Source organism: Methylobacterium sp. Leaf106 (genome assembly GCF_001422895.1).
Lineage (GTDB): Bacteria > Pseudomonadota > Alphaproteobacteria > Rhizobiales > Beijerinckiaceae > Methylobacterium > Methylobacterium bullatum.
Map to the genome: position 1 here is coordinate 684749 of NZ_LMNB01000012.1, position 55758 is coordinate 740506.

Consider the following 55758-nt stretch of genomic DNA (forward strand, 5'->3'; position numbering starts at 1 on the left):
CGTCAGTGCGAAGCCTACCGCCGAGCCCATGAATGGGGCGGTGCAGGGGGTGGCCACCACCGTCGCCAGGATGCCGGTGAAGAACGACCCTTCGAGCCCCGCCCGCCGGGTCAGCCCATCGCCGAGCCCTACGATGCCGCCGCCCAGATGGACCACGCCGGAGAGGCTGAGGCCCATGGCGAAGAGCAGGTAGGCGAGGCCCGCCACCACGAGGGGGGATTGCAGCTGGAAGCCCCAGCCGATCCCGGCGCCCGCGCCCTTGAGGGCGATGAGCAGCCCCGCCAGCGAGAGAAAGGCGGCGAGGACGCCGGCGGTGTAGGCGAGGCCGTGAAGGCGCACCCGGGCGGCCGGCTCGCCTGAATGCTTGACGAGGCTCAGCACCTTGATCGACAGCACGGGAAAGACGCAGGGCATCAGGTTGAGGAGGAGCCCGCCGAGGAAGGCGAGGCCGGCCGCACTCCACAGGGTCAGGCTCTCCTCCGACGAAGTGTTTCGCGATGCGGAGTCCGATGCCGTGGGAATCACCCCGGTGGGTGCGGCGGCCGGCGCGTCGCCGATGGCATAGGAGCGCTGGACCGTGCCATCGGCGGTCTGCTCGTCGAAGGTGAGGACGCCGGGAAGCTCCGTGGGGGCGGGCTCGCCGGGTGTCGCCCGCGCAAGGCTCAGACGGAACCCCTTGTCGTCGATGGTCAGGGTCTGTGGAGCGGCGTTCTCGATCGCCGTCTCCGAATAGGGGAAGAAGGCCGGTTGGCGGATCGCGTCGGGTTTCAGGCCGGGCGCGTCGGCGGTGAGGACCAGCCTGTCGCCCTCGCTCGTGAGTGTCACCGGCCAGGGCGAGGGAACGGGGAGGGCCGCGCGGGCATCCTCGAACAGCAGGACATTGGCGGCCGAGCTTCCCACGCTGGTGCCCGGAGCGGCCACCGGCACGCTGAGCTTCAGATCGGCGGAACCCGGAATGCATTCGCGCTCGCAGACGAGGTAGGTGAGCTTGGCCGTCAGTGTCACGGGCTTGCCGGGCGGAAGCACCGCCGGGGGGGTCACCTCCGCCAGCAGCACTGTCTCGCCCTCGAAACCGAAATTCACCAGATGCGCCACCGGGATCCGGCTCGGCGTCGGCCACTGGATCGCGCCCGCCGTGAAGCCCTGGGGCAGCGACCACGCCACCTCCGGCGACAGGCCGGAATCGCCCGGATTGCGCCAGTACACATGCCAAAGCGGGCGCATCACCATGCGGATACCGATGGTGAAGGGTTCCCCGGCCCGGATCGCCCCCGGCTCGGCTACGAGGTTCGCCTTGACGAGATCGGCCGGCGGCTTGAGCCCCTGCGCCGAGGCCCCCGTGGCACCGATCAGCGCGAGAAGCAGGAGGGCGAGGGGCCGGATCATCGAAACCTTGAGGCGGAGGAGCGGGGCACCGGACATGGCACCCTGACGCCTAGATATGGCCGTTTGGTGCCGCGGTAAAACCGGCGGCACGCGATTGCCCGCGACGGAATCGCCGCGGTGCAGTGCCTCACGCGAGTCGGCGAGGCTCACAGGAAGCGCCGGGGGTCGAAGGGCGCGAGGGGGATTTCCGGTGTCGCGCCGCCAACGAGCTGGGCGACGAGGCGTCCGGTTCGCGCCGAACCGACGAGGCCCACATGGCCATGGCCGAAGGCGTAGACGACATCCGGGGTCTTGCGCGCCGGGCCGATGCAGGGCCGCCCATCCGGCATGCTCGGGCGATGGCCGAGCCAGACTTTCAGGCGATCGGCCGGTATCGGGTTCGGCAATCCGGGAAACATGGAGATCAGGTGGTCGCGCAGGATCTCGGCGCGCTTCCAGTTCGGAGCCGCCGCCAGCCCCGCGAACTCCACCTGACCGGCCGCGCGCAGGCCGCCATTCATGAAGTTCACGATCATCTTGGCATCCGATGCCATGACCGGCGTGCGCGGCCCCGCCTCGGCGCCCTCCACCATGACGTGGTAGCCGCGCTCGCTCTCCAGAGGCAGCGGATCGCCGAGGGATGCGGCGAGGGGCTTCGACCGGGCGCCGGCCGCGACGACGGCGCGGTCGCAGGGGATCTCGCCCTGTTCCGTCGTCACGGCGGCGAGGCGTCCGCCTTGCAGTCGGAATCCCGTCGCGCGGGTGGCGACCAGGGTGGCGCCGCGCGCCTGTGCCAGTTCGGACAGGGCGGCGACGTAGCCGCCGGGATCGCGGCAATGGCCGGCCTCCTCAACCACGAGGCCGAACGTGTAGCGCCGATGCAAGCTCGGCTCCCGCTGCCGCAACTCATCGGCCGAAAGTTCGAGCCAGGTGACGCCGACCTTGCGCCTGATTGCCCAGGACCGCGCCTCGCGCTCGAAGGCCGCCCGGTCGGGATAGACGTGCAGCACGCCGCGCCGCTCGACGAGCTGCGGGACACCCGCCTCCTCGGCGAGCGTCGCGTGGAGCTTCGGTGCATCGAGGAGGAGTGTCCGCATGGCGCGGGCGGTGCGCTCGATCCGGGGCGTGGTGGCAGCCGCGAGCAGAAACCGCGTGAGCCAGGGCATGACCTTGGGCAGGTAGGCCCAGCGGATCGAGAGCGGACCGAGCGGATCGAGGAGGAAGGAGGGCACCCGCTTCCACATGCCGGGCTCCGCCGGCGGGATGACCGAATGCGACGAGAGCCAGCCGGCATTGCCATAGCTCGACGCCTGCTCGCCGCCGGGCGGGCCGGGATCGACCACGGTGACCCGGTGGCCCGCCCGCAGGCATTCGATGGCGCTCACCGTCCCGACCGCGCCGGAGCCGATGACGACCACGTGGAGGTCCGTCTGAGCGGTCATCCGTTCTGTTCCCGTGTGGATATGTCGGTTAGCCTCGTCCTCAAGCGCGGCGCCCGCTGGCCTGCAAAGGTTGCGTCGCCGCCTCGAGCCACGCCCGCGTCTCGCCGTCGAGATCGGCGCTCAGGGCCTGCCGCACCCGCGCATGATACGAATCGATCCAGGCGATCTCGGCCTCGTCCAGCAGCGAGAGGTCGATGAGGCTGGCATCGTAGGGGGCGAGCGTCAGGGTCTCGAAGCCGAGCATCGGCCGGTCCCCGCCGGGGACCGCGCGCTCCTCCACGAGGACGAGGTTCTCGATGCGGATGCCGTAGGCGCCGGCCCTGTAATAGCCCGGCTCGTTGGAAAGGATCATACCGGGCGAGAGGGCGGTGGTGCCGGTCTTGGCGATGCGCTGCGGGCCTTCATGGACGGAGAGGAATGCGCCGACGCCGTGGCCGGTACCGTGATCGAAATCGAGCCCCGCCTGCCAGAGCGGCGCGCGGGCGAAGGAATCGATCTGCGCGCCGGTGGTGCCCTTCGGGAATATGGCACGCGCGATGGCGACATGGCCCTTGAGCACGCGCGTGAAGCGGTCGCGCATCTCCTCCGTCGGCGTGCCGATCGCGACGGTGCGGGTAATGTCGGTGGTCCCGTCCGCATATTGCGCGCCCGAATCGACGAGGAAGAGTTCGCCCTCGCCGACCGTCCGGTCTGTGTCGCGGGTGACGCGGTAATGCACGATGGCGCCGTTGGGGCCGCTGCCCGAGATGGTCGGGAAGGAGATGTCCCGCAAAAGGCCGGTCTCGCGGCGGAAATTCTCCAGCGTCTCCACGGCGGCGATCTCGGTGAGGCGGCCACCCTGCGCCTGCCGCGAGAGCCAGGCGAGGAAGCGGGTCACCGCGATCCCGTCGCGAAGATGGGCCGCGCGCGATCCGGCGATCTCGCCCGCATTCTTCACCGCCTTCATCAGCGTGATCGGGTCCGGGCCGGGATCGACTCTGCCCCCGGCCTCCTCGATCAACGTCGTCAGTGCCGAGGCGCCCGTGGCGGAATCGACCCTGATCCTGGACGCTCCGGCAGCGAGACCGGCGAGGGCCGCGTCGAAATCCGCCCGCCCGGCGATGTCCGCAGCGGGCGAGAGCGCGTCCCGCATGGTGGGATCGATGGCCGACGAGGTGAGATACAGGGCGGCACGCCCGGTTCGGGGGACGACGGCATAGCCCAGCGCCAGGGGCGTATGCGCCACGTCGCCGCCGCGCAGGTTGAACGCCCAGGCGAGATTATGCGGATCGGAGATCACAAGAGCGTCGCAGCCGCCGCGCCCGAGCGCTTCGCGGATGCGGCGGAGCTTGGCCTCGACGGAGTCTCCGGCGAGTTCGAGGGGATGCGCCACCACCGCGCCTGCGGGGGCGGCGGGCCTGTCGGCCCAGACCGCATCGACGGGGTTCTCCGCAACCGGTGAGATGCTGGCCCCGGCCTTGGCCGCCGCCTTCTCCAATTTGGCGACGCCCTCGGCGGTGTGGAGCCAGGGATCGTAGCCGAGTACGGCGCCCTGCCTCAGGTGCTCGCCGATCCAGGCCTCGACACTGGTCTCTGCGAGCTGAACCGGGGTGAGGATCGTGGTGTCCACCTGGGCCGGGGCCTGGAGCGTGTAGCGCCCGTCCACCACCAGGGCCGCTTCGTCGGCGAGAATCACGGCGGTGCCGGCCGAGCCGGTGAAGCCCGTGAGCCAGGCGAGGCGCTCGGCATTCGCGGGCACGTATTCCGACTGATGCTCGTCGGCGCGGGGCACCACGAACCCGTCGATCCCCGCCCGCCGCATCGCCTCCCTCAGGGCGGCGATGCGCGTCGCGCCCTCCCGGTGGCTCGGATCGTCGAAGGTCTGGAAGCGGGCGCGGCTCATGGCGCCGAGAGTTACGCGCCGCCGGACGAGGCGGCAACCGCCCTCAGAGCGGGCGCGGTGCCGCTCCGCCGCGCTTGAGCATCAGCGTCGCCCAGCCCTCGATCAAGCCATGCCGGGCGAGGTGGAAGCCGCGATGGCGATAGGTGGAGAGGACGCCGGGCACGTCGCGTTCGATCAGCCCCGAGAGGATGAGCACGCCGTGATCCGCCACCGTCGCCGTGAGGGTCGGCGCGAGGCGCTTCAGGGGCCGAGCGAGGATGTTGGCGAAGACCACGTCGAAGCGCCGGCTCCGGTTCGCGCTCGCGTGCCGCACGCCGGGTCCGACATAGAGCCGGACGAGGCCGCCGAGACCGTTCAAACGGGCATTGCCCTTGGCGGTGGAGACCGCCTCGGGGTCGAGGTCGCCGGCATGGACCGGCTGATGCAGGGCTTTGGCCGCCGCGAAGGCGAGGATGCCGGTGCCCGTGCCCACATCGAGAACATGCGCGGGACGGCCCTGCTTGAGGATGCCGGCCAGCGCTTTGAGGCAGCCCAGCGTCGTGCCGTGGTGGCCTGTGCCGAAGGCGAGGGCCGCCTCGATCTCGATGGCCAGATCGTTGGGCCGCACAGTGTGGCGGTCATGCGCGCCGTGGACGAGGAACCGCCCGGCGCGGACGGGATTCAATCCTTCCAGGGAGGCGCGGACCCAATCCTGCTGGTCGATGGTCTCGAACAGAGCCGCATCCGCCTGTTCGCCCACCAGGGGGCGGATCAGGTCGCGGACCATCTCCTCGTCCGGCGCGTCGGCGAAATAGGCCTCCAGCCGCCAGGTCTTGCCGTCCTCCGCCTCGAAGGCGGCCACCGCCGTCTCCGTCGGATCGAACATCTCGCCGAGGATGTCGGTCATGGCGCGCGCCGACCGCTCGTCCGTGAGGAGGCGCAGCACATGGGTGGGGCGGTTGGGATGAAGGCCTTCGAGCATGGTGCGGGCTCTAGCATCCGCGGGGATTGCCCGCCACCGTCGCGGAACCGAACCCGAACCTTCGCGTTTTTCTGCGCTTCTCCTGTCGTCCCTGCGGCGTTCGAGGGTGCGGTGTTGAGTACGAACCAGAAGAAAAGCATAACCCGGGCCCCCGTGGCCATCGTCGGCAGGAGGACCGCCAGACGCCTCCGTGCGAGCGGAGCCTCGGGTCTGCTCGATTCCGAGCCGCATTTCGAACCGATTCCGGGTTCGATGCTGGTTCTCTTGAGCCGGCTCCATCGCGCCGAACGCCGGATCAAGCCGGAGGACGAACCGCCCGCGCCCTGAGTTCATGCCCTCATGGGTGGCCGCGATTCGTGCTATCCGCGCTTGTAATTGGCCGGTGCGGTTCGCGAGGATCGGATTGCCGCGAGAGGGATGCGCGTCTCCATGATCCAGGCTAGCGGCATTCGAGGCAAGGGAATGCGATCCTCCGAGACCGGCGTCTGATTCGCATCCCGTGCTCGATTTCACCCCCGACGAATGGAGCGCCATCGGCCTGAGCTTGAAGGTCGCCTCCGTGGCGACGCTGGCGAGCCTCTTTCCCGGTCTCGGCATCGCCATGCTTCTGGCGCGCGGACGTTTCCCCGGCCGCGCGCTCTTGGACGGCCTGGTCCACTTGCCCCTGATCCTGCCTCCCGTGGTGACGGGCTATCTCCTGCTGCTGTCGTTCGGGCGGCGGGGCATCTTCGGCGCGGCGCTCGCCAATGTCGGGATCGTATTCTCGTTCCGCTGGACCGGAGCGGCGCTGGCTTGCGCGATCATGGGGTTTCCGCTGATGGTTCGGGCCATGCGCCTGTCCATCGAGGCCGTGGACCGGCGCATCGAACAGGCCGCCGCCACCCTCGGAGCAAGGCCGAGCGCGGTCTTCCTCACCGTCACCCTGCCGCTCGCCATGCCCGGCATCCTCGCCGGTTCGGTGCTCGCTTTCGCCAAGGCGATGGGCGAGTTCGGCGCCACCATCACCTTCGTCTCCAACATCCCCGGTGAGACACAGACGCTGCCCTCCGCGATCTACAGCCTGACTCAGGTGCCGGGCGGGGAGGGGGCCGCGTTGCGCCTCACCCTGATCTCGGTGGCCCTGTCGATGGCGGCCCTCCTCGTCTCGGACCTGCTGGCCCGGCGCCTCGCGCGCCGCCTCGGCGCGGGGTGAGGAGGCCCATGTCAGCCACCCGCGACTCCGCCACTCAGGACTCCGTTACCCTCGACATCGACGTGTCGCTCACGCGGGGGGCCTTCAGCCTCGACGTCGCCTTCACCGCCGGCCCCGGTCTCACCGCCCTGTTCGGCCGTTCGGGCTCGGGCAAGACCACGGTGATCGATCTCGTCGCCGGGCTGGCGCGGCCCGATCGGGGCCGCATCGCGGTGTCGGGCGAGACGCTTCTCGACAGGGAGCGGGGGATCGCCGTTCCGGCCCATCGTCGGCGCATCGGGGTGGTGTTCCAGCAGGCGCGGCTGTTGCCGCATCTCAGCGTGCGCCGGAACCTCGGCTACGGCCGGGCCTTCGCGCGGAGCCGCAGCGACGGGATCGCCTTCGACGGCGTCGTCGATCTCCTCGGCATCGGCCATCTCCTCGACCGGCGGCCGGCGGGGCTGTCGGGTGGCGAGGCGCAAAGGGTGGCGATCGGCCGGGCCCTGCTCAGCCGGCCCCGGCTCCTGCTCATGGACGAGCCCCTCGCCGCCCTCGACGAGGCCCGCAAGGCCGAGATCCTGCCCTATATCGAGCGCCTGCGCGACGAGGCTGGTCTGCCCATCGTCTATGTCAGCCATGCGGTCTCGGAGGTGGCGCGGCTAGCGCGCACCGTCGTGGTGCTCGAGGCCGGCCGTGTCGCCGCCGTCGGCACGGCCGATGCGGTGCTTCGCCGGGCGGACCTCCTTGCCGCGCAGGGGGGAGAGGCCGGCGCGCTCCTCGACATGGTCGTGGGTGAGACCGATCCCGAGACCGGCCTGACGCGCCTGAGCGGACGTGCCGGTCGGCTCTCCGTTCCCCGCCTGACGCGGAGCCCCGGCACGGCGGTGCGCATCCGCGTGCCGGCGCGTGACGTCCTCCTCGCCACGCAGCCGCCGCTGGGTTTGAGCGCACGCAACCTGTTCGAAGGGCACGTCGTCTCGATCCACGCCCTCGGCGAGGCGGCGTCCATGGTGGAGATCGACTGCAACGGCGCCCTGCTGGCGGCCCGCCTGACCCGCGCCTCGGTGCGCGATCTCGCCCTCGCGCCCGGCCGCGCCGTCTACGCCGTGGTGAAAAGCGTCGCCTTCGATCCCCAGAGCGTCGGCACGGCGAGGCCGGAGGCGGTGGAGATCTGACCGCGCGCCGGCCTGATTCTTAAAAAACTATCTATCCCCTTGAGAATTCCTTTCTCATCTTCGTGGACAGTGGTGGGTAATCGGCGGGTTTTAAAGACTGGTTTACCCTCGCCGTCGTTTTTGGTTGCATGCCACGACCACCTTCGAAAGGGCGTGCAATGACGATCCTCAGTATCTCTCCGATGTCGATGCCCACCGTCGCGCCAGTCGCTCCGATCGTGAATGCCCCGGCTCCGGTGCGTAAAGCCGGCCCGGCGACGACGGTCGGCACGCCGTTGGATCCACCCGTGCGCTTCGATGTTCGGCTGGACGACGCACCCGTCGCCGACGATCAGGCGCCGAAGCCCGACACAGAGGCGCCGACGGCCGATGAGCGCCGCATAACGGTGGATCAGGACACCAAGAGCCTCGTTTATCAGGTGGTGGACCCGAATTCCGGTGATGTCGTCGTTCAGTTGCCCGAGGCCACGATCCTTCGAGCCCGCGCCTATGCGGAGGCGACGGCGATGCGGGCGAAGGAAGATCAGCACCCCCTCGATCGAACGGCCTGACGGGAACTGGGGCCGGAAGCACAAGCCGAGGGAGGGTGGGCAAGCAAGGTCGTAGCTCGGGCTACGACCTTTTCGTGGTTGGCCCGTAGAGCCGGCGTCGTTGTTTACAGGAAGCTGAGAGACCCCTCCAGCGGGTTAGCCGAGGAAACCGGCACTGGTTTGCCCGGCGGCCATGGTATCGCGACAGCCGATCCAGCGTGCCGGTATGCGTCGCGAGGCGTACGCACGCTTCCAGAGGGGCACCCTCGTGCGTCAGGTGCGCAGCCCGGCGGCGATCTGGTGATTGATGTTGATGAGGGCCGATAGCTTCTCCGCCTTCGGGTCGATCATCGTGTCGATCATCCGCTTGAAGACGAAGGTCGAGAGTTCGGCAATGCTCGTCTTGATTTCGATCGGCAACTGGCTCTCGGGAGCCGTCGCGGCACCGGCAATGATCGTCCAGACTTTCTGATTGAAGTTCAGGGCCTCGTTCAACGCTCCCGACTGGTTCTGCCAATCTTCCTGGATCGTCTGGAGCCGGCCCGCTGCCTTGATAAGGACGGCTGCCTCCGCCTCCCGAGGCGACAACGCGGTCTGCGCGACCCGTGCATAGGCACTGGCTCCGTAGGACATGGTCGATCCTTCTCCCGAAGCGGCCGAGCTGATTCGGGCCGCTGGAGGCAGACGTTGACGGGGTAAGGTTAAAATCTGGTAGCGGACGGATTTCGCCCCAATCATGCCGATAAGCTGGCGGAGGACTTGGAGTGAGGTGGATGACCTCGCCTTGTCCGACTGGATCGACCGACACGATGGCGTGCGCTGCAGCAAGGGAACGACGCCGGACGGCATTATGCAACGTATCAGTTAGATTTTGCGGTCATGCTGCGTCGAAGCAGACCCGCGCTGCGGGTGGGCACGATTTTTCGCAGACATGATGAATTTTCTGCTCGGTACGCTCGCCGGAGGGCTCATCGCCGGGGTCGTCACCATCGTCGCCGTCCGACAGCCCGAGGTCCAGGCCAAGCTCGGCCTCTATCCCGTCTCGTCGGCGCTGCTACTCCCGGCGGCTCCGCCGCGCATCGAGCCCCCTTGCAGTCTCATCCCCGCCCGTCCTCAGAGTGACCAGACCATCGGCCACCCGGACATGCTGTTCTCCAAGCGACGCTTCTGGTTCGTGGCCCCGTGATGGGGGCGACGATCACAGGCTGCTGAGGAGGAACATCACCATCGTCGTCGCCACGGTGGTCGAGAGGAAGCCGCACAGAGCCGCCGCGAAAGACGGGCCGGTCGCCGACGAGTGGGCGGCGTGGGACGAGAGCAGGGTGAGATCGCTGTGTTGTGCAGACGCGTTCATGACGGAATTCTCCCGACGGACAAGCTTTCCGTCGTTCGTGAAGCTGTGACGTGGGGATGGCGGTGCGGCTGTGCGTCGCCGCACCGGACAGGCGCGTACAGAGGCACTCCGCAGTAGAGCGGATGCCGATTTGAGTTCGAATTGTCAGTCGGAAGAGGCCAGAACGCAGTATCCGCATCCGGCCTCACCGTTCAGTCGCAGCGATTCACCGATTTGGCGGCCCGCAAAGCCCGCGTTTCGCTGCGAAGATCGATGGCGACGATGCCGGCACCGCAATCCTCGAAGGCTTCCTTCGCGTCCTCGTACCGGTCGCCGACTTCGTCGAGGGTGTCGCAGACCCGGTCACGGTTGCCGAGACGTGCTTCCTCGCGAGCCTGGTATCGCAGCGCCGCGGCCTCCTGGATCTTCCGTTCACCCTTGAGGCAGGAGGGAGCCGCGAGGGTGGGGGTGATCATGCACAGCACGAGGCCAAAGGCGGCGATGGGCGTTGCAGGAGCGAAGCGCATGGGAAAATCCGATTGTGCGTCTCGTTGAAGGTGGGCTGTCCGTCTTTCGATCCCGGCGACATGGTCCGGTCGGTCCCTGATCAAGTTTAAGGCCAGTGATCGGTCGTCATCGTCGAGTCTGCCGTTCAAACGGCGAACTCACGGCGAAGGTTCCGCAGGTTTCTTGCGCCTGCGAGAGGCCAGAATCTGGTCGAGGCGCACCGGTACACAGGCATGGACGTCGACCCCGACATCGTATTGCCGTGGGGCCGGCGTGAGCTTGCCGTGGGAATGGCCGTGGAGATTGAGGGCGCCGCGGCCGATGCCGTTCCAGGTCCGGAACGCGTAATGGCAGAGGACGAGCCGCCGCCCCTCCACGTCGATCTCGGCATAATGGGCTACCGAGGCCCAGTCCCGCAGGGCGAGCGTGCCCGGACCGTCATTGTTACCGACGATCAGGTGCTTAACGCCGTTGAGGGCGCCGACGATCTCGGCGATGCGCGCGTCGGAGGGGCCGACCGCCACGTCGCCGAGATGCCAGATCGTGTCCTCCGGCGCGACCCTCTCGTTCCAGTTGGCGATGAGACCGGCATCGTGGGCCGCGAGGTCCGGATAGGGACGCCGGTCGATGTTCAGCGCACGCCTGTCGCCGAAATGCGTATCACTGGTGAACCAGACCGCCACGACTCCGACCGGCTCAGCCGCCGGGCCGGAAGCGCATGGGAACGGTGACGGCGAGGCTGCTCACGGAGACGCCGGGAGGAGCCGCCGGCAGCGAACCGCGCACGGCGGCCAGCGCTGCGCCGTCGATGACGCTGATGCCGCTGCTGCTGGCAAGCCCGGCACTGAGGACCTGACCCGAGCGTGAGACGGTGAAGCGCACCACGGCGGTGCCCCCCGCAGTCCCCGCCGCCGCGTTGCGATTCATGCGGCCGTTGATGGCCGAGGCCAGGGCTCCCTGCCATTGGCGCAGGGCACTCGGATCGTTGCCGGAGGCGGACGAGCCCGTGCTCGCCTGCCGGGCGGAGGAGGCCGAACTGGCGGGCCCGCCCTCCTGAGCGGCGCGCGTGCGGGTCTCGCGCGCAGCCCTGAGCTTGGCTTCCTTGGCCGCCTTCAGCTTCGCCTCGCGGATGGCCTCGCGCTTGGCCTCCAGTTCCTCCCGGCGCTTCGCCTCGATCTTGGGATCGGGCTTCGGCTTCGGTTTGACGATCTCGACGGGCTTGGGTGGCTTCACCGGCTCGGGCGGCTTGGCCACGACCGGCGGCGGGGGAACGAGGGGCTCGGCCATCTCGGCGGTGGAGGTCACCACCTGCTCTTCCGGCGGCACCTCCGTGATCGTGTCGGGCGTGACCACGGGCTGGGTCTCGTCGGGGGGGATCTCGGCGGTCTCGGGCGGCGTCACCTCCGCCATGTCGGGCGGTTGCACCTCTTCCACCACGTCCGGCGTCTCGACCGGGGTCTCCTCCGCAGGGGGAGGCACTGCCTCCGTCATGGCGGGAGCCGACGGGGCTTCGGCCTCCGTCGATTGCGGCGCCAGATCGATGGTGATCGTGTTTTCACCGGGGGGCGCCTTGGGCGGCTGACCGAACAGCATCATGCCGGCCAGCACCGCCAGGTGAAGGACGAAGGCCACGAGGAAGGCGGCAGCGAGTCCCGTGGGACCTTTTGGTCCGGGTTCACGTGTCGAGACGAGGGCGCTCATCGGGTCTACCGCGGTGCTCCACTCGCCGCGGGGGCAGCCGGAAGCGCTCCGCCCGGGGATTGCGCGATGAGCGACACCTTGGTGAAGCCGGCCTGGCCGACGAGGCCCATCACTTCCATGATCTTGCCGTAGGGCACGTCCTTGTCGCCGCGCACCAGCATGACCTGGGTCGGGTCTTCCGCCGCCAGCGCCTTCAGGCGCGGCATGATCGTCTCGGGCGTCAGCTCGTCCTTGGCCAGGAACGGCTTGCCTTCCTTGTCGATGGAGATTTCAAGCGGCTTCTTCGCCTGAGCGACCTTGGCGGCCGTGGTCTTTGGCAGTTGCACGGGCACGCCCGTCGTCATCAGTGGCGCCGCGACCATGAAGATGATCAGCAGCACCAGCATCACGTCCACCATCGGAGTGACATTGATCTCAGACATCGGCGCCGAGTCGAGGTCGTCCTCGTCGTCGCCGCCGCCGCTGGCGCGGACCGAACCCATACCCATCGTTCGCCCTCCGGGGCATCGGCGGCCGGCTCGATGGCCCGCCGCATGTCGTCACCGGGCCGCCGCATCCGCGCCGGCCATGGAATGTTCAGAGCGTCGAGAGAGCCGTGCTACTCGGCGGCGGCGGCGTGCGGCACGCTCTTGCGGTCCCGCGCGAGGCGGTTGCCGAGGGTGCCGATGCTCGCGACGAAGGCGGATTGCACCCGGCCGAGATCGTTGGTCAGCTTGTTGTAGGCCATCACCGCCGGGATCGCGACGATGAGGCCGATGGCCGTGGCGAAGAGGGCCTCGGCGATGCCGGGGGCCACCACGGCGAGCGACGTGTCCTGGCTCTGGGCGATGGACGAAAACGAGTTCATGATCCCCCAGACCGTGCCGAAGAGGCCGATGAAGGGGGCGGTGGAGCCGGAGGTCGCCAGAAGCGGAAGGCCGCTCTGGAGGCGCTTGACCCGCAATGTGAGGGCGGCCCGCATGGCGCGCTCGATACGGTCGCGGCGCTCGGCACGGGTCTCGGTGGCATCCTGGTCGCGCCAGGCCTCGAGACCGGCCTGAACGATGCCCGCATCGATCCCCGATCCCGTCGCTTCGAGCGAACCGCCGGAGCGGACCAGGGCATCGAAGGCCTTGGCCTGACGCTTGGCGGCGGCGAAGCGGACGAGCTTCTCGAACACCACCGTCCAACAGGCGATCGAGGCGACCACCAGCAGGATCATGACGCTTTTGACGATCGGGTCCGCCTGGAGAAACAGGCCGATGAAGGAGAAGTCGTGGGCGGCAGCGGCCGGCGCGGAAGTCGGATCCATGGCGGGCTCCTCGGGTTTCGTTGGGTGGCGATCGCCGAGGGGCGACCGGATCGGCGTTCGGACGGGCCGTCGGCCCGCCCGCGGGGTCAGCGCGTGAACGTCGCGCTCGTCTTGCTTTCGGTTTCGATCCGGTCGAGGCAACTCTCGCGGCTGGCCTCGCCGCCTTCGCAGGCGAGGACGTCGTTGAGGAGGATGCGGCCGATCTTCGGGCAGGCGAGGGACGGGAAGTCGAACAGCCGAACCATCGTCTTGCGGTCCTGGATGGGGCCGAGTTCGACGGCGAGGCGCTTCTGCGCGACGCCTTCCGTATCGAAGGCGAAGAGATCGAGCTTGAGGGATTTCAGCGCGGTGCCGCGGCTGTTGTCCACGAGGAGATAGGTGCGGCAGGCCTCGCCCGCCGGCTCGAGCCGGTTGAGTTCGAGCTTCAGGGCGGGAGGCTTCGCATCCTGGGCAACGGCGGAGCCGGCCCATCCCAGCGTGAGGGCGGTGGCCACCAGGGCGGCGCCGACGGCCCGGACGGGAGAAAGAGTTGGGAAGTCGATCACGCAGTGCGCCTCTTTCATAACGGTCCGGTTCTCCTCGGTTGCGGCAGTCCCTGGTCGCCTGCGTCGAAACGCCATGGCAAACGGGAAGCGCCGAGACCCCTGGCAGGGCTCGTCTTCGGCGGTTCCTCGGGCAATGAGCGCGACGCTCGCGTTCCGGTGTCGCTCCAGCCTGACCCGTGGCGCCCGGCTTGCGCACCGCCGCATCGTTCGACGTGGCGCGGAGTATCCGAATTGATCCGGCAAGATCAAGCTTTGGGCTGAAAATCAGAGCAGTTCCAAACTGTTACTGCGACGCTCCACGCGGGCATCGTTGATTTCCTAAACGTCCCAAATAAGTTGCCTGATCGTCCCGACCTCTCGCGCTTACTCCCGAACCGCAATCATCCTCTCCACCGGATGCGATGGTGTTCCGGGCGGACCTCTCCCGTTGGGGGGGGCGGACGGTGCGAGGAGCCGGCGGTGAGCCGAACCCTTGATGCCGCTTTTCCACATCTCCATATCGCGATGACCGGCAGGCGACCGCCGGGAGGAGTGCTGCAGCAGGCGGGCTCCGACAGTTCGAAGTGCCTCATTCTATCGACCCTTGGGCTTCGCGAAGGACAAGATCACGTGACGACACGGCCTTCTCCGTTCGGACATCCGTTTCTTCTCGGCTTCGACGAGATCGAGCAGGCCCTCGACCGGGTGTCGAAGGCGGCCAATGACGGGTACCCGCCCTACAACATCGAGCGCATTCAGCGCTCCGACGACGAACCCGAGCGACTTCGCATCACCCTCGCGGTGGCCGGCTTCGCGCGGGACCAACTCGACGTGATGCTGGAGGAAAACCAACTCGTGGTGCGGGGCCGCCAGGTCGACGACAAATCGCGCCAGTTCCTGCATCGCGGCATCGCTGCGCGCCAGTTCCAGCGCGCCTTCCTTCTCGCCGACGGCATGGAGGTGGTGGGCGCCGACCTGTCGAACGGACTTCTCTCCATCGACCTCACCCGCCCGGAGCCGGAACGGATCGTCCGGAAGATCGCCATCGCATCCCGCGACGACGTCTAGGAGCGCGACCTATCCACCCGGTAACGGCCCGCGAACGGAACCGCACCGGACCAAGCTCTGCCTCGAAAGGAGGGCATCATGACCGATTTCAACCCGAATCCGATCACCCCGGCCGATCTCGACCCCGCCGAGTTCAACGCCGCCGATCTCGCGGCTCTCGGCGAAGGGCACATCGCCTATGTCCGGCCGATCCGCTCCGACGAGGTGAAGCGGCTGTTTCCGCAGGCGCCTGACCTGACCCCGGGCATGGACCTGTTCGCTCTGCTCTCGGCCAGCGGCAGCCCGATCCTGCTGGCCGATTCGCGGGACGTGATCGTCGCCAACGCTGTGGCGAACGATCTGCACGCCGTGAGCCTGCACTGAAGAACGACCCGCCTCGCGGCTCAGCCGATCTCCGCCACCGCCGCCAGCAGCCGTGAGAGATCCTGCGGCCGTGACAGGCGGTGGTCGCCATCGGCGATGAGGGTGAGGACGGTGCCGGAAGCCGGCAGCCGTTCCACCGTCGCGAGGGCATGGGTGTAGGGCACGTCCGGATCTCGCATGCCCTGCAGGATATGCACCGGGCAGCCCGGATCGATCGGACCGCCGAGGAGAAGATGCCGGCGCCCGTCCTCGATCAGCGCCATGGTGGTGGGCACCGGCTCCGGCCCGTAGTCGGTGGGCCGCATCCACACGCCCTCCCGCTCCATCGTCGCGCGGATATCGGGTGGAAAACGCTCCCACATCAGGGTCTCGGTGAAGTCGAGGGCGGGAGCGATCAGCACCATGCCGGCCAGGGGGGCATCGCCCCGGAGCGCCCGCGCGCGCGCCGCGAGGCAGGCGATCCAGCCTCCCATCGACGAGCCGACGAGGATGGCCGGCCCCGTCACGGTGGCGTCGAGGACCGCCATGGCGTCTTCGAGCCAGGTCGAGATCGTCGATTCGGCGAACTCTCCCTCCGATTCGCCGTGCCCGGTATAGTCGAACCTGACGAGCGCGCGGCCATGGTCCCGCGCATAGGCGTCGAGGACCATCGCCTTGGTGGCGCCCATATCGGAGCGGAAGCCCCCGAGCCAGACCAGAGCGGGTCCGTCTCCCGCGCGGCTGCGCACCGCGATGCGCCGCGCGGCGTCTCCCTTGCCCACGGTGATGAAGGTCGGGGCCTGGCTGAGCGCTGAGTCCATGCGTAGTCCCTTTTATCCGGTAAAACCGACATTTGACTGTGATGCAGTCGCATTTCGTTTACCGAGCCGTAAAGCGTGCCCCCGATGCTGGAGACCATGATCGAGACACGAGACGAGTCCCGTCGCCCCTTCGAAGACCATCTTCCGTCGATCCGGCCGTCTCCGGAAGGATGGGCTCGATGAGCGGCGAGGAAAGATTCGGGGCCGGATTCCCCAGCGAGGCGCAACCTCTGGCGGGCGCCACGGTGCTGCAGATCATTCCGGCCCTCGACGCCGGTGGGGCCGAGCGTACCACGGTGGATGTGGCCGCAGCCCTCGCCTCCGCAGGTGCGCGGGCCCTCGTGGCGACGGAAGGCGGACGCCTGGTCGGCGAGATGCAGGCCAAGGGCGGAACCTGGCTTCCATTCCCCGCCGCCTCCAAGAATCCCCTTGCCATGGCGCTGAATGTCGGGCGCCTCGCGCGCCTTTGCCGGCGCGAGGGGGTCCAGATCGTCCATGCCCGCTCGCGCGCTCCCGCCTGGGTGGCCCTCGGCGCCGCCCGGCGGCTGAAGATTCCTTATGTGACCACCTATCACGGCAGTTATTCCGGCCGGACCGGCGTGAAGGTGCTCTACAATTCGGTGATGGCGCGCGGCGACGTGGTCATCGCCAATTCTCACTACACCGCCGACCTCATCCGGATGCTTCACCCCGATCAGGCCGGCGACCGTGTCCGGGTCGTCCATCGCGGCACCGATCTCGCCCAGTTCTCGCCCGGCGCCGTGGCGCCCGCCCGCGTCGAGGCCCTGCGCCGATCCTGGGGGGTGGCGCCGCACCAGCGCGTCGTCCTGCTCGCGGCCCGGCTCACCGCCTGGAAGGGTCAGCGCGTGCTGATCGAGGCGGCCGCCTTCCTGCGCGACCGGGGCATCACCGATGTCGTCTTCGTCCTGGCCGGCGACCCGCAGGGCCGCTCCGCTTACGAGCGGGAACTCGACACATTGATCGAGGCACGCGGCCTCCGCGACATCGTCCTGCGGGTCGGCCATTGCACCGACATGCCGGCCGCCTTCCGGGCGGCTTCGGTGGTCGCCGTCCCGTCCGTGGAGCCCGAGGCCTTCGGGCGCTCGGCGGTGGAAGCCCAGGCCCTCGGGACCCCGGTGGTTGTCTCGGATCTCGGCGCGGTGCCGGAAACGGTGCTCGCCCCGCCGGAAGTGCCGGCGGCCCAGCGCACCGGCTGGCGGGTGCCGCCCGGCGACGCTCCGGCTCTGGCCGAGGCCCTGCTCGAAGCGCTCACCCTCGGGGCCAGCGCACGGGACGCCATGACCCGCCGGGGGCGCGCCCATGTGGAGGCGCATTTCTCCCTCGATGGCATGGTGGGCGCCACCCTCGACATCTATGCAGAGCTTCTCGCCCGACGCCCGCGCTGACACTGTATGAGCCGGTTCGTGAACCAAACCCGCTCCTGCCTGTTGACACGGGACGCAGTTCGGACATGGTGTCCGCAACCGGATTGCCGGAGCGATTGGTGGCAGGTCTAGCCCTCCGGGCGATGTCCGCAGGCTGCCGTTTCGTCGTTCACTAGGAGATTGAAGCCATTCGTAGACCAATGAGAGCCATGCCGGCCCCGCAGAAGGACGGGCCGCGCGCCAATCGGGACATCCGTGGCGTCCGCGAGGTGCAGCTCATCGATGATACCGGGCAGAACCGCGGTGTCGTCGCCTTCTTCGACGCGCTCGCCCTTGCCGAAGAGGCGGGCCTCGATCTCGTGGAGATCGCGCCGAACTCCGTCCCTCCCGTCTGTAAGCTTCTGGATTACGGCCGCTTCCGCTTCAACGAACAGAAGAAGCAGAACGAGGCCCGCAAGAAGCAGAAGACGGTCGAGGTCAAGGAGATCAAGCTCCGCCCCGGTATCGACAAGCACGATTACGACACCAAGATGAAGGCGGTCATCCGCTTCTTCGAGGAGGGCGACAAGGTGAAGGTCACCCTGCGCTTCCGTGGCCGTGAGATGGCGCACCAGGATATCGGCCTGCGCCTGCTCGAACGGGTGAAGAACGAGACCCAGGAAATCGCCAAGGTGGAGAGCGAGCCGATGCTCGAAGGCCGCCAGATGATCATGATCCTGGCGCCGCGCTGAGGTCGCTTTCGTCCCACCACGGGACATGGACGTTCTGAAAGCCGCTTCCTCGGGGAGGCGGCTTTTTTTATCGCCTTACAGCCGGTCTCGAATGTCGTGTGATTCGGGGCAGCTTCGTGCTTGCCGCGAGGGTAGGGGGGCAGCCTGGGAGCCGCCCCCAAGTCCCAGGATTTACTTCACCACGGACACCTGCGCGTCGCCCACCCGCCTCAGCACGTTCACCGTGACGTCGCTGCCGTAGCGCTGCACCCGCAGGTCGATCCGCGATTCGCCGAGCTTCAGGTTGAAGATCGAAACGCCTTCGAGGAAGTCCGGGAGGGTGGGGTTGCGCAAGCGGATGCGGTTGCGGTCGTGCTGGATCTCCAAACCGATGCAGGCTGAGAGGAAGGCGAACGGAGCCGCCGCCGCCCAGGCCTGGGGCGAGCAGGCCACAGGGTAAGAGACGGGGCCGCGCTGGTTGCGGCGCATGAAGCCGCAGAACAGCTCCGGCAGGCGCTTCTGGTCCTGGTAGAGGGCGGTGTCGAACATGCCCTGGAAGATACGGGAAGCCTCCGGCTTCAGGTCGTAGCGCGCGAGGCCCATGGCCACCAGGGCGTTGTCGTGCGGCCAGATCGAGCCGTTGTGATACGACATCGGGTTGTAGCGGGCCTCGCCGCGCGCGATCGTGCGGACGCCCCAGCCGTTGAATCCGTCCTTCGACAGCAGGTTGGCGGCGACGCTCGCGGCGCGCTCCGGCAGGGCGATGCCGGTGAAGAGGGCGTGGCCGGCATTGGACGAGCGCACGGCGCATTGCTTCTTCGCCCCGTCCAGGGCCAGCGCGTAGGTGCCGATCTCCTCGCACCAGAAGGCCTTGTCGAAGTTTTCGCGAAGGGCCAGCGCCTCCTTGCCGAGGCGGGTGGCGAGGTCGTCGTGCCCAAGCAGGGTGGCGAGCTTGGCCATGCCGTTCTTGGCGGCATAGACGTAGCCCTGGACTTCGCACAGGGCGATCGGCCCCTTGGCGAGCTGTCCATCGGTATGGAAGATCGAATCGTGGCTGTCCTTCCAGCCCTGGTTCTCCAGGCCCTTGTCGGTGTCGCGGGCATATTCGACGAAGCCGTCGCCGTCCCGGTCGCCGTACTCGTTCATCCACGTGAGGGCGAGTTCGAGGGCCGGCCAGATGCGCTTGATCGTCTCGATGTCGCCGGTGACCGCGTAATACTCGTAGGCCAGCATGACGAAGAGCGGCGTGCCGTCGATGGTGCCGTAATAGTGGCGGAACGGCACCTCGCCGAGCATCGCCATCTCGCCGCGCCGGGTCTCGTGCAGGACCTTGCCCGGCTGGGCGTCGGCGGCGGGGTCCACGGCCTTGGCCTGTGTCGAGGCGAGGTAGCGCAGGACGCCCTTGGCGAAGTTCGGGTCGATCCAGAGCGCCATCATCGCGGTGATGATGCCGTCGCGGCCGAACACGGTTGAGTACCAGGGGATGCCGGCGAAGGGGTAGATGCCCTCGGGCGTGCGGCTCGCCAGCATGTAGAGGTCGGCGGTGGCGCGGCAGGCCGCTTCGTTGAACTGGTCGTTCGACGAGATGATCGTGGTGATCCCGGCGGTGAGCTGGCGCAGGTCCCGGCGCGCGTCGCGATAGGCGCGGGCGAAGATCACGCCCTCGCCGAGGCCCTTGGGATGGCGTGCGCCGGCGCTGCTTCCCGCCGCGTGTGACAGGCCGGCGGCGGCGTCCTCGCCGACCTTCTCCGCAGCCGGAGCGCTGGTGAAGGCGCGGTGCGATTCGAAGACGACGCGGATGAACAGGGACGTCCGGCCGCCCGGGGGCAGCGAGACCTCGAACTCGGCGCGGCCCGGCTCGATACGGTGCGGCTTCGGACCGAAATGCAGGCTCGTGGTGCGCACCACCTCGTCGAGACCGACATAGCGAAACTGGACTTCCGATTCGTTCGCCACCTGCACGCTGCGCTTGCCGCGGACCGGCCGGTCCATGCCGCGCACCTCGAACAGGTCACGGTAATCGGCGTCGAAGGTCACGCCGATCTTGAGCTTCCAATGGCGCGAATCGTAGTTGCGCAGGCCGATCCGGTCGTAGCAGGCCCCCTTGAACAGGAACTTGGTGCGCTCGATGGCGATCAGCTCGCGGGGGATGGTGGTCTCGTCATGGGCATCGATGCGGATGTCCGGCGTCGTCATGTCGACGCTCAGCGCGCCGTTGTCGTCCTGCATCACCGAGGAGAGCAGCAGCGGGCGCTGGTCCTCGATGGTGAAGCCGAGGCGCGACAGGTAGCGTGTATCCTGGAAATACAGGCCCTCGGGCCCGGGCAGCACGCCGATATCGCCGTAGCTGTCGAGGACGGCGAAGGCCTCGCCGTATTTCAGGGAGCGTAAGGGGCGCTCCACCAGCGAGGTCTGTGCCTCGATATGGTATTGCGGCAGCACGTCGTCGGCATCCTGGAAACCCTGCCCCAGCCCGTTCGTGCCGCTGTGACCGTCCTGTGTCGTCGCCGTGGAAGTGTTCGCCGCCATGCCTGAACGTCTCCGGGAAGTGGACTGTCGGACCCGCGGTATCGAAGCCGGGCCTCTCCGGCCCGATGTCGCAGATCGTCTCGGGCGCGTCGACGGGCTCGATGAAGCGACGTTCGCTCTCTGGCCCGAAGCGCTGGATCGTCTATCGCGAATCAAAAGGCCGCCGGTCGCGAAAGGGCGATCCAGCGGCCTTCGATAACCGGTACCGGTGGATCTCACGAATGAGGGCCGCCGACTCGGGAGGAGGTTAGCAAGGCTGATGCCGTATGGCACCAGCCTTTCTGCAAGGAATTTCAGGCCGGCATGGCGGCGGCGGAGAGCGACGGGCGGGCCGAGCCGTTCAGATCGCCGTAATGCGGGGTGAACGCCCCGGCGCGCGGCATCTTGATGATGGTCTTCTCGTTCTCGATCAGCTGCTCGTAGACCGCCACATACTTCTTCACCATGCACTCGGCGGTGAACTGCGTCTCGAAGTGGCGGCGCACGCCGGCGCGGCTCATGGTCTTGACCTTGTGTACGGCCGCAATGGCATCGTCCATCGTCTCGCACAGGACGCCGCTGACGCCGTCGGCGATGACCTCCGGTACGGAGCCGTTGCGGAATGCGATCACCGGCGTGCCGGCCGACATCGCCTCGATCATGACGAGGCCGAAGGGCTCCGGCCAGTCGATCGGGAAAGCCAGGGCCAGGGCGTTGCCGAGGAAGTCCTTCTTCTGCTCTTCGTTGATCTCGCCGATGAACTCGACGAGCGGGTGGTGGATCATCGGCTCGATGACCTCGTCCCAATAATCCTGATCGGCCTTGTCCACCTTGGCGGCGATCTTCAGCTTCACGCCGGACTGGATCGCCATCTGAATCGCCCGGTCGGGGCGCTTCTCGGGGGAGATGCGTCCGAGGAAGGCGAGGTAGCCGCCATTGGCTTCCGGATAATACGGGCAGTTCTCGGACGGCAGGCCGTGATGGATCGTCGCCTGCCAATTCGAGTTCGACGGCATGGGCTCGCGCTGGTTGTCGGAGATCGACACCAGGGGCATGCCCGTGAAGGTGCGGTAGACCGGCATGAAATCCGGCACGTCGAGGCGACCGTGCATGGTCGTGACGCACTTGTGGTAGAGGTCTTCGAACATCGGATACTGCAGCAGATCGATGTGGAAGTGCAGCACGTCGAACTCATGCGCCCGTTTGTGGACGGTATGCAGCATCGCCAGATGGCTCGCAGTGTGATCGCGGTAACCGAGAAGGCGAAGACCCTCTGGCGTGCAGGCGGCGAGCTTGGCGGACGTCTCGGAATCGCCACTGGCGAACAGGGTCACGTCATGTCCCTGCCGGACGAGTTCCTCCGTGATCCACGATACGACGCGCTCGGTGCCACCGTAGAACTTCGGAGGCACGGCCTCCGAGAGCGGAGCAATCTGGGCAATGCGCACGAAACGTCTCCTGTAAGGTCGAATATTGCGACGACCTAACGCCATCCGGCCTGAGTGGGACATGAACGGAACTCACGGCCAAGGTTCTGGTTCCGTGTGCCCCACGAGTGCCGTTCCTCGCTATCTCCCCCGCCCGGATGTCCCCGAAATCCTCGTTTCCATCTCCCCGGACGGGGGCATCGAGCAGGGGCGGGGCCATGCAGGAAACCGGCCAGATCGGGCCTTGGCGGCGACCGCGGAACTGCCGGTCGGGGGACCTGCGCGGATCGGTCGTGTTGTCGGATACGATCCGCCCCATACTTCCTGAGCATGGCCGGATTTGTGCGACGCACGACGCCCTTGTTTCGCTCAAGGGGGTCGTCTAAGCCTCGCGCCTGCGCAGTCTGGCATTGGAGCAATTCCATACCATCCCGGCGCTCGCGAGGCGCTTCGCCCGCCACGAACACGAGAGGTGTCGCATGACAAGCCTGCTGGCGGATTACCTGCCCCTCATCGTTTTCATCGGCGTGTCGTTGTTCATCGCCGTGGCGCTGCTCGTCGCACCGTTCCTCGTCGCTTATAACAGCCCCGACCCGGAGAAGCTCTCTGCTTACGAGTGCGGCTTCAATGCTTTCGACGACGCCCGCATGAAGTTCGACGTGCGGTTCTACCTCGTCGCTATCCTATTCATCATCTTCGATCTTGAAGTCGCGTTCTTGTTCCCCTGGGCGATCACCTTCGGCGAACTCGGCTGGTTCGGCATGTGGTCGATGATGGCCTTCCTCGGCGTGCTCACGGTCGGGTTCGTCTACGAGTGGCGCAAGGGCGCCCTCGAATGGGACTAGCCGTCCCGTCGACCTGACAATCGCATTGCCCGAAGCCGGATCCCGAGAAACCGATGGCCTTCAGTCCAGACATGACCCGGATCCCCGCCGTCGCACCCGCGCCGAAGGGGATCATCGATCCGAATACCGGCCGGCCCATCGGCGCCGACGATCCGACCTTCCTGTCGATCAACAGCGAACTCGCCGACCGCGGCTTCCTCATCACCTCGACGGACGATCTCATCAATTGGGCCCGCACCGGGTCGCTGATGTGGATGACATTCGGCCTCGCCTGTTGCGCGGTCGAGATGATGCAGATGTCGATGCCGCGCTATGATTGCGAGCGCTTCGGCTTCGCGCCGCGTGGCTCGCCGCGCCAATCCGACGTGATGATCGTCGCGGGGACTCTGACCAACAAGATGGCCCCCGCCCTGCGCAAGGTCTACGATCAGATGCCGGAGCCGCGCTACGTCATCTCGATGGGCTCCTGCGCCAATGGCGGCGGCTATTACCACTATTCCTATTCGGTGGTGCGCGGCTGCGACCGGGTGGTGCCCGTGGATATCTACGTGCCCGGCTGCCCGCCCACGGCGGAGGCGCTGCTCTACGGCGTGCTCCTCCTGCAGAAGAAGATCCGCCGCACCGGCACGATCGAGCGCTGAGGGTCCGGCATGAGCAACGGCATTTCGATCCTCGCCCATACCGCGGCCCCGGCCGACGGCTCCCTCCAGGCGCTCAGCGACCATGTCGGGTCGGCGCTCGGACCGGCCATCGTCTCGCGGACCATCGCCTTCGGCGAACTCACGCTGAATGTGCAGGCGAGCGACATCGTCTATGCGCTGACCTATCTGCGCGACGACCCCGCTTGCGCCTTCCGCTGCTTCATCGACATCTGCGGCGCGGATTACCCGAACCGCGAAAAGCGCTTCGACGTCGTCTATCACCTGCTCTCCCTGCGCCATAACGCCCGCATCCGGGTGAAGGTACAGACCGACGACCAGACCCCGGTCCCCTCCGTCATCGACGTGTTCCCGGCCGCCAACTGGTTCGAGCGCGAGACCTACGACCTCTACGGCGTCCTCTTCTCCGGACATCCCGATCTCCGCCGCCTGCTGACGGATTACGGGTTCGAAGGGCATCCCCTGCGCAAGGACTTCCCCCTCACCGGCTTCGTCGAGGTCCGCTACGACCAGGACGAGGCCCGCGTGGTCTACGAGCCGGTGAAGCTGGCGCAGGAATTCCGGAACTTCGACTTCCTCTCGCCCTGGGAGGGCACCGAATACGTGCTCCCGGGCGATGAGAAGAAGTCGGCTTGAACAGCGGAGCGAGGCCATGACCGAGCACAACATCCGCAACTTCGCGATCAATTTCGGGCCCCAGCACCCGGCGGCGCACGGCGTGCTGCGCCTCGTGCTGGAACTCGACGGCGAAATCGTCGAGCGGGTCGATCCGCATATCGGCCTGCTCCATCGCGGCACCGAGAAGCTGATCGAGCACAAGACCTACCTTCAGGCCACGCCGTATTTCGACCGGCTCGACTACGTGTCGCCGATGAACCAGGAGCATGCCTTCTGCCTCGGCATCGAGAAGCTGCTGGGGTTGCAGGTGCCGCGCCGGGCCCAGCTCATCCGCGTGCTGTTCTGCGAGATCGGCCGCATCCTCTCACACCTCCTCAACGTGACCACGCAGGCCATGGACGTGGGCGCGTTGACGCCGCCGCTCTGGGGCTTCGAGGAGCGTGAGAAGCTGATGATCTTCTACGAGCGCGCGTCGGGTGCGCGTCTCCACGCCAACTACTTCCGGCCCGGCGGCGTGCACCAGGACCTGCCGCCGGCGCTGATCGACGACATCGAGGCCTTCATCGACCCGTTCCTGCAGGTGGTGGACGACCTCGACAACCTCGTCATGGGCAACCGCATCTTCAAACAGCGCAACGTCGACATCGGCATCGTCACCGTGGACGAGGCCATGGCCTGGGGCTTCTCCGGGGTGATGGTGCGCGGCTCCGGCATCCCGTGGGATCTGCGCAAGTCGCAGCCCTACGAGTGCTACGAGGAGATGGAGTTCGACGTCCCCGTGGGCAGGAACGGCGACACCTACGATCGCCAGGTCATCCGCATGGAAGAGATGCGGGAATCGGCCAAGATCATGCGGCAATGCTGCGTGAAGCTGCGGGAGCCCGCCGGACAGGGGCCGATCGCGGCCACCGACGGCAAGTTCGCCCCGCCGCCGCGCCGCGAGATGAAGCGCTCGATGGAAGCGCTCATCCACCACTTCAAACTCTACACCGAAGGCTTCCACGTCCCGGCCGGCGAGGTCTACGCGGCGGTCGAAGCCCCCAAGGGCGAGTTCGGCGTCTATCTCGTCGCCGACGGCACCAACAAGCCCTACCGCTGCAAGATCCGCGCTCCGGGTTTCGCCCATCTCCAGGCCATGGACTGGATGTGCCGCGGCCACATGCTGGCCGACGTGTCCTGCGTGCTCGGCACGCTCGACATCGTGTTCGGCGAGGTGGACCGGTGAGAACAGCTCTCTCGGTCACGGTAGCGTCGATGCTTGCCGGCAACTTGCCGGCTTGGGCCGACGTTTCCTGCGCCCAGTACGAAACGCTTCGCAGCCTGCCTGATGCCTTCAAGGAGACCGGCCGCGGGACTGTTGAGCGCCGCATCGGCGAGCCTGGTACGCCGGGTTTCACCGATCTCGTGCGGCATTCAGACTCGCATTGTGATTGCTTCAACATGCCCATGATCGAGAGGGATCGTGGTCGGCCGATTCCGGACGGTAAGTTCTGGGAGTGCGGTGCTGCCGAGACCGGTACGCCGCTGCCTGCTGACATAAAGGACGCCGAATAAGCTATGGCGAACCGCAGACTCGCCCCCGCCGCCGAGCAGCCCGCGTCCTTCGCGTTCTCTTCCGAGAACGCCGACTGGGCGAAGGGTCAAATCGAAAAATACCCGGAAGGCCGTCAGGCCTCGGCCGTGATTCCGTTGCTGTGGAAGGCGCAGGAGCAGAATGGCGGCTGGCTGCCGCAGAAGGCGATCGAGGCGGTGGCCGCCGAACTCGGTATGCCGCATATCCGCGTGCTCGAAGTGGCGACCTTCTACACGATGTTCGCCCTCGAGCCGGTGGGCCGGTTCTGGATCCAGCTCTGCGGCACGGTGCCGTGCGATTCCTGCGGCGCGCGCGAGTTGAAGGACTACCTTCACGAGCGTCTCGGTGCGCCCGGCCATGTGAGCGCCGACGGCAACTTCTCCTGGCTCGAAGTCGAGTGCCTCGGCGCCTGCTGCAATGCGCCTATGGCGCAGATCAACCAGGATTACTACGAGGACCTGACGCCGGATCTCCTCGGCACGCTGATGGACGATCTGGCGGCCGGCCGCCCGGTGAAGGTCGGCTCGCAGGTGGGGCGCACCTCGTCCGAGCCGAAGGGCGGCGCCGACACCCTCACCGACGCGACCTTGTTCGACGGCTCCCGAGTGGGCGCCTGGCGCAAGCGTTTCGAGGAGCATGCGGCCGACGACACCACGTCCGAGGGCAAATCCGAAGCTGCGTCTTCCGAGCAGCGCGCCGCCACCGATCCTAAACCCGCCAAACCCGATGCAGGCCGCGCCGCCGCCTCGTCGGCCTCGGACGGCCCTGCCCAGCGTTCGGCCGGAGGCGAAGAGCCGGTCAAGGCCGGTGATAAGGCTGATGCCGCGGATGCCACGGACTCCAAGGCCCAGCCGGGTCATCCCACGGCCGATGCCGGGGTGACGGTTGCGCGCGCCGAAGCCGCGGGAGCCGAAGCGGGAACGCAATCCGACCTGCCCCGGGACGAGCCGCCGCCGCAGCCCCTCGCCTCGGGTGCCAGCGACGATCTGGGGCCGGACGACGAGACGCCGCCTCCGACGGCCGCCAAGCCGAGGAAGACGGCGCCCAATCCCGGCGCTCCGAAGACGGAGGGGAACTGACATGCTCTCCGATCAGGATCGCATCTTCACCAATCTGTACGGCCTTCATTCCCCCGGTCTCGACGAGGCCAGGAAGCGTGGTGCCTGGGACGGCACCAAGTTCCTGCTGGAAATGGGCCGCGACTGGATCATCGACGAGATGAAAGCGTCCGGGCTTCGCGGGCGCGGCGGTGCCGGCTTCCCGACGGGCCTGAAATGGTCGTTCATGCCCAAGAAGTCGGATGGGCGGCCGCATTACCTTGTGGTCAACGCCGACGAATCCGAGCCGGGCACCTGCAAGGACCGGGAGATCATGCGGCACGATCCGCATCTCCTGATCGAGGGCTGCATGCTAGCCTCGTTCTCGATGGCCGCGCATGCCTGCTACATCTACATCCGCGGCGAGTACGTGGCGGAGAAGCACGCCCTGCAGAAGGCGGTGGACGAGGCTTATGCGGCCCGCCTCGTGGGCAAGGACAACGTCCACGGTTACCCGTTCGACATCTACGTCCATCACGGTGCCGGCGCTTATATCTGCGGCGAGGAAACGGCGCTGCTGGAAAGCCTCGAGGGCAAGAAGGGCATGCCGCGGCTGAAGCCGCCTTTCCCGGCCAATATGGGCCTCTACGGCTGTCCCACCACGGTGAACAACGTCGAGTCCATCGCGGTGGCGGGCACCATCCTGCGCCGGGGCGGCGCCTGGTTCGCGGGGTTGGGCGGCAAGAACAACACCGGCACCAAGCTGTTCTGCGTGTCGGGCCACGTCAACAAGCCCTGCAACGTCGAGGAAGAGCTCGGCATCACCTTCCGCGAGCTCATCGACAAGCATTGCGGCGGTATGCGCGGCGGCTGGGACAACCTGCTCTGCTCCATCCCCGGCGGCTCTTCGGTGCCCCTGGTGCCGGCCGAGCAGATCATCGACGCCAAGATGGATTTCGACACCCTGCGCGGCCTCGGCTCCGGCCTCGGCACGGCGGCGGTGATCGTTCTCGACCGCTCCACCGACATCGTCTCGGCCATCGCCCGCATCGCCTATTTCTACAAGCACGAGAGCTGCGGCCAGTGCACGCCCTGCCGCGAGGGCACCGGCTGGATGTGGCGCGTGATGCTGCGCATGGCCGAGGGCCGCGCCCAGCGCCGCGAGATCGACATGCTCCTCGACGTGACGAAGCAGATCGAGGGCCACACGATCTGCGCGCTCGGCGATGCGGCGGCCTGGCCGATCCAGGGCCTCATCCGTCACTTCCGCCCCGAGATCGAGAAGCGCATCGACCGCTACAGCGCCAACCCGCACAGCGATCCTGTGCGGATCGCGGCGGAGTGATCGCCATGTCTTTCGGACCGATGTTCGACACCGAGAAGCACGCATGACCAAGCTCATCGTCGACGGCACCGAGGTCGATGTTCCGGCCGAGTACACCCTGCTGCAGGCCTGCGAAGTCGCGGGCGCGGAAATCCCGCGCTTCTGCTTCCACGAGCGGCTGTCCATCGCCGGTAATTGCCGCATGTGCCTGGTGGAGCTGAAGGGCGCACCGAAGCCAGTGGCTTCCTGCGCCTACGCGGTGAAGGATTGCCGGCCTGGCCCCAACGGCGAGCCGCCCGAGATCCTCACCCGGTCGGGAACCACGAAGAAGGCGCGTGAGGGGGTGATGGAGTTCCTCCTCATCAACCACCCGCTCGATTGCCCGATCTGCGACCAGGGCGGCCATTGCGACCTGCAGGATCAGGCCATGGCCTACGGCGTCGATTCGACCCGCTACGGCGAAAACAAGCGCGCCGTCGAGGAGAAATACATCGGCCCGCTGGTACGGACCGCCATGAACCGCTGCATCCACTGCACCCGCTGCGTCCGCTTCCTGGCGGAAGTGGCCGGCGTGCCGGATCTCGGCGCCATCGGGCGTGGCGAGGACATGGAGATCACGAGCTATCTCGAGAGCGCCATGGGCTCGGAGCTCCAGGGCAACGTCGCCGATCTCTGCCCGGTGGGCGCCCTCGTCCATAAGCCGCAGAGCTACGAGGTGCGGCCCTGGGAGCTGTCGAAGACCGAATCCATCGACGTGATGGATGCCGTCGGCTGCGCCATCCGCGTCGATGCCCGCGGCCGCGAGGTCATGCAGATCGAGCCGCGCGTCAACGAGGACATCAACGAGGAGTGGATCTCCGACAAGACTCGCCATGCTGTGGACGGCCTGCGCGCCCAGCGCCTCGACCGTCCGTATCTGCGCGAGAACGGCCGCCTGCGGCCCGCCTCCTGGGGGGAGGCCTTCGCCGCCATCGCCGCGAAGACGAAGAGCGCCGATCCGAAGCGCGTCGGCGCCATCGTCGGCGATCTCGCCGCCGTGGAGGAGACCTATGCCCTGAAGACCCTGATGGGGTCGCTCGGCGTGACCAATCTCGATTGCCGTCAGGCCGGCGAGGCGATCGACCCAGCCTGGGGCCGGGCCGCCTACACATTCAATCCCACCATCCCGGGGATCGAGGATGCGGACGCGATTCTCCTGGTCGGGACCAATCCGCGCCTCGAAGCCTCGCTCCTCAACGTGCGCATCCGCAAGCGCTGGCGGATGGCGCCGCTGGCAGTGGGCCTCATCGGCGAGGCCGTGGATCTCACCTATCCCCATACCTATCTCGGCGCCGGCCCCGAGACCCTGGCCGACATCGCCGCCGGCCGGCACAGCTTCGCCGAGGTGCTGAAGGGTGCGAGCCGTCCCCTCGTCACCGTCGGGACCGGGGCGCTGTCCCGTCCGGACGGAGCCGCCATCCTCGCGGCGGCGGCCAAGCTCGCCAAGGACGTCGGGGCGGTCACCTCGGAATGGAACGGTTTCGCCGTGCTCCAGACCGCCGCCGCCCGTGTCGGCGCCCTCGATCTCGGCTTCGTGCCGGGGGAGGGGGGGCTCGACTTCGCCGCGATGGCCGAGCCGGGTGCCCTGGACGTGTTGTTCAACCTCGGCGCCGACGAGATCGAGATCGGCGCCGGTGCCTTCGTGATCTACCAGGGCACCCACGGCGACCGTGGCGCCACCCGCGCCGACGTGATCCTGCCGGGGGCCGCCTATACCGAGAAGAACGCCACCTTCGTGAACCTCGAAGGCCGGGTGCAGACTACGAACCGCGCCGGTTTCCCGCCGGGCGACGCCCGCGAGGATTGGGCGATCCTGCGCGCCCTGTCCGACGTTCTCGGCAAGCGCCTGGCCTTCGATTCCCTCGGCGCCCTGCGGCGCGCGCTCTATGCGGAATATCCGCATTTCGCCGCCCTCGACGCGGTGGCGCCGGGCGACGTCGCCGCCACGGTCGAGACCCTGGCGAGCCTCGGCGGCGAAGCGAACCGCTCGGCCTTCGCCTCGGCGGTGCCGGACTTCTATCTCACCAACGCCATCGCCCGCGCCTCGCGCGTGCTGGCCGAATGTTCGAGCCTCGCGCGGACGCGCGGCCTCGAAGCGGCGGAATAGGGGCTGCCGACCATGCTGGAAATCGTCGGCACCGTCCTGCTTCTGGTGCTCAAGAGCTTCGTGCTCCTGGCGCTGCTTCTCGTCTTCATCGCCTACGCGCTGCTGGCCGATCGCAAGATCTGGGCGGCGGTGCAGCTGCGGCGCGGCCCCAACGTGGTCGGGCCTTGGGGCCTGCTGCAATCCTTCGCCGATCTCCTGAAGTTCGTGCTGAAGGAGCCGGTGATCCCGGCCGGCGCCAACAAGGCGTTGTTCCTGCTAGCGCCCCTGGTCTTCGCCACGCTGGCCCTGGCGGGCTGGGCGGTGATCCCGCTGGCGGAAGGCTGGGCCATCGCCGATCTCAATGTCGGCATCACCTACATCTTCGCGATCTCGAGCTTGGGCGTCTACGGCGTTCTGATGGGCGGCTGGGCCTCGAACTCGAAATACGCCTTCCTCGGCGCCCTGCGCTCCGCCGCGCAGATGATCTCCTACGAAGTGTCCCTCGGCTTCGTCATCATCTGCGTCCTACTCTGTGCCGGCTCGCTCAACCTCTCGCGCATCGTCATGGCGCAGGACACTTCGCTCGGCATCCTCGGCTGGTACTGGCTCTGGCTGTTCCCGATGTTCGTGGTGTTCTTCATCTCGGCACTCGCCGAGACCAACCGCCCGCCCTTCGATCTGCCGGAGGCCGAATCGGAGCTCGTGGCGGGCTACATGGTCGAGTATTCCTCGACGCCGTACCTGCTGTTCATGCTCGGCGAGTACGTGGCGATCATGACCATGTGCGCGCTCGGGACGGTGCTGTTCCTCGGCGGCTGGCTCTCGCCGATCCCGTTCGCGCCCTTCACCTGGGTGCCGGGGCTGATCTGGTTCGCCCTGAAGGCGAGCTTCCTGTTCTTCATGATTGCCATGGTGAAGGCCATGGTGCCGCGCTACCGCTACGACCAGCTCATGCGCCTCGGCTGGAAGGTGTTCCTTCCGCTCTCGCTCGTTTCGGTCGTCGTCGTCGCCTTCGTCCTCAAGCTCACCGGCCTCGCGCCGGGGGCATGATGCAACGCATAAGGGAGATCGCGCCATGAAGCTCGATCAGGTCGCCAAGGGTCTGCTGCTGAAGGAGTTCGTGTCGGGGTTCGCCCTCGCCATGCGCTACTTCTTCAAACCCAAGGCCACGATCAACTACCCTTTCGAGATGGGGCATCGCGGTCCGCGCTTCCGCGGGGAGCATGCGTTGCGCCGCTATCCCAACGGGGAAGAGCGCTGCATCGCCTGCAAGCTGTGCGAGGCGATCTGCCCGGCGCAGGCCATCACCATCGAGGCCGGCCCGCGCCGTAACGACGGCACACGGCGCACCACGCGCTACGACATCGACATGGTGAAATGCATCTATTGCGGCATGTGCCAGGAGGCCTGCCCGGTGGATGCCATCGTCGAGGGGCCGAATCTCGAATTCTCCGTGGAGACCCGCGAGGAGCTTCTCTACGACAAGGACAAGCTGCTCCTGAACGGCGACCGCTGGGAGCGCGAGATCGCGCGCAACATCGCGGTGGACGCGCCATACCGGTGATGACGGGAGCCCCGGCGGTTGTGCGCCGCAGGGGTGGGTTCTATAGACGGGCGGCCTGCACGGGCTGGTTTGAATTTCGGCAGAAGGGGCCGTCCTCGGGACGGCTGATCTCCATAATCGCATGAGTGCAGCCGCAGCCTTCTTCTACCTGTTCGCCGGCATCGCGATCGCGTCCGCGTTCATGGTCATCACCTCGCGCAATCCGGTCGCGTCGGTGCTCTTCCTCATCCTGACCTTCGTCAACGCGGCGGGCCTGTTCGTCCTGATGGGCGCCGAGTTCCTCGCGATGATCCTCGTGGTGGTCTATGTCGGCGCCGTAGCCGTTCTGTTCCTCTTCGTCGTGATGATGCTCGACGTGGATTTCGCGCAGCTGCGCCAGGGCTTCCAGCAATACCTCCCCGTGGGGGCGCTGATCGGGGCCGTCTTCCTCATCGAACTCCTGCTCGTGGTGGGTTCCTGGACGATCGATCCCGGCCTGATGCAGGCGCCGCTGGGTCCGCTCGCCAATGTCGAGGGCGTCACCAACACCCAGATGCTCGGGCGCGTGCTCTACACGGATTACGTCTTCTACTTTCAGCTGGCCGGGCTCATCCTGCTGGTGGCGATGATCGGTGCCATCGTGCTCACCCTGCGCGACAGGCCGGGCGTGAAGCGCCAGAACATCTCCGTGCAGAACGCGCGGACGCAGGAGATGGCGGTCGAGACCCGCAAGGTGCCCTCGCGCCAAGGTGTCGAGGTCTGATGTCGGCTCTGCAGAAGGATCAGCGCTCATGATCGGCTTGAGCCATTATCTCACGGTGGCGGCGATCCTGTTCACGCTCGGCGTGCTCGGCATCTTCGTGAACCGCAAGAACATCATCGTCATCCTGATGTCGGTGGAGCTCATCCTGCTCGCGGTGAACATCAACCTCGTGGCGTTCTCCACCCATCTCAACGACATCACCGGCCAGGTCTTCGCCCTGTTCGTGCTCACGGTGGCGGCGGCGGAGGCGGCCATCGGGCTCGCCATCCTCGTCGTCTTCTTCCGAAACCGCGGCTCCATCGCGGTGGAGGACGTGAACATGATGAAGGGCTGATCTTCCCCCAAGCCGAGCCGCGCGGCACCCCGCGCGATCCCATTGACGAGAATGGAGCGAGGCCGGTCATCCGGCACGCTTCCGGAGGCCGGGCCAGCCAGCGATGTATCACGCGATCGTCTTCTTCCCGCTCATCGGCGCCCTGCTCGCCGGCCTGTTCGGCCGCCAGCTCGGCCCTCGCGTGTGCGAGTACATCACCACCGGCTTCCTCGCCTTCTCCGCCCTCCTGTCCTGGGGCGCCTTCTTCGAAGTGCCTGGCTCGGACCACGCCACCCGCGTGCAGGTGGCGACGTGGTTCACCGCCGGCGATCTCGTGGTCGACTGGGCTTTCCGGATCGACACGCTCACCGTTGTGATGCTGGTGGTGGTGACGACGGTCTCGACCCTCGTCCACCTCTACTCCGTGGGCTACATGGCGGAGGATCCGCACCGGCCGCGCTTCTTCGCCTACCTGTCACTGTTCACCTTCGCCATGCTGATGCTGGTGACGGCCGACAACCTGGTGCAGATGTTCTTCGGCTGGGAAGGCGTCGGCCTCGCCTCCTACCTGCTGATCGGGTTCTGGTACGAGAAGCCCTCGGCCAACGCGGCGGCGATGAAGGCCTTCATCGTCAACCGCGTCGGCGATTTCGGCTTCTCGCTCGGCATCTTCCTCGTCTTCGTCCTGTTCGGTTCCGTGGCCTTCGACGGCATCCTGCCGCGCGCCGCCGAGTTCAAGGACGCCACCTTCCACTTCCTCGGCTACGACTGGAACGCCATGACCCTGGCGTGCCTGCTCCTGTTCATGGGCGCCATGGGCAAGTCGGCGCAGTTCATGCTCCACACGTGGTTGCCCGACGCCATGGAGGGGCCGACCCCGGTCTCCGCCCTGATCCATGCCGCGACCATGGTCACCGCCGGCGTGTTCATGGTGGCGCGCCTGTCGCCCCTGTTCGAGGTGGCGCCCAATGCCCTCATCGTGGTGACCGTCATCGGCGGCATCACCGCGTTCTTCGCGGCCACGATCGGCATGGTGCAGAACGACATTAAGCGGGTCATCGCCTACTCGACCTGCTCGCAGCTCGGCTACATGTTCGTGGCGCTCGGCGTCGGCGCGTATTCGGCCGCTGTCTTCCACCTCTTCACCCATGCCTTCTTCAAGGCGCTGCTGTTCCTCGGCGCTGGCTCGGTCATCCACGCGATGCACCACGAGCAGGACATGCGGAACATGGGCGCTTTGCGCCGCTACATTCCCTTCACCTCGGCGATGATGACCATCGGCACCCTGGCTCTGATCGGCTTCCCCTTCACCGCCGGCTACTACTCGAAGGATGCGATCATCGAGGCGGCCTACGCCTCGACGCGGCCGGGCCACACGCTCGCCTTCCTGGCCACCGTCGTCGCTGCCCTGATGACCTCGTTCTATTCCTGGCGTCTGTTCTTCATGACCTTCGAAGGACCGGCGCGCTGGGCGGGCCACGGCGCCGCCCATCATGACGACCATCACGCGGCACCGGCCTCGGCGCAGGCGCACGCGGCGGTCCAGGCGGACGGTGCGCCGGGCCATCACGAAGGCGTCGCCCATGACGACAAGGGCCACGACGTCGAGCCCGCCTCGCAGAGCGCCATCGAGCACCACGACCATGCGCACACGCCGCATGAGAGCCCGCTGGTGATGACGATCCCGCTGGCGATCCTCGCCTTCGGCGCCCTGTTCGCCGGTCTGATCTTCAAGAACCGCTTCATCGGCGAGGGCATGGAGTCGTTCTGGGGACATGCCCTCGGCCATGGCCCCGACAACCACATCATGCACGACATCCATTCGGTGCCGGCGTTGGTCGCTTACTCGCCCTTCATCATGCTGGTGATCGGCTTCCTGCTGGCCTTCTGGATGTATATCCGCCGGCCGGAACTGCCGGGCCAGCTCGCCGCGCAGCAGCCGAGCCTGTACCGGTTCCTGCTCAACAAGTGGTATTTCGACGAACTCTACGACCGCATCTTCGTCCGGCCGGCCAAGAACTTCGGCAAGTTCCTCTGGAAGGAGGGCGACGGGCGCGTCATCGACGGGCTCGGCCCCGACGGGATCGCCACCCGCGTGCTCGATGTCACCCGCGGCGTGGTCCGGCTCCAGACCGGCTACGTCTACCACTACGCCTTCGTCATGCTCATCGGCGTCGCCGCGATCGTCAGCTGGTACATGCTCACTGGTCTGCCGAAGGTCGGACACTGATGTCTCGCGCAATGACGGCCGCCAACCCGTATCGGAGTGCCCGCTAGATGTTCGGCCTCGGCATTCTTTCAGGCCTGCTGATCGTACCGCTCTGCGGCGCGGCCTTCATCCTGTCCCTCGGCGACGAATCCGAGAGCGTGAAGCGCAATGCCCGCTGGGCAGCACTCGCGACCACCATCGTCACCTTCATCCTCAGCCTCGTGGCCTGGGGCCGGTTCGATCCGTCGACGTCGAGCTTCCAGCTCGTGGAGACCCACGGCTGGCTCGCCGAGACGATCAAGTTCAAGCTCGGCGTCGACGGGTTCTCGATGCCGCTGATCCTGCTGACCACGTTCCTGATGCCGTTCTGCATCGGCGCGTCGTGGCTCTCGGTGAACACGCGGGTGAAGGAGTATTTCGTCGCCTTCCTCGTCCTCGAGACGACGATGATAGGCGTGTTCCAGGCCCTCGACCTCGTGCTGTTCTACCTGTTCTTCGAGGCCGGCCTGATCCCGATGTTCCTCATCATCGGCATCTGGGGCGGCAAGCGCCGGATCTACGCGAGCTTCAAGTTCTTCCTCTACACCCTGCTCGGCTCGGTTCTGATGCTCCTCGCCATCATGGCAATGTACTGGCACGCCGGCACCACCGACATCCCGACCCTGCTGCACACCCGCTTCCCCGTGGGCATGCAGTACTGGCTGTGGCTCGCCTTCTTCGCCTCCTTCGCGGTGAAGATGCCGATGTGGCCGGTCCATACCTGGCTGCCCGACGCCCACGTGGAGGCGCCCACCGCCGGTTCTGTGATCCTCGCCGGCATCCTGCTCAAGATGGGCGGATACGGCTTCATCCGAATTTCGCTGCCGATGTTCCCGGATGCCAGCGCCTATTTCGCACCGATGGTCTTCGCCCTCTCGGTCATCGCGATCATCTTCACGTCGCTGATCGCGCTGATGCAGACCGACATCAAGAAGCTCATCGCCTATTCGTCGGTGGCGCATATGGGCTTCGTGACCCTGGGCCTGTTCACCCTCAACGAGCAGGGCATCCAGGGCGCCCTGTTCCTGATGATCTCGCACGGCATCGTCTCGGGCGCGCTCTTCGTCTGCGTCGGCGTGGTCTACGACCGGATGCACACCCGCGAGATCGCGGCCTATGGCGGCCTCGTGAAGCGCATGCCGCTCTATGCTGCAGCGATGATGGTATTCACCATGGCCAATGTCGGCCTACCCGGCACGTCGGGCTTCGTCGGCGAGTTCCTGGCCATGATGGGGGCCTTCAAGGCCAACCCCACCGTCGCCTTCTTCTCCGTCTTCGGCATCATCCTCTCGGCCGGATACGCCCTGTGGCTCTATGCCCGGGTGATCTACGGCACGCTCGAGAAGCCCAATCTCCAGGGTATCCTCGATCTCGACCTGCGGGAGAAGATCATCATCGCGCCGCTCGTCGCCCTGACGATCTATTACGGCGTGCATCCCGCGCCCATCCTCGACACCTTCGCCCCCTCCACGGAGGCGCTGATGCAGAGCATGAAGACCGCGCTCTCGAACACGCAGACCGCGGCGGTGATCCCGCCCGTGGCGCGCTGAAGGTCTACATCAGATGACCGCTATCCAGGCCGTCCTGCCCTCGCTTTCGCCGGTGATGCCGGAGCTGATCCTCGCGATCGGCGTGCTGGGACTGATCCTCTACGGCGCCTTCCGGGGCGAGCGCTCTGTCGAGACCGTCAATGTCGGCGCGCTCATCCTGCTGATCCTGGCCTTCTTCGTGGTCGTGTCGCAGTCGGGCGCGAAGGTCACGACCCTCAACGGGTCGTTCATCGTCGACAATTTCTCGAAGGTGATGAAGGCGCTGATCCTGCTCGGCTCGGCGGCCACGATCCTGCTGTCGCGCGACTATTTCCAGCGCGAACGCATCGACCGGTTCGAGTTCCCGATCCTGATCGTGCTCTGCACCATCGGCATGATGGTGATGGCCTCGGCCAACGACCTGATCGCCCTCTATCTCGGCCTCGAACTGCAGTCGCTGGCGGCCTATGTCATCGCCGCCTTCCACCGCGACAACCTGAAATCCACGGAAGCCGGGCTGAAATACTTCGTCCTCGGCGCCTTGTCGTCGGGGATGCTGCTTTACGGCTCGTCGCTGGTCTACGGCTTCACCGGAACCGTCTCCTTCCCCGGCATCGTCTCCGCGCTCAACGACAATGCCGGCATCGGCATCGTGCTCGGCATCGTGTTCGTGGCCGCCGGCGTCGCCTTCAAGATGTCCGCCGTGCCGTTCCACATGTGGACGCCAGACGTCTACGAAGGGTCGCCGACACCGGTGACGGCGTTCTTCGCCTCGGCGCCGAAAATGGCTGCCGTCGCCATGACAGTGCGGGTCTTCATCGGCGCCTTCCCGGATGTGACGTCGATCTGGCAGCAGATCATCGTCTTCGTCGCCATCGCTTCGATGACGCTCGGCTCCTTCGCGGCCATCGGCCAGCGCTCGATCAAGCGCCTGATGGCCTATTCCTCGATCGGCAATATCGGCTACGCGCTGATCGGCCTCGCCGCCGCCTCGGAGGAGGGGATCCGCGGCGTGGTGATCTACATGATCATCTATCTCGCCATGACGCTCGGCGCCTTCGCCGTGCTCCTGTCCCTGCGGCGCGGCGGCCAGATGTACGAGACCGTGGACGACCTTTCCGGTCTCTCGCGCACGCATCCGGTCCTGGCCTTCTGCCTCGCCGCGATGATGTTCTCGCTTGCCGGCATTCCGCCGCTGGCCGGGTTCTTCGGCAAGTTCTACGTCTTCGCCGCCGCCATAAAGGCCGATCTCGTCGGTCTCGCGGTGATCGGTGTCGTCACCTCCGTGGTCGGCGCGTTCTATTACCTGCGCCTCGTCAAGGTGATGTATTTCGACGAGCCCCAGGCCCCGTACGAGACCATGGCGCCGGGCCTGCGCATCGTGCTCGGCCTGTCGAGCGCGGTGGTGGTGCTCTTCTTCCTCGTGCCGTCTCCTCTGGTCAGCGCGGCGGGGGCCGCGGCCAAGTCTCTGTTCTAGGATTGTGTCGGGATATCGCCTCGGCCCGGCGGCCAAGGCCGCTGGGCATCGTCTTCACGTTCACGAGAGCCTAGGCTCCACCAACACCCAGGCGATGGAGCTCGCGCGCCAGGGCGAGAGGGGGCCGCTCTGGGTCGTCGCGCTCCGGCAGGAGGCGGGGCGCGGCCGCAGGGGAAGCACCTGGGCCTCCCTGCCCGGCAACCTCACTGCCAGCCTGCTCTGGCCGGTCTCGGACGTCGATCCGGTCCAGGTGCCGAGCTTGGGTTTCGTGGCAGGCGTCGCGCTGATCGCCGCTCTCAAGCGAACGATCACATTACCTCATCCTGAGGCGCCGGAGCGCAGAGGAGGTCTCGAACGAGGACGCCAGTTCTCGCGCGATCCACTGGAGCCCTCCTTCGAGGCCGCTGGCGCGGCACCTCAGGATGAGGTCGGCGGTGGGGAAGTTGGTGGTGCGAGCCCCTTCCGGCTGAAATGGCCCAACGACGTTCTGGTCTCCGGCGCGAAGCTCGCGGGTCTGCTTCTGGAAGCGGAGACTCATCCCGGCGGGCGCAGATCGGCGGTGATCGGCTTTGGCGTCAACGTCGCCGCGTCACCGCAGGACTTGCCTTATCCCGCGACAAGCCTCAGTCAGAGTTCGTACGAAACGCGCGCCGAGGATCTGTTCGATTACCTGTCGGACGAGATCGTCGCTGCAGCGCGACTCTGGAGCCGGGGCGGCGGATTCTCAACGATCCGCCGGCTTTGGCTCGACGACGCCGCCGGGATCGGCGCACCGGTCTCGGTGCGGATCGGCGGCGAGATCGTGCAAGGAATTTTCGAGACGATCGACGAGGCGGGGCGGCTCGTCGTCCGATCGGATGATGGGACGCGACGGACCGTGACGGCGGGCGAGGTGCATTTGGGTTCGGCCGCGACGGCGGCTTGAGGTTTGACAGTGATGACGACAGGGCAAGACGAACTCGTCTTCGTGCCGCTCGGCGGCGTGGGCGAGATCGGCATGAATGCGGCGCTCTACGGCTTCGGGCCGGAGAAGCGCCGGAAATGGATCATGGTCGATTGCGGGATGGGCTTCGCCGGGGAAGAGGGCTTCCCGGGCATCGACCTGATGTTCCCCGATCTCAGCTTCATCGAGGAGCGCAAGGACGACCTCCTCGCCATCTTCATCACCCATGCGCACGAGGACCATATCGGCGCCATCGGTGAGCTGTGGCCCAAGCTCAAGGCGCCGGTCTACGCCACGCGCTTTGCCAAGAACCTGCTCGAGGCGCGCCGTCTCAGCGAGCCGGGCGCGCCGAAGGTGATCCTGCGCGAGATCGCGGCCCACAAGCCGGTGACCGTCGGTCCGTTCGAGGTCGAGTACGTTCCGGTCTCTCACTCGATCCCGGAATCGAACGCGGTCGCCATCCGCACGGCGCACGGCCTCGTCCTGCATACGGGCGATTGGAAGCTCGACGCCACGCCGATCCTCGGCGACGTCACCTCGGAAGCCTCGTTCCGCAAGCTGGGCGACGAGGGCATCCTCGCCATGATCAGCGATTCGACCAATGTCGTGCGCGAGGGCCGCAGCCCGAGCGAGGCCGAGGTCGCCGCCACCTTGCGAGAATTGATCGCCGAAGCACCTCACCGGGTCGCCGTCACCACCTTTGCCTCCAACGTCGCTCGCATGCGGGCGGTGGCCGAAGCGGCACGCGATTGCGGCCGCGAGGTCATCGCCGTCGGCCGGGCCATGGACCGGGTCATCGGCGTCGCCCGCGAATGCGGCTTCCTCGACGGCCTGCCCGATTTCCGTTCCGCCGACAGCTACGGCTACCTTCCCCGCGACAAGGTGGTCTGCCTGCTCACCGGCTCGCAGGGCGAGGAGCGCGCGGCGCTGGCCCGCGTCTCCCGTGACGATCATCCCGACGTGACGCTGGCTGCGGGCGACCGCGTGATCTTCTCGTCCCGCGCCATTCCCGGCAACGAGCGGGCGGTCGGCGCGATCATCAACGACCTGATCAATGCCGGCATCGAGGTGGTGACCGACCGGACGAAGCTCGTCCACGTCTCGGGCCACCCGCGCCGCGACGAGATGGCCGAGATGTATGCCTGGACCCGGCCGAGGACCGCGATCCCCGTTCACGGCGAGGCGCTGCATCTCGACGAGCACGCCCGCTTCGCCCTGGCCCAGGGCGTCGGCAACGTGGTCAAGGCGCGCAACGGCAGCGTCGTGCGCCTTGCCCCCGGCACGCCGGAGATCGTCGAGCACGTTAAGGCCGGCCGCCTGTTCAAGGATGGCAACATCCTGATCGACGCCAAGGACCGCGCCATCCCCGAGCGGCGCAAGCTGTCGCAATCCGGCGTCGTGTCCGTCGCCATCGCCATCGATGTCCAGGGCGAGGTTCTGGGCGAGCCGGCCATCGACATCATGGGCCTGCCCAATCGCGGCAAGAACGGCCAGCCGATGCTCGACGTCGCCGTCGAGGCGGTGACGCGCACGCTCAGCGGCCTGTCCAAGCAGAAGCGCAAGGATGCCGAGGCCGTCGAGAAGGCGGTCGACCGCGCGATCCGCTCGGCCGTGAACGAGGCCTGGGGCAAGAAGCCCGCCTGCCACGTGCAGGTGGTGGAGGTGTGAGACAAGCAGGGGCGGAACGGCGGATGAACCCGTCCTTCCGCCCCACACCCTCATCCTGAGGTGTCCGGAGCGTAGCGAAGGCCTCGAAGGAGCCCTCCAATGCGCGTTGCGATCACTGAAGGGCTCCTTCGAGGTCGCTGGCGCGGCACCTCAGGATGAGGGGGATGGGTAGGATCACAAGAACCAAAAGAGGGAGCAGACCATGATCGGACGCCTGAACCACGTGGCCATCGCCGTGCGCGACCTCGACGCGGCCTGTGCCATCTATCGTGACACCCTCGGCGCCACGGTCACCGAGCCCCTGCCGCAGCCGGAGCACGGCGTCACGGTGGTGTTCGTGAACCTGCCCAACAGCAAGGTCGAGCTGATGTCGCCGCTGGGCGAGGGCTCGCCCATCGAGAGCTTCGTGGAGCGCAACCCGAATGGCGGCGTGCACCATGTCTGCTACGAGGTCGACGACATCATCGCCGCTCGCGACAAGCTGAAGGCCCAGGGCGCCCGCGTCCTCGGCACCGGCGAGCCGAAGATCGGCGCCCATGGCAAGCCGGTTCTCTTTCTCCACCCGAAGGACTTCCTCGGTACCCTCGTCGAGCTGGAGCAGGTGTGAGCGGCGTGAACGCCCTCGTCCGGACCGTCTCGGCGACGGTCTGGCGCACGCTGGCCACCATGGTCGTCATCGTCTCGGCCGTGGCGGCTCTGGCCGTGGTGTTGTTCAAGCTGACGGTGTTCGGGGCCTTCGCCCTGTATTTCGTGGTGTGGTGGACGCTGCTCTTCGTCATCCTGCCGCTCCGCAATCAGGTCGAGACCGATCCGTCGCGGATCGTGCCGGGGCAGGATCCGGGGGCGCCCGCGGCGCCGCGTCTGCTCGAGAAGGCGATCTGGACGACGTTGCTCGCCAGCCTCGTGTTTCTCGTGGTGATCCCGATCTTCGAGCTGTCGGGGCTGTAGCGCCGCGATCGGGTGGCGGACCGGTTCGGCCTGCCCCCATATCCGCGAGTCCGCTTCGGCCATAAAAAAAGCAAGGCGCGAGCCTTGCTTTTGAGACGACAGATGACGTGTCAGCCTATTTTATCTCACGCATTTCTGACGGCGTGGCGGCTGAAATTTCCTCCCGAGACTCGGACCTCGCGCTGCCTCTCCGGGCGTCGCGACCATCACGGTGGCGCTTATAGGAACTGGATTGCGCATTGTCACGCCTCCGGAGATGATTCCTGGCGTTTTTTTGCAAGACTTGGAGGGTTTGGGCTCCATTTTCGCCTGCGACCCGGTTCCGTGACCATGCGGGGCTTTCGCTAAGCCGCACGGCGCTTGTCTTTTCTCGATGCAATGTGTTGTGTGCCCCGCAACGATGCGCGGTACGATCGCGCTCCAAAACGATCCAGGGTTCCCGATGCGTCTCTCCCGCTATTTCCTGCCGACCCTGCGCGAGACGCCCAAGGAGGCGGAGATCGTTTCCCACCGCCTGATGCTGCGAGCCGGCCTGATCCGTCAGGAAGCGGCGGGCATCTATGCCTGGCTGCCCCTGGGCCTACGCGTGCTCAACAGGGTCTGCGCGGTGGTCCGCGAGGAGCAGGATCGGTCCGGCGCCATCGAGTTGCTGATGCCGTCGATCCAGTCGGCGGAGTTGTGGAAGGAATCCGGCCGCTACGAGGCCTACGGCAAGGAGATGCTGCGCATTTCCGACCGGCACGACCGCGAGATGCTGTTCGGCCCCACCGCCGAGGAAGTGATCACCGAGATCTTCCGCGGCAGCGTGCGCTCCTACAAGGACCTGCCGAAGAACCTCTACCAGATCTCCTGGAAGTTCCGTGACGAGGTGCGGCCGCGCTTCGGCACCATGCGCTCGCGCGAGTTCCTGATGAAGGACGCCTACTCGTTCGATATCGATCAGGCGGCGGCCCGGCACGCCTACAACAAGATGTTCGTCGCCTACCTGCGCACCTTCGCCGGCCTCGGCCTCAAGGCGATCCCCATGCGCGCCGATACCGGCCCGATCGGCGGCGATCTCAGCCACGAATTCATCATCCTGGCCCAAACCGGCGAGAGTGAGGTGTTCTGCGACAAGCAGTATCTCGATTTCGATGTCCCGCCGGTGACCACCGATTTCGACGACGTCGCCGGCCTCCAGGGCACCGTGGACCGTTGGACCTCGCTCTACGCCGCCACCTCAGAGATGCACGAGCCCGCCGCCTTCGCCGAAGTCGGCGAGGACAAGCAGATGGCCGCGCGCGGCATCGAGGTTGGGCACATCTTCTATTTCGGCACCAAGTATTCCGAGGCCATGGGCGCCAAGGTCACCGGGCCGGACGGCGTCGACCGCCCCGTGCATATGGGTTCCTACGGTATCGGCCCGAGCCGGCTGGTTGCGGCGATCATCGAGGCCTCGCACGACGAGGCCGGCATCATCTGGCCGGATTCCGTGGCGCCCTTCGACGTCGCCCTCATCAACCTCAAGACCGGAGACGCGGCCACCGACGCGGCCTGTGCCGAGATCCAGGCCAACCTGGAGGCCAGCGGCCTGACGGTGCTCTACGACGACCGTGACGAGCGTCCCGGCGCCAAATTCGCCACCGCCGACCTCATCGGCCTGCCCTGGCAGGTCGTGGTGGGGCCGCGCGGCCTCGCCGAGGGCAAGGTCGAGATCAAGCGGCGCTCCGGCGGCGAGCGCGAGAGCGTGGCTCCCATCGATCTGATCTCGCGCCTGAAGCGGAGCTGAGGCCGGTATGGCTCTGGCAGAGACGGTGAAGGAACGGCTGGCGGGTCTCTCCGGCCTGTTCAAGCGCGGCAGCACGCCGCCCTTCGCGGCCTTCGAGTGGATCATCGCCGGGCGCTATCTCCGCGCCCGGCGGCGCGGCGGCGGCGTCTCCGTCGTCGCCTTCTTCTCCGTCCTCGGCATCACCCTGGGGGTCGCCACCCTCATCATCGTGCTCTCGGTGATGAACGGGTTCCGTACCGAACTGCTCTCGAAGATCGTCGGTATCAACGGCCACGTCTTCGTCACGCCCATCGACAAGCTGTTCACCGATTACGTCGATCTCTCCGACCGCCTCTCCAAGGTCGCCGGCGTCCGCTCGGCGATTCCCCTTGTGGAAGGTCAGGCCTTCGCTTCATCGCCCTATGGCGGCAGCGGCGTCCTGGTGCGCGGCATCAGGGGCGAGGACATCGATTCCATCGGGTCCATCGCCAAGACCATCCGGGGCGGCACGCTCGATGGGTTCGACGACGGCACCGGGGTCGCCATCGGCCGGAGGCTCGCCGAATCGCTGGGCCTTCAGGCCGGCGACCAGATCACCCTGTCCACGCCGAAGGGCGCGACGACACCGTTCGGCACCGCGCCGCGCACCAAGGCCTATACGGTCAAGGCGATCTTCGAGATCGGCATGACCGAGTTCGACGCTACTTTCGTGTTCATGCCGCTGGCCGAATCCCAGGCCTTCTTCAACCGTGACAGCGACGTCAGCCTGATCGAGGTCTATCTCGACAATGCCGATGCGGTGGCGCAGCTGCGGCCGGATCTCGAGATGGCGGCAGAGCGGCCCGTCCTTCTCACCGACTGGCGCCAGCGCAACCGAACCTTCTTCGGGGCGCTGGAGGTGGAGCGGAACGTGATGTTCCTCATCCTCAGCCTGATCGTCGTGGTGGCGACCCTCAACATCGTCTCCGGCCTGATCCTGCTGGTGCGCGACAAGTCGAGCGACATCGCGATCCTGCGGACGATGGGGGCGACCCCCGGGACGGTGATGCGGGTCTTCCTCATCAACGGGGCGCTCATCGGCGTGGTCGGGACGCTGGGCGGGCTGGCACTGGGCACGCTCATCACCCTCAACATCAAGCCGATCCAGCGGGTGCTGTTCCCCTCCGCCTGGGACCCGACCGTGCGGTTCCTCGCCGAGATCCCCGCCGAAATGAATTCCGGTGAGATTACGGTGGTGGTCCTCACCTCCATCGCCCTGTCGCTCGTGGCGACGCTCTATCCCTCCTGGCGCGCCGCCCGGCTCGATCCGGTGCAGGCCCTGCGTTACGGCTGAGGGGAGATTCAACCATCATGATCACCTCTGCCGACGAGGCCGGTGCGCCGCCGGTCCCGGCCCTGTTCTTCGCCAAAGTCGAACGCCGCTACGCGCAGGGAACGGGAGCCCTCGACATCCTGCGCGGCGCCGATCTCGCGATCTGGCCCGGCGAACTCGTGGCCCTGGTGGCACCCTCGGGGGCCGGTAAATCCACGCTTCTGCATCTCGCCGGCCTATTGGAGCGGCCGGATGGGGGCGAGGTCTATATCGGCGGCCAGCCCACGGCGGCCATGCCGGACGCCGAGCGCACCCGGTTTCGCCGCGAGGAGATGGGCTTCGTCTACCAGTTCCACCACCTCCTGCCGGAATTCTCGGCCCTGGAGAATGTGGTGATGCCCCAGCTCATCCGAGGCCTCGGGGCCAAGGAGGCCAAGGCGCGCGCCACCGAGCTCCTGAGCTTCCTCGGCCTGAAGGAGCGTCTGGTCCACCGCCCGGCCGAATTGTCGGGCGGCGAGCAGCAGCGCGTCGCCATCGCGCGGGCCGTCGCCAACGGCCCGCGCCTGCTGCTGGCCGACGAGCCCACCGGCAACCTCGATCCGCACACGGCGGCGCATGTCTTCGGCATCCTCGTCTCGCTGGTCCGCGCCTCGGGCCTCGCCGCGCTCGTGGCCACCCACAACATGGAGCTCGCCGCCCGTATGGACCGGCGCGTCACCATCCGGGACGGGTTGATCGAGCAGCTGGCCTAAGGTCGGACCGCCCTGCCTCCGTCACCGCCGGCGGGGCGCCATCTGCTCGATCGCGTCGCAGGCGGCGGAGACCCCGTCCAGCCCGTCGAGACGCATCCTCAGATCTCCGCAGGCTCGAGCCACCTCGGCCGAGGCCAGAAGACGGCGAAGTCGCCGCGCGCCGCGCGCGGGCGTGAAACGGCGACGGCTCAGGCTCGTCCCGGCGCCGAGGCGCTTCACCCGCGCCGCCTCGTCGAAATGGTCGAACGCCACCGGCACGATCATCTGCGGCGTGCCGGCGGCCAAGGCCTGCGCCACGGTGCCGATCCCGCCATGATGGATCAACGCCGCCGACCGGGGCAGCAGGACGCTGAGCGGCGCGTAGGGGACATGGATCAGGGGCTCCGGCAGGGACTCGGGAACCTGACCATGCTCAGGAGCGAGGAGCACGCCCCGCCGACCCAGACGCTTGCAGATGGCGAGGGCGGTTCGGAAGAAGCCCGATGCCTGGCGCATGGCCGATCCGTAAGTGAAGACCAGGGGGGCATCCCCGCCCCTCAGGAACCGCGTGAGGCGGGGCGCGAGGCGGTCCGTATCGCCGAAGCGATCCGCGATGGGAAAGCCCACATGCATGGCCTGCCGGGGCCAATCCGGCTGCGATGCCGCGAACCAGTCGGGAAAGAGCAGCAGGACACGGGAGGGGCTGTTCCACCAGTAGCGCAGCCGACGCACGGGTTTGAGGCCGAGTTCCTGCCGAAACGCGTTGACGGTCGGCAGGGCGGCCGGGCCGATCACGTATTTGTCTGCGCCTCGGCCGATCCAGTGGCGAACCCGGGACGGCGTCCAGGCGGGGAGAGGCACGCCCGGCAGGATCGGGGAGGCGTAGCGGCTCTCCATCAGCAGTGGCATCGCGTGGATCGTGATGACGGGAAGGCGCAGCTTCTCCTGTGCCACGCGTGCGCCGAAGGCCAGCGTCGAGGCGACCACGATCGAGTGGCCCTTGCGCGCGTTCGTGGCGATCCAGCGATAGGTCTGCTCCGTGGCGGCGGCGATGTTTCCGAACAGGGCGGCGGCCCCCCGGCGCGGATGCCAGAGCTCGGGATCCGCGGTGATGCGGCGATAGTCGCAATCGTCCCCGAGGGAATGGAAGGGCAGGCCGATCCGCGCCGCATGATCCGCGAAGGGGGCGGGGGCGGCCAGGATCACATCTTGTCCACGACGGAGAAATTCAGCGCCGATGGCCAGAAACGGAAGGATGTCGCCATGGGAACCGATTGCGACCAGGTGTATTCGCATTCGACCATTCACATAGGATAGCGAAAATGGCCAAGAATGGGGTGCTGTCCGCGGTTCTTCGCCCTGATTGACCTTTCAAGTGCTTCAGAGTCGCACGGGTTGCGCGGGGAGGACTATTTGTCTCCTTTCGCACAAAGCCCGGCGGGCGATCGTGAGGGTCCCCCGCCCGGTGTGAGGGGAGCATTTCGGGGGGGCGGAGGAGACCGTCGAGGCCGGACGCATGGAGGCAGCCGCCGCGCCGAGTCCGCTTGTTAACCGCGCGCTAACCACATCACGAGCCGGGCGTAACAACCGCTTTACACAGAACAAAACAAGAACAAAGATCGTCACGTCAACGAGAGGCGATCACAATGCTCAAGCGGATGATCCTGACCGGCGCGGTGGAATTCATGGCCTTCGGGTTGCTCTCCGGCGCGTTCGTCGTCTGGGCGGTGGCGCTGGCACCTCTGCGGTAGGGGGCCTGCCTTAACGTTCGGTGAGCTTCAGCTCGATGCGGCGGTTGCGGGCGTAGACGTCGTCACCGGTACCGGCCTCAATGGGCTGGAATTCACCGAAGGCGGCGGCGAGCAGGCGCTGGGGCGGGATGCCCCTTCCCGCCATGTACTGCACCACGGCGATGGCGCGGGCGGCCGAAAGCGACCAGTTCGACGGGAATTGCGAACTGGCGATGGGACGGGCATCGGTATGCCCGTCGACACGCAGGACCCAGGGAATGTCCGCCGGGATCTGCTTCGACAGATCGAGGATGGCGGTGGCGATCCGGTCGAGTTCGGGCGCCGCCTCGGGCTTCAGGCTCGCTGAACCCGCCGGGAACAGCACCTCCGATTGCAGGACGAACCGGTCGCCGACCACGCGGATGTCGCTGCGGTTGCCGAGGATCTGGCGCAGGCGGCCGAAGAAGTCCGAGCGGTAGCGCGCGAGTTCCTGAACCTTCTGGGCGAGGGCCACGTTCAGCCGGCTACCGAGATCGGCGATGCGGGCCTGGCTCTCGCGGTCGCGGCTCTCGCTGGCGGCCAGCGCGTCCTCCAGGGCGGCGAGCTGGCGGCGCATGGCACCGATCTGCTCGTTGAGGAGATCGATCTGCGACGCGGCGCGGGCATTGGTGGCGCGCTCGGCCACCAGCTGCTTGTCGAGCTCGCCCTGGCGGTTGTCGCCGCTCGCGGCGGCGCCGGCCTGTTCCTTCAGCTTGTCGCGCTCGGCCTCGGTGCCCAGCAGCGTGGTGCGCAGGTTCGAGGCCTTCTCCTCCTGCGCCCGGCGGGTGGAGCGTTCCAGCGCCAGGAGGTCGGTGAGGTCGGCGATCTGCCGGTTGAGCCGGTTCAGCACCGAATCGCGGCCCGTGATCTCCTGGGACAGGAAGAACTGCCCGACGACGAAGATCGTCAGCAGGAAGACGACGGCGAGCAGCAGCGTCGCCAGGGCGTCGACATAGCCCGGCCAGACGTTGAGGCTCCGGTCCCGGCGCGTGCGCAGCGAGGCCATCAGGTCTTCTCGCGGCCGAGCCGGTCGAGCACCTGCTTGAGTTCACGTTCCCGCGTCGCCTGAGCCTCGACCCAGTCGCGGATCATCTGCTGCTCGGCCCGCATGTGCTGGACGAGCCCCTGGATGCCCTCCGCGAGGTTGGTCATCGCCTGGGTCGCCACGCGGCCGTTAGCGCCCTCCGAGATGATGGCCGACAGCCTGTCCACCGCCTCGGTGAGTTCACGGGCCGAGGCCGGCTCCTGCGCCGCCACAGGACGCGCCGCCGCGGCCTGCTCCTCGCCGGAGACCAGCCAATCTTCCAGTTCGTTGTGGAAACGGGCATGGGCCTGGCCCGCCTGGAGATCGAGGAAGCCGGTGACGAGCGAGCTCGACAGGCCGAACAGCGAGGCGGAGAAGGCGAGGCCGATGCCGGAGAGCGGCTTGGCGAGGGCGTTCTTCAACTCGTCGAACATCGCGCTGGCCTCGCCGCCGCCGCGCATGCTCTGGATCACGCTGCCCACCGCGCTCAGCGTGTCGATGAGGCCCCAGAAAGTGCCGAGCAGGCCCAGCAGGATCAGCAGCCCGGCGATGTAGCGCAGGATCTCGCGGCCCTCGTCGAGGCGGGCGGCCACGGTGTCGAGATAGGAGCGGATGCCGGCCTGCGTCGTGCCCTCGCGCCGCGCCAGGATCGCCGGGGAGAGGGGCGCCAGGAGCGAGGGCGGCTTGGCCGAATCCTCACCGGCCGCGACCGCGTTGACATAGGCGACCTCGCGGAAGAGGCGGATCACCTGGCCGAAGGCGAGCAGGATGGCGATGAGGAGGACGCCGAGGATCAGCCCGTTCAACCCGGCATTGGCGAGGAAGGCCGGCGTGATCTGCCGGAACAGGACGAAGGCGAGAAACCCGACCAGGGTCAGGAAGACCAACATCCGGATCAGGTAGATGCCCGGGCGGCTCAGGGGGGCAGTCGCGGAGCGGGTCGCCATGGGTTGTCGGGGACTCTGAAGACGTTGGTCTCAGACCATGCGTCTAGCTGTGGATACGAAGCGCACCGGGCGTGAGCTCAAGCTGAGGTGAGCCCACCTTCGACGCATAGCCGTCCGCGATCAAGCGGCACGACTTCATGGGATGGATCGAATCGTGTGTATGCACGGAATAGAGTGTGCGGCACATGGGATCGACTCCGGCGGTTCGGGTCGATGATCCCACGGTCCATCCCGATCGGACGATCGGGTCGCTAGGCACACCGAATCGGCACCTCGATAATGCGGCTCGGAGTCGATTCCCAGGGACGCTTCTGGACTAGGCGGACGGTCGTATCACCGGGCTGCTCCAGGCGAACGCGAAAGACCTTTTCTCGCGTCGCCCCGACGCCCTCCCCCGCCGGCCCCAAGGCCTCGCTCACGATGGTCGCCGCCTGCTGCGAAACCTCGGCATGCCAGAGAAAGCCCCCGATTCCCTCACCGGGGGCGGACACCTCGATCGTGTCGCCAGAACACGCCTTGATCGGGCCGCGCCGTTCAAGCTCCATTGAGGTTCACTCCAGTGCGATTCCTTATCGCGTACCGGCTTGCCCGCAGACAAGTCCCTCGTTCGAGCCGGAGACCTTATCCCTCTGTCTTCATGCGGAGGCTCTCGAACGGCGCCGAGGAGGTGTCGTTGCCGCGATGTCGGCCTTCAGCAGAGCGATCTCCGGATCGTAGAACAGAACGTCGGAATCGATGCCGCATTCACCGAAGCCGATGCGGAAGAATCCCTGCTCGCCCCAGCCCGTTCCCCAGCTGTTCTTCGCGATCCAGCATTGATGAGTGTCATCGTATCCGATGATACAGACGGCATGCCACCCGAGAACGTCGCCGGTGACATGGGTGTAGATGCCGCTGCGGTAGGTGTAGAAATCTTGGTAGACGCGGAAACCTCCAATGACCGGTCCCTTCTGGAGCGCTTGCTTGCGGGCGATCTGAGACGCCGCTGTCTGATAGCGCGGGACGGTCACCACGGGTCGGATGTTGCGGCACGGCTGGTTGCCCGCCACGTAGGGAAAGTCGGCTTCCAGACCGATCCCGGGCTTTTTCGCGAAGGCCAGGGCCTTGGTGTAGAACCAGCCCACATCACAGGAGTTCGGCGCGCCGCAATAGAAAAGGTGCGCTTCGGACAGATCGATGGATCCGTCGGGACGACCGGTGCCGATCAGCATGCGGCTCTCAATGGAGGCGCATGTCGCAAAAGCGACGCAGGAGCCGCAATGCGACTGATCCCTGATGGGCGTCACGTAGTTTTTCCCGCTCACGTTTCGCCAGTCGAGATGCGACGGGGGCGGAGCGACGACTTTGAACAGCGCCGATTCGGCGTTTCGCGTTTCGAGGACGTCTCGCTTCGCGCGTTCCGGGTCGAAGGATAGACCGAACCGCTCGGTCGCAGGGCCACTCGCGTCGTAGAACTCGCTGAGAGCTGTCGGCCCCGAATCCCATTGGGCGCCTGCTCGCCGGATGGCTGCATTGATACGGGAGAAATCGGGCTCGGCCAAGTTTGCAACCTCCAGGAGAGATTCTTGCAATCTCTCCTGGAGGTTGTGTTCGAGGACGGGCCGCTCGTCAAGGTTGTCTTTCGGGCTGAAACGCCATCGATGGCGCCGATTCGAGTTTCGCCCGCGCCCTGCTTAATCCCAGGAGCGAGGCCAGGTTTCTTCGAGATGCGGGCCGAGGCGGACCGCCGAGACCATGGTGGCGAGCCCTGTCGCATTGTCGGTCTCGACGGCGATCCCGCACAACGTGCCCTTTCCCTGGGCCGCTTCCAGGCGCGCTCCGGGGGTCTTCTGCAGGAAGCGCCTCAGGGGCTCGTCCTTCTGCATGCCGAGGATCGAATCGTAATCGCCGCACATGCCAGCATCCGACAGGTAGGCGGTGCCACCGGGGAGGATGCGGTGGTCGGCGGTGGGGGTGTGGGTATGAGTGCCGACGACGAGGCTGGCGCGGCCGTCGAGGAAGTGCCCGAAAGCCTGCTTCTCGCTGGTCGCCTCGGCATGGACGTCGACGATGACGGCGTCCGCCACCTCGCCGAGGGGACAGGCGGAGAGTTCGCGCTCGGCGGATGCGAAGGGATCGTCCAGCGCGTCCATGTAGATGCGGCCCATGACGTTGAGGACGAGGACGCGGCCGCCCCCCCGCGTCTCCACCACGGTGGCGCCGCGACCCGGAGTACCGGGCGGGTAGTTCGCCGGGCGGACGAGGCGCGTCTGCCGCTGGATGAAGACGAGGGCTTCGCGCTGGTCGAAGGAATGGTTGCCCAGCGTCACCGCATCGGCGCCCGCCTGGAGAAGCTCGTCGCAGATCGCCTCGGTGATGCCGAAGCCGCCGGCCGCGTTCTCACCGTTGATGACCACGCAATCGAGGCGCCAGCGCTCGCGCAGTTTCGGCAGCCGGTCCATCACCGCATTGCGGCCGGGGCGGCCTACCACATCGCCGAGGAAGAGAAGTCGCATGTGTCGGTGTCAGTCCCGGACGAGCGGGACCGGTCCCGCTTCCGTAATGAGGTGGTCGAGGGGTTGATCGTGCGACTCGGAGGGCACGTGACCCACCTCCTGCACGGAGAACGCGATACCGATCGTCAGGACCGGGCCGTTGCGAGAGAGCCGCGCGATGGCCTGATCGTAATAGCCGCGACCGTAGCCGATGCGATGCCCGCGCCGGTCGAAGGCCGCCAGCGGCACGATGAGGGCGGTGGGATCGAGGGGCGGAAGGTCGTCGCGCGGCTCGCTGAGGCCGAAGGAGCCCGGCACCAGCGCTTCTCCCGCCCGCCATTCGCGGAACACGAGGCCGTCCGGCGTCACCTTGGGGAGGGCGACCCGCTGGCCGCGCGCGAACAGCATCTCGATGAGGGGAAGCGGATCGACCTCGCTGCGGATCGCCCAGAAGGCACCGACGAAAGCCGCATCGGCCAGGGCCTCGATCCGCATGACGCTCTGCGCGATCCGCAGGCCGCCGGCCCGGCGGGTCTCGGGATCGAGTCCGTCGCGCCGGGCAAGGGCCTGCTTGCGAAGCTCGGCTTTCAGGGCGGAGAAATCAGAGTGCGGAGCCACGTGAGCCGTTGGAGTTGCGATCCCGGGAAACCTACAGTGTAGGTGGGCGCCGTGTTGGCCAAGTCCAGGGACAGGGCCAGGGACAGCTCCCTGGGGAGTCGATAAGGCCCCGGGGAAAAGTACTCCTGACGAACCCCGCAGCACCGCTTGACTCATGTAGCGTCGGCGGGCGTTTCGCGCCAGGGGGTGGGGCGGGCAATCGTTCGCGGAACGCTCATCCCGCCGCCAGCGCATGCGCCAGCCGCTCGATCCTGTCCGCCGCCCGGCCGAGCCCTTCGGCGATACGGGCCTCCTCGTTGGCGCGGAGGGAGTCCGCAGTCTCGACGCGCTCCCGGAGCGTGACCGTTTCGGCCTCGAGATCCGCCAGGCGACGCTTGAGCTCCGCGAGTTCGTCCCCCTGGGTGAGGGCAGCCATCACATGCAGGCGCATGTCGCCGATCTCGCCGAAGGATTTCCTCATGTCGGTGACGCGGGTGTCGAGTTCTGCGGCCAGAGCCGAGAGATGCGCCTCCTCGCCTTCGGCGCAGGCCATCCGGTAGCTCTTGCCGTCGATGGTGACGCTGATCTGGGGCATGTCCGACAGGGCTGGTGTGAGAGGTGGCAGACTAGCGTGCGACGCGGGGGCGGGCCAGCACGCCCTCCACCGCTTCGATCGCCCGCCCCAGGCGGTGGCCGACATCGCTCGTGGTCGCCTCCACCGTGGCGAGGCGCGCGCTGGCGGCGTCGAGTTCCGCCGCGAGGCGCGCGCGATCCTCCGCCATGATCGCGAGCTCCGTTTCCAGGTCGCCCGGTTCGCGCTCGGCCTCGAGGCGATGGGCCACCGAGGCCTCGAGGCGGGTCAGTACCGTATCGAGCCGAGCAAGGGCATGGTCCACGTTAGGCCGGTCTGGCGTCTGGCTCATCGTTCTACCTTCCGCCGGATCATGAAGGAGCTGGCGCATCTGTTTCGGAAACGCGGATTTGTAGCCAAACCTCTGTCGATCCGCGCGCGAAATCGACGCTTTGCCATCATATGCGGGGAAGGAAAACGAATCGATCGGGCAAAACCTTTGCCAGCGGTTTCCCCCATGTTAGAGACCGCGCGCCCCTCGAACCGACCGCCGGATTGGAAATTCGAGCCCGTGACCCGTTCGGCCATCGATCCCGCATCGGTCCTTTCGCGGACGCATGAGGGTCCGAGGATGGGCCAATCGGTTCATCTGACGTTCAACGGTGCACATGACACAGCGACGCCGAATGGCGGCTCCGCCCCTCCGGCCCGCTGTCTCGCTCTTGCTGCTTACGGGTTCCGCGAGGTCGGCGCCCGGTACATAGAAGGATTCACGCCGTGTCGGTGAAGGTTGCCATCAACGGGTTCGGACGCATCGGCCGCAACATCCTGCGCGCCATCCACGAGGCCGGCCGCAAGGATATCGAGGTCGTCGCGATCAACGATCTCGGCCCCGTCGAGACCAATGCCCACCTGCTGCGCTTCGACTCGATCCACGGCCGCTTCAACGCCAAGGTCGAAGTGGACGGTGACTTCATCGTCGTCGACGGTCAGCGCATCAAGGTCACCGCCGTGCGCAACCCGGCCGAGCTTCCGCACCGCGAACTCGGCGTCGACATCGCCCTGGAATGCACCGGCATCTTCACCTCGAAGGACAAGGCCAAGGCCCATCTCGACGCCGGCGCCAAGCGCGTCATCGTCTCGGCCCCCGCCGACGGCGCCGACCTTACCGTGGTCTACGGCGTCAACCACGATCAGCTGACCGCCGATCACCTCGTGATCTCGAACGCGTCCTGCACCACCAACTGCCTCGTGCCGGTGGCCAAGGTGCTCAACGATCTCGTCGGGATCGAGCGCGGCTTCATGACGACGATCCATTCCTACACCAACGACCAGCCCTCCCTCGACCAGATGCACAAGGACCTCTACCGGGCCCGTGCCGCTGCCCTGTCGATGATCCCGACCTCCACGGGCGCGGCCAAGGCCGTCGGCCTCGTCCTGCCGGAGCTGAAGGGCAAGCTCGACGGAACCTCGATCCGCGTGCCGACCCCCAACGTTTCGGCCGTCGACCTCGTGTTCACCGCCAAGCGCCAGACCTCCGTCGAGGAGATCAACAATGCGATCCGCGCCGCGGCCGACGGTCCGCTGAAGGGCGTGCTGGCCTATACCGACCAGCCCAACGTCTCCATCGACTTCAACCACGATCCTCATTCGTCCACCTTCCACCTCGACCAGACCAAGGTGATGGACGGCACGTTCGTGCGTATCCTCTCCTGGTACGACAACGAGTGGGGCTTCTCGAACCGCATGGCGGACACCGCCGTGGCGATGGGAAAGCTGCTCTGAGAGCAGCGCTTCCGGGCGGCCCGTGGGCCGCCCGGGATGCCTCGTGAACGACACCCTTTGATCGACCAGCACTGGTGCGTCCGACATGACCGAGCCTTCGCCGACCCCGTCGACCGGAACCAGCTTCATCCCGGGCGCCAAGACTTCTGATAGTAAGACTTCCGAGAGCACCGCGCTCTCGGGTGTGGCGCTGTCGCCGGTACCCGAGACCCAGGCGATCGCCAACCAGCAGGCGACGCCGCCGCTCGTGGTCGGCAAGGCCGAGCCCCTGTCTCAATCCGCGCCCGCCCCATCCTCGCCCGGCAGCGACCAGCTCGCCCGCATCGAGGACAAGTGCGCACGGATCGAGGACAAGTACGCCCGCTCCGAGGCCCTGCTCTCCCGCGTCGAGGAGAAGATCGAGGGGGCGACCACGCGCATGAGCGAGGCAGCGCGCCAGTCCGACCTCGCCGCCCTGCGCAGCGAAGTCCGCGCCGTCGCCGACCGCACGCGCCGGCTGCCCGGTTCCGGGGCCCTGGTGCTGACGGCGATCATCACCGCCGTGCTCACCGTGGTGCTGACCATCGCCGCCCAGCGCTTCCATCTCGACGGGCTCATCACCCCGCGCTGACATTTCTCTCGACGACACTGAAGGCCAGGATGACCGCTTTCCGCACCCTCGACGATGCCGGCTCCCTCCAGGGCAAGCGCGTGCTTCTCCGCGTCGACCTGAACGTGCCGATGGAGGGGGCGCGCGTCACCGACGCCACCCGTATCGAGAGGATCGTCCCGACGATCCGCGAGATCGCCGATGGCGGCGGGCGTGTGGTGCTGCTGGCGCATTTCGGCCGCCCCAAGGGCAAGCCGGTGGTGGCCGATTCGCTCAAGCAGGTGGTCTCCGCCCTGTCCGACCGTCTCGGCCGCCCGGTCGCCTTCGCCGAGGATTGCATCGGCGAGGCCGCGTCCTCGGCCGTCTCGGCGCTGAAGGACGGCGACGTTCTCCTCCTGGAGAACACCCGCTTCCACTCCGGCGAAGAGACAAACGAGGCCGGTTTCGTGGCGGCGC

At 67.0% G+C, this 55758-nt stretch carries 57 protein-coding genes and 1 other RNA gene (2 of these 58 only partly in view); 33 read left to right on the forward strand and 25 right to left on the reverse strand.

Annotated features, from left to right (window positions below; all coding sequences use genetic code 11):
* The 4 genes from ASF34_RS10920 to ASF34_RS10935 form a co-directional block, all read right to left on the reverse strand.
* Positions 1 to 1386, reverse strand: partial view of a protein-disulfide reductase DsbD family protein gene (locus ASF34_RS10920; protein WP_056161173.1) — the 5' portion only. It extends 792 nt beyond the left edge of the window; 1386 of the gene's 2178 nt are visible here — the first part of the coding sequence; its start codon is at positions 1384 to 1386; its stop codon lies off the left edge, out of view.
* Positions 1387 to 1532: 146 nt separating this feature from the next.
* The gene (locus tag ASF34_RS10925; RefSeq protein ID WP_056161059.1) at positions 1533 to 2807 is read right to left on the reverse strand and encodes an NAD(P)/FAD-dependent oxidoreductase; all 1275 of its coding nucleotides are present in this window, start codon (positions 2805 to 2807) and stop codon (positions 1533 to 1535) included.
* A gap of 40 nt (positions 2808 to 2847) precedes the next feature.
* Positions 2848 to 4689 (reverse strand): aminopeptidase P family protein, encoded by a 1842-nt coding sequence (locus ASF34_RS10930; RefSeq protein WP_056161061.1) that lies wholly within the window; start codon positions 4687 to 4689, stop codon positions 2848 to 2850.
* A gap of 43 nt (positions 4690 to 4732) precedes the next feature.
* The gene (locus ASF34_RS10935) at positions 4733 to 5650 is read right to left on the reverse strand and encodes a 50S ribosomal protein L11 methyltransferase (protein WP_056161063.1); all 918 of its coding nucleotides are present in this window, start codon (positions 5648 to 5650) and stop codon (positions 4733 to 4735) included.
* Positions 5651 to 6149: 499 nt separating this feature from the next.
* On the opposite strand from ASF34_RS10935, the gene modB reads away from it, so the two are divergent.
* From modB to ASF34_RS10950, 3 genes are all read left to right on the forward strand, one after another.
* Positions 6150 to 6842, forward strand: a complete 693-nt coding sequence (modB, locus tag ASF34_RS10940; RefSeq protein WP_056161065.1) for a molybdate ABC transporter permease subunit — start codon at positions 6150 to 6152, stop codon at positions 6840 to 6842.
* 8 nt (positions 6843 to 6850) lie between these two features.
* Positions 6851 to 7996, forward strand: coding sequence for a molybdenum ABC transporter ATP-binding protein (modC, locus tag ASF34_RS10945; protein WP_056161068.1), 1146 nt, complete (start codon positions 6851 to 6853; stop codon positions 7994 to 7996).
* Between the two features lie 158 nt (positions 7997 to 8154).
* A complete protein-coding gene (locus ASF34_RS10950; RefSeq protein ID WP_018041999.1) occupies positions 8155 to 8547 on the forward strand; it encodes a hypothetical protein in 393 nt (130 codons plus the stop codon).
* A gap of 252 nt (positions 8548 to 8799) precedes the next feature.
* On the opposite strand, the gene flaF is transcribed toward ASF34_RS10950, so the two are convergent.
* Entirely contained in the window at positions 8800 to 9159 is a 360-nt protein-coding gene (flaF, locus tag ASF34_RS10955) for a flagellar biosynthesis regulator FlaF (RefSeq protein WP_018042000.1), read from the reverse strand.
* Between the two features lie 298 nt (positions 9160 to 9457).
* Between flaF and ASF34_RS10960 the strand changes: the two genes are divergently transcribed.
* On the forward strand, positions 9458 to 9712 hold the full coding sequence (locus tag ASF34_RS10960; RefSeq protein ID WP_018042001.1) for a hypothetical protein: 255 nt from the start codon (positions 9458 to 9460) through the stop codon (positions 9710 to 9712).
* Positions 9713 to 9724: 12 nt separating this feature from the next.
* Here ASF34_RS10960 and ASF34_RS23105 read toward each other — a convergent pair whose 3' ends face one another.
* From ASF34_RS23105 to ASF34_RS10990, 7 genes are all read right to left on the reverse strand, one after another.
* On the reverse strand, positions 9725 to 9880 hold the full coding sequence (locus ASF34_RS23105; protein ID WP_018042002.1) for a hypothetical protein: 156 nt from the start codon (positions 9878 to 9880) through the stop codon (positions 9725 to 9727).
* A 191-nt stretch (positions 9881 to 10071) separates the two neighbouring features.
* Positions 10072 to 10335 (reverse strand): hypothetical protein, encoded by a 264-nt coding sequence (locus ASF34_RS10965; protein WP_443136533.1) that lies wholly within the window; start codon positions 10333 to 10335, stop codon positions 10072 to 10074.
* A gap of 189 nt (positions 10336 to 10524) precedes the next feature.
* Positions 10525 to 11049, reverse strand: a complete 525-nt coding sequence (locus tag ASF34_RS10970; protein WP_056161072.1) for a metallophosphoesterase family protein — start codon at positions 11047 to 11049, stop codon at positions 10525 to 10527.
* A gap of 13 nt (positions 11050 to 11062) precedes the next feature.
* Positions 11063 to 12067, reverse strand: a complete 1005-nt coding sequence (locus ASF34_RS10975; RefSeq protein WP_056161073.1) for an energy transducer TonB family protein — start codon at positions 12065 to 12067, stop codon at positions 11063 to 11065.
* Between the two features lie 5 nt (positions 12068 to 12072).
* Positions 12073 to 12555, reverse strand: coding sequence for a protein TolR (gene tolR, locus ASF34_RS10980; protein ID WP_056161075.1), 483 nt, complete (start codon positions 12553 to 12555; stop codon positions 12073 to 12075).
* Positions 12556 to 12665: 110 nt separating this feature from the next.
* Entirely contained in the window at positions 12666 to 13358 is a 693-nt protein-coding gene (locus ASF34_RS10985; RefSeq protein WP_056161077.1) for a MotA/TolQ/ExbB proton channel family protein, read from the reverse strand.
* An 86-nt stretch (positions 13359 to 13444) separates the two neighbouring features.
* Positions 13445 to 13921, reverse strand: a complete 477-nt coding sequence (locus ASF34_RS10990; RefSeq protein WP_018042008.1) for a hypothetical protein — start codon at positions 13919 to 13921, stop codon at positions 13445 to 13447.
* A gap of 591 nt (positions 13922 to 14512) precedes the next feature.
* Between ASF34_RS10990 and ASF34_RS10995 the strand changes: the two genes are divergently transcribed.
* Positions 14513 to 14950, forward strand: a complete 438-nt coding sequence (locus tag ASF34_RS10995; protein ID WP_056161078.1) for an Hsp20 family protein — start codon at positions 14513 to 14515, stop codon at positions 14948 to 14950.
* Positions 14951 to 15028: 78 nt separating this feature from the next.
* The gene (locus ASF34_RS11000) at positions 15029 to 15313 is read left to right on the forward strand and encodes a DUF1150 family protein (protein WP_018042010.1); all 285 of its coding nucleotides are present in this window, start codon (positions 15029 to 15031) and stop codon (positions 15311 to 15313) included.
* A 20-nt stretch (positions 15314 to 15333) separates the two neighbouring features.
* Here the strand turns inward: ASF34_RS11000 and ASF34_RS11005 are convergent, their stop codons facing one another.
* Entirely contained in the window at positions 15334 to 16113 is a 780-nt protein-coding gene (locus tag ASF34_RS11005; RefSeq protein WP_056161080.1) for an alpha/beta hydrolase, read from the reverse strand.
* 170 nt (positions 16114 to 16283) lie between these two features.
* Between ASF34_RS11005 and ASF34_RS11010 the strand changes: the two genes are divergently transcribed.
* The gene (locus tag ASF34_RS11010) at positions 16284 to 17519 is read left to right on the forward strand and encodes a glycosyltransferase family 4 protein (RefSeq protein WP_056161083.1); all 1236 of its coding nucleotides are present in this window, start codon (positions 16284 to 16286) and stop codon (positions 17517 to 17519) included.
* A 188-nt stretch (positions 17520 to 17707) separates the two neighbouring features.
* Positions 17708 to 18229 (forward strand): translation initiation factor IF-3, encoded by a 522-nt coding sequence (infC, locus tag ASF34_RS11015; RefSeq protein ID WP_018042013.1) that lies wholly within the window; start codon positions 17708 to 17710, stop codon positions 18227 to 18229.
* 171 nt (positions 18230 to 18400) lie between these two features.
* Here the strand turns inward: infC and ASF34_RS11020 are convergent, their stop codons facing one another.
* Together ASF34_RS11020 and ASF34_RS11025 are read right to left on the reverse strand one after the other, a co-directional pair.
* Entirely contained in the window at positions 18401 to 20737 is a 2337-nt protein-coding gene (locus ASF34_RS11020) for an amylo-alpha-1,6-glucosidase (RefSeq protein ID WP_200913253.1), read from the reverse strand.
* Positions 20738 to 21030: 293 nt separating this feature from the next.
* Positions 21031 to 22164 carry a glycosyltransferase family 4 protein gene (locus ASF34_RS11025; RefSeq protein WP_056161085.1) on the reverse strand — a complete coding sequence of 378 codons (1134 nt, stop codon included), beginning with the start codon at positions 22162 to 22164 and terminating at the stop codon, positions 21031 to 21033.
* 458 nt (positions 22165 to 22622) lie between these two features.
* Between ASF34_RS11025 and ASF34_RS11030 the strand changes: the two genes are divergently transcribed.
* From ASF34_RS11030 to ASF34_RS11135, 22 genes are all read left to right on the forward strand, one after another.
* Positions 22623 to 22988: an NADH-quinone oxidoreductase subunit A gene (locus tag ASF34_RS11030; RefSeq protein WP_018042016.1), complete on the forward strand. Its 366-nt coding sequence runs from the start codon at positions 22623 to 22625 to the stop codon at positions 22986 to 22988.
* 53 nt (positions 22989 to 23041) lie between these two features.
* Entirely contained in the window at positions 23042 to 23629 is a 588-nt protein-coding gene (locus ASF34_RS11035; RefSeq protein WP_018042017.1) for a NuoB/complex I 20 kDa subunit family protein, read from the forward strand.
* A gap of 9 nt (positions 23630 to 23638) precedes the next feature.
* Positions 23639 to 24283, forward strand: a complete 645-nt coding sequence (locus ASF34_RS11040) for an NADH-quinone oxidoreductase subunit C (protein ID WP_018042018.1) — start codon at positions 23639 to 23641, stop codon at positions 24281 to 24283.
* Positions 24284 to 24299: 16 nt separating this feature from the next.
* Complete coding sequence (locus tag ASF34_RS11045; protein WP_018042019.1) at positions 24300 to 25490, forward strand: NADH-quinone oxidoreductase subunit D; 1191 nt, start codon at positions 24300 to 24302, stop codon at positions 25488 to 25490.
* 29 nt (positions 25491 to 25519) lie between these two features.
* Positions 25520 to 25819, forward strand: a complete 300-nt coding sequence (locus ASF34_RS11050) for a hypothetical protein (protein WP_056147314.1) — start codon at positions 25520 to 25522, stop codon at positions 25817 to 25819.
* A gap of 3 nt (positions 25820 to 25822) precedes the next feature.
* Positions 25823 to 26917: an NADH-quinone oxidoreductase subunit NuoE gene (gene nuoE / locus ASF34_RS11055; protein ID WP_056161086.1), complete on the forward strand. Its 1095-nt coding sequence runs from the start codon at positions 25823 to 25825 to the stop codon at positions 26915 to 26917.
* Position 26918: 1 nt separating this feature from the next.
* Complete coding sequence (nuoF, locus tag ASF34_RS11060) at positions 26919 to 28220, forward strand: NADH-quinone oxidoreductase subunit NuoF (RefSeq protein ID WP_056147306.1); 1302 nt, start codon at positions 26919 to 26921, stop codon at positions 28218 to 28220.
* 43 nt (positions 28221 to 28263) lie between these two features.
* A complete protein-coding gene (gene nuoG / locus ASF34_RS11065) occupies positions 28264 to 30345 on the forward strand; it encodes an NADH-quinone oxidoreductase subunit NuoG (RefSeq protein WP_056161088.1) in 2082 nt (693 codons plus the stop codon).
* 12 nt (positions 30346 to 30357) lie between these two features.
* Positions 30358 to 31374: an NADH-quinone oxidoreductase subunit NuoH gene (nuoH, locus tag ASF34_RS11070; protein WP_018042023.1), complete on the forward strand. Its 1017-nt coding sequence runs from the start codon at positions 30358 to 30360 to the stop codon at positions 31372 to 31374.
* Between the two features lie 25 nt (positions 31375 to 31399).
* Positions 31400 to 31888, forward strand: coding sequence for an NADH-quinone oxidoreductase subunit NuoI (nuoI, locus tag ASF34_RS11075; RefSeq protein WP_018042024.1), 489 nt, complete (start codon positions 31400 to 31402; stop codon positions 31886 to 31888).
* A 121-nt stretch (positions 31889 to 32009) separates the two neighbouring features.
* Positions 32010 to 32630 carry an NADH-quinone oxidoreductase subunit J gene (locus ASF34_RS11080; protein ID WP_018042025.1) on the forward strand — a complete coding sequence of 207 codons (621 nt, stop codon included), beginning with the start codon at positions 32010 to 32012 and terminating at the stop codon, positions 32628 to 32630.
* A 28-nt stretch (positions 32631 to 32658) separates the two neighbouring features.
* Complete coding sequence (gene nuoK / locus ASF34_RS11085) at positions 32659 to 32964, forward strand: NADH-quinone oxidoreductase subunit NuoK (RefSeq protein WP_018042026.1); 306 nt, start codon at positions 32659 to 32661, stop codon at positions 32962 to 32964.
* Between the two features lie 103 nt (positions 32965 to 33067).
* The gene (gene nuoL, locus ASF34_RS11090) at positions 33068 to 35173 is read left to right on the forward strand and encodes an NADH-quinone oxidoreductase subunit L (protein ID WP_056161090.1); all 2106 of its coding nucleotides are present in this window, start codon (positions 33068 to 33070) and stop codon (positions 35171 to 35173) included.
* Between the two features lie 47 nt (positions 35174 to 35220).
* On the forward strand, positions 35221 to 36741 hold the full coding sequence (locus ASF34_RS11095) for an NADH-quinone oxidoreductase subunit M (protein WP_056161092.1): 1521 nt from the start codon (positions 35221 to 35223) through the stop codon (positions 36739 to 36741).
* Positions 36742 to 36754: 13 nt separating this feature from the next.
* Positions 36755 to 38197 (forward strand): NADH-quinone oxidoreductase subunit NuoN, encoded by a 1443-nt coding sequence (gene nuoN / locus ASF34_RS11100; protein WP_018042029.1) that lies wholly within the window; start codon positions 36755 to 36757, stop codon positions 38195 to 38197.
* 4 nt (positions 38198 to 38201) lie between these two features.
* Complete coding sequence (locus ASF34_RS11105) at positions 38202 to 39122, forward strand: biotin--[acetyl-CoA-carboxylase] ligase (RefSeq protein ID WP_056161095.1); 921 nt, start codon at positions 38202 to 38204, stop codon at positions 39120 to 39122.
* A 12-nt stretch (positions 39123 to 39134) separates the two neighbouring features.
* Positions 39135 to 40808 (forward strand): ribonuclease J, encoded by a 1674-nt coding sequence (locus ASF34_RS11110; RefSeq protein WP_056161096.1) that lies wholly within the window; start codon positions 39135 to 39137, stop codon positions 40806 to 40808.
* A gap of 202 nt (positions 40809 to 41010) precedes the next feature.
* Positions 41011 to 41415, forward strand: coding sequence for a methylmalonyl-CoA epimerase (gene mce, locus ASF34_RS11115; RefSeq protein WP_018042032.1), 405 nt, complete (start codon positions 41011 to 41013; stop codon positions 41413 to 41415).
* Positions 41412 to 41756 carry a DUF1467 family protein gene (locus ASF34_RS11120; RefSeq protein WP_018042033.1) on the forward strand — a complete coding sequence of 115 codons (345 nt, stop codon included), beginning with the start codon at positions 41412 to 41414 and terminating at the stop codon, positions 41754 to 41756. Before mce ends, ASF34_RS11120 begins: the two co-directional genes overlap by 4 nt.
* A gap of 442 nt (positions 41757 to 42198) precedes the next feature.
* Positions 42199 to 43524: a proline--tRNA ligase gene (proS, locus tag ASF34_RS11125; RefSeq protein ID WP_018042034.1), complete on the forward strand. Its 1326-nt coding sequence runs from the start codon at positions 42199 to 42201 to the stop codon at positions 43522 to 43524.
* 7 nt (positions 43525 to 43531) lie between these two features.
* Positions 43532 to 44836 carry a lipoprotein-releasing ABC transporter permease subunit gene (locus ASF34_RS11130; protein ID WP_018042035.1) on the forward strand — a complete coding sequence of 435 codons (1305 nt, stop codon included), beginning with the start codon at positions 43532 to 43534 and terminating at the stop codon, positions 44834 to 44836.
* Positions 44837 to 44853: 17 nt separating this feature from the next.
* The gene (locus ASF34_RS11135; protein ID WP_056161098.1) at positions 44854 to 45567 is read left to right on the forward strand and encodes an ABC transporter ATP-binding protein; all 714 of its coding nucleotides are present in this window, start codon (positions 44854 to 44856) and stop codon (positions 45565 to 45567) included.
* 21 nt (positions 45568 to 45588) lie between these two features.
* Here ASF34_RS11135 and ASF34_RS11140 read toward each other — a convergent pair whose 3' ends face one another.
* From ASF34_RS11140 to ASF34_RS11180, 10 genes are all read right to left on the reverse strand, one after another.
* A complete protein-coding gene (locus ASF34_RS11140) occupies positions 45589 to 46842 on the reverse strand; it encodes a glycosyltransferase (protein ID WP_056161100.1) in 1254 nt (417 codons plus the stop codon).
* A gap of 465 nt (positions 46843 to 47307) precedes the next feature.
* Complete coding sequence (locus ASF34_RS11145) at positions 47308 to 48321, reverse strand: peptidoglycan -binding protein (RefSeq protein WP_018042040.1); 1014 nt, start codon at positions 48319 to 48321, stop codon at positions 47308 to 47310.
* Positions 48321 to 49286, reverse strand: a complete 966-nt coding sequence (locus ASF34_RS11150; RefSeq protein ID WP_056161102.1) for a MotA/TolQ/ExbB proton channel family protein — start codon at positions 49284 to 49286, stop codon at positions 48321 to 48323. Before ASF34_RS11150 ends, ASF34_RS11145 begins: the two co-directional genes overlap by 1 nt.
* A 251-nt stretch (positions 49287 to 49537) precedes the next feature.
* The gene (locus ASF34_RS23765; protein WP_056147266.1) at positions 49538 to 49831 is read right to left on the reverse strand and encodes a protease inhibitor I42 family protein; all 294 of its coding nucleotides are present in this window, start codon (positions 49829 to 49831) and stop codon (positions 49538 to 49540) included.
* 90 nt (positions 49832 to 49921) lie between these two features.
* Positions 49922 to 50827 (reverse strand): C1 family peptidase, encoded by a 906-nt coding sequence (locus ASF34_RS11160; protein WP_056161104.1) that lies wholly within the window; start codon positions 50825 to 50827, stop codon positions 49922 to 49924.
* Between the two features lie 132 nt (positions 50828 to 50959).
* Positions 50960 to 51781 carry a TIGR00282 family metallophosphoesterase gene (locus ASF34_RS11165; protein WP_018042042.1) on the reverse strand — a complete coding sequence of 274 codons (822 nt, stop codon included), beginning with the start codon at positions 51779 to 51781 and terminating at the stop codon, positions 50960 to 50962.
* A gap of 9 nt (positions 51782 to 51790) precedes the next feature.
* Complete coding sequence (locus ASF34_RS11170) at positions 51791 to 52378, reverse strand: 5-formyltetrahydrofolate cyclo-ligase (protein ID WP_056161105.1); 588 nt, start codon at positions 52376 to 52378, stop codon at positions 51791 to 51793.
* Positions 52368 to 52525, reverse strand: a non-coding RNA gene (gene ssrS, locus ASF34_RS22235) — 6S RNA. Before ssrS ends, ASF34_RS11170 begins: the two co-directional genes overlap by 11 nt.
* A gap of 67 nt (positions 52526 to 52592) precedes the next feature.
* Positions 52593 to 52952: a cell division protein ZapA gene (locus ASF34_RS11175; protein WP_056161108.1), complete on the reverse strand. Its 360-nt coding sequence runs from the start codon at positions 52950 to 52952 to the stop codon at positions 52593 to 52595.
* Between the two features lie 31 nt (positions 52953 to 52983).
* Complete coding sequence (locus ASF34_RS11180) at positions 52984 to 53280, reverse strand: DUF4164 domain-containing protein (RefSeq protein ID WP_018042045.1); 297 nt, start codon at positions 53278 to 53280, stop codon at positions 52984 to 52986.
* 425 nt (positions 53281 to 53705) lie between these two features.
* Between ASF34_RS11180 and gap the strand changes: the two genes are divergently transcribed.
* The 3 genes from gap to ASF34_RS11195 form a co-directional block, all read left to right on the forward strand.
* Positions 53706 to 54713, forward strand: coding sequence for a type I glyceraldehyde-3-phosphate dehydrogenase (gene gap, locus ASF34_RS11185; protein ID WP_018042046.1), 1008 nt, complete (start codon positions 53706 to 53708; stop codon positions 54711 to 54713).
* Between the two features lie 85 nt (positions 54714 to 54798).
* Positions 54799 to 55323, forward strand: a complete 525-nt coding sequence (locus ASF34_RS11190; protein WP_056161109.1) for a hypothetical protein — start codon at positions 54799 to 54801, stop codon at positions 55321 to 55323.
* A 29-nt stretch (positions 55324 to 55352) separates the two neighbouring features.
* Positions 55353 to 55758: the beginning of a phosphoglycerate kinase gene (locus tag ASF34_RS11195; protein ID WP_056161111.1), read on the forward strand. 797 nt of this gene lie beyond the right edge of the window; only the first 406 of its 1203 coding nucleotides appear in the window; it begins with the start codon at positions 55353 to 55355; its stop codon lies beyond the right edge, outside the window.

Coding starts and splice junctions, on each gene's coding strand:
- ASF34_RS11130 (WP_018042035.1), top strand. CDS start 43,532: ATGGCTCTGGCAGAGACGGTGAAGGAACGGCTGGCGGGTCTCTCCGGC.
- nuoN (WP_018042029.1), top strand. CDS start 36,755: ATGACCGCTATCCAGGCCGTCCTGCCCTCGCTTTCGCCGGTGATGCCG.
- ASF34_RS10985 (WP_056161077.1), bottom strand. CDS start 13,358: ATGGATCCGACTTCCGCGCCGGCCGCTGCCGCCCACGACTTCTCCTTC.
- ASF34_RS10965 (WP_443136533.1), bottom strand. CDS start 10,335: ATGATCACCCCCACCCTCGCGGCTCCCTCCTGCCTCAAGGGTGAACGG.
- ASF34_RS11050 (WP_056147314.1), top strand. CDS start 25,520: ATGCTTGCCGGCAACTTGCCGGCTTGGGCCGACGTTTCCTGCGCCCAG.
- nuoK (WP_018042026.1), top strand. CDS start 32,659: ATGATCGGCTTGAGCCATTATCTCACGGTGGCGGCGATCCTGTTCACG.
- nuoG (WP_056161088.1), top strand. CDS start 28,264: ATGACCAAGCTCATCGTCGACGGCACCGAGGTCGATGTTCCGGCCGAG.
- ASF34_RS10930 (WP_056161061.1), bottom strand. CDS start 4,689: ATGAGCCGCGCCCGCTTCCAGACCTTCGACGATCCGAGCCACCGGGAG.
- ASF34_RS11165 (WP_018042042.1), bottom strand. CDS start 51,781: ATGCGACTTCTCTTCCTCGGCGATGTGGTAGGCCGCCCCGGCCGCAAT.
- ASF34_RS23105 (WP_018042002.1), bottom strand. CDS start 9,880: ATGAACGCGTCTGCACAACACAGCGATCTCACCCTGCTCTCGTCCCAC.
- proS (WP_018042034.1), top strand. CDS start 42,199: ATGCGTCTCTCCCGCTATTTCCTGCCGACCCTGCGCGAGACGCCCAAG.
- ASF34_RS11150 (WP_056161102.1), bottom strand. CDS start 49,286: ATGGCGACCCGCTCCGCGACTGCCCCCCTGAGCCGCCCGGGCATCTAC.
- ASF34_RS11020 (WP_200913253.1), bottom strand. CDS start 20,737: ATGGCGGCGAACACTTCCACGGCGACGACACAGGACGGTCACAGCGGC.
- ASF34_RS11000 (WP_018042010.1), top strand. CDS start 15,029: ATGACCGATTTCAACCCGAATCCGATCACCCCGGCCGATCTCGACCCC.
- ASF34_RS10960 (WP_018042001.1), top strand. CDS start 9,458: ATGATGAATTTTCTGCTCGGTACGCTCGCCGGAGGGCTCATCGCCGGG.
- ASF34_RS10950 (WP_018041999.1), top strand. CDS start 8,155: ATGACGATCCTCAGTATCTCTCCGATGTCGATGCCCACCGTCGCGCCA.
- ASF34_RS11190 (WP_056161109.1), top strand. CDS start 54,799: ATGACCGAGCCTTCGCCGACCCCGTCGACCGGAACCAGCTTCATCCCG.
- ASF34_RS11145 (WP_018042040.1), bottom strand. CDS start 48,321: ATGGCCTCGCTGCGCACGCGCCGGGACCGGAGCCTCAACGTCTGGCCG.
- ASF34_RS23765 (WP_056147266.1), bottom strand. CDS start 49,831: ATGGAGCTTGAACGGCGCGGCCCGATCAAGGCGTGTTCTGGCGACACG.
- ASF34_RS11010 (WP_056161083.1), top strand. CDS start 16,284: ATGGGCTCGATGAGCGGCGAGGAAAGATTCGGGGCCGGATTCCCCAGC.
- ASF34_RS11005 (WP_056161080.1), bottom strand. CDS start 16,113: ATGGACTCAGCGCTCAGCCAGGCCCCGACCTTCATCACCGTGGGCAAG.
- ASF34_RS10990 (WP_018042008.1), bottom strand. CDS start 13,921: ATGAAAGAGGCGCACTGCGTGATCGACTTCCCAACTCTTTCTCCCGTC.
- ASF34_RS11030 (WP_018042016.1), top strand. CDS start 22,623: ATGACAAGCCTGCTGGCGGATTACCTGCCCCTCATCGTTTTCATCGGC.
- modC (WP_056161068.1), top strand. CDS start 6,851: ATGTCAGCCACCCGCGACTCCGCCACTCAGGACTCCGTTACCCTCGAC.
- ASF34_RS11135 (WP_056161098.1), top strand. CDS start 44,854: ATGATCACCTCTGCCGACGAGGCCGGTGCGCCGCCGGTCCCGGCCCTG.
- mce (WP_018042032.1), top strand. CDS start 41,011: ATGATCGGACGCCTGAACCACGTGGCCATCGCCGTGCGCGACCTCGAC.
- ASF34_RS10935 (WP_056161063.1), bottom strand. CDS start 5,650: ATGCTCGAAGGCCTTCATCCCAACCGCCCCACCCATGTGCTGCGCCTC.
- ASF34_RS11095 (WP_056161092.1), top strand. CDS start 35,221: ATGTTCGGCCTCGGCATTCTTTCAGGCCTGCTGATCGTACCGCTCTGC.
- ASF34_RS10975 (WP_056161073.1), bottom strand. CDS start 12,067: ATGAGCGCCCTCGTCTCGACACGTGAACCCGGACCAAAAGGTCCCACG.
- flaF (WP_018042000.1), bottom strand. CDS start 9,159: ATGTCCTACGGAGCCAGTGCCTATGCACGGGTCGCGCAGACCGCGTTG.
- ASF34_RS11035 (WP_018042017.1), top strand. CDS start 23,042: ATGGCCTTCAGTCCAGACATGACCCGGATCCCCGCCGTCGCACCCGCG.
- nuoF (WP_056147306.1), top strand. CDS start 26,919: ATGCTCTCCGATCAGGATCGCATCTTCACCAATCTGTACGGCCTTCAT.
- ASF34_RS11080 (WP_018042025.1), top strand. CDS start 32,010: ATGAGTGCAGCCGCAGCCTTCTTCTACCTGTTCGCCGGCATCGCGATC.
- ASF34_RS11040 (WP_018042018.1), top strand. CDS start 23,639: ATGAGCAACGGCATTTCGATCCTCGCCCATACCGCGGCCCCGGCCGAC.
- nuoI (WP_018042024.1), top strand. CDS start 31,400: ATGAAGCTCGATCAGGTCGCCAAGGGTCTGCTGCTGAAGGAGTTCGTG.
- ASF34_RS10925 (WP_056161059.1), bottom strand. CDS start 2,807: ATGACCGCTCAGACGGACCTCCACGTGGTCGTCATCGGCTCCGGCGCG.
- nuoH (WP_018042023.1), top strand. CDS start 30,358: ATGCTGGAAATCGTCGGCACCGTCCTGCTTCTGGTGCTCAAGAGCTTC.
- infC (WP_018042013.1), top strand. CDS start 17,708: ATGCCGGCCCCGCAGAAGGACGGGCCGCGCGCCAATCGGGACATCCGT.
- ASF34_RS11110 (WP_056161096.1), top strand. CDS start 39,135: ATGACGACAGGGCAAGACGAACTCGTCTTCGTGCCGCTCGGCGGCGTG.
- ASF34_RS11175 (WP_056161108.1), bottom strand. CDS start 52,952: ATGCCCCAGATCAGCGTCACCATCGACGGCAAGAGCTACCGGATGGCC.
- nuoE (WP_056161086.1), top strand. CDS start 25,823: ATGGCGAACCGCAGACTCGCCCCCGCCGCCGAGCAGCCCGCGTCCTTC.
- ASF34_RS11045 (WP_018042019.1), top strand. CDS start 24,300: ATGACCGAGCACAACATCCGCAACTTCGCGATCAATTTCGGGCCCCAG.
- nuoL (WP_056161090.1), top strand. CDS start 33,068: ATGTATCACGCGATCGTCTTCTTCCCGCTCATCGGCGCCCTGCTCGCC.
- tolR (WP_056161075.1), bottom strand. CDS start 12,555: ATGGGTATGGGTTCGGTCCGCGCCAGCGGCGGCGGCGACGACGAGGAC.
- ASF34_RS11180 (WP_018042045.1), bottom strand. CDS start 53,280: ATGAGCCAGACGCCAGACCGGCCTAACGTGGACCATGCCCTTGCTCGG.
- ASF34_RS11140 (WP_056161100.1), bottom strand. CDS start 46,842: ATGCGAATACACCTGGTCGCAATCGGTTCCCATGGCGACATCCTTCCG.